This is a genomic window from Acinetobacter calcoaceticus (assembly GCF_016508255.1).
GTDB lineage: Bacteria > Pseudomonadota > Gammaproteobacteria > Pseudomonadales > Moraxellaceae > Acinetobacter > Acinetobacter calcoaceticus_E.
In genome coordinates this window covers 1-57,671 of record NZ_JADVKT010000005.1, presented here as the reverse complement: position 1 = coordinate 57,671, position 57,671 = coordinate 1, and the positions used below count along the sequence as shown (strand labels likewise).

Sequence of the window (57,671 nt, the reverse complement as noted above, 5' to 3'; positions counted from 1 at the left end):
ACCACATAAATGCATATATAAATCAAAAGCGACACTACGATGTTCGACTTCTTCGGCAAGATGCCAAACAAACAAATCTGACATGGCCTCATCAGCCATTTGCTCCTGCCAAGGCTGTGTATCTAAACACCAAGTACCTAACATTGAAGTAAAATGCTCAACTGATGCTGCAATACCCACCCTTACAGTAAGCCAGTGAGGCTGCAAGCTTTTAGGTAAAGTTAAACCGAGTGGTGAATCAACTCCTAACTTTTTAAAAGCTAGTTCTATATAGTTTAATAGTCCGTCAATATCATAGCCGTAATGACGTAAATAATCCTGTGCGACCTTATGGGCAGCAGCATGATGTGCTTCTTGGGCAATAAAACCTTTGACATCAGAACGTAATTTTTCATCAGTCACAAAAGGTAATGCTTGATTAAATACACGACACATCCAAAGCTCACCTACAGGGAGGATTAAATGCACAGCATTAATTAAATGAGTTGCAAATGGATTGTCATAAATCCAGTAGTGTGGAGTTTGACTGAAATCAAACTTTACTTTGCGCTGTTTAATCGTGTGATTTTCTAAACGTTGTAATGGATGCATATCTATTCTCCCACTTTGACTGCATTAAAAAAATGCAGACTTAATTCTTGAGCATTTTGGTTAGGAATCCAGTGCGTAGCATCTAAAAATGCTTCACGATAAGTGTTGCTAAAATATTTTTTATTTAGGTGAGCACTTTTTTCCCATACGGCAATATCTTTTTTTCCCCAGACAAATAATGTGGGTACAGTGATTTTTTGAAAGATTGATCTTGGAGATGTCAGCGGCATACTTCGATACCAATTAATTGCCGTACCGATACGATCTTCCTCAATAAAATTTTGATTAAAATCTGCTATTTGCTCATCAGTCATTCCAGAGTTTTTAAGAAAATAATGTTTAAATTTAGGCATTTTTTTAAACACAAATTCTGGAATAACAGGTAACTGAAAAAAAGCCATATAGTAGGATGCAAAAATTTGCGCACTACTAAACATGGCTTGGATAAAAGCGCCCTTATGTGGAACAGATACTAGTGTTAGGTGTTTAATTACTTCGGGATTTCGTCTTGCAAGTTCACAAGCGACTATTGAACCCCAATCATGACCAATCAAATATACAGGCTGTTGAATCTTTTTAATAAATTGATAAACATCGCCAGCCAGTTGATCAATACGATATTGAAAGCGCCCTTTAGGAGAAGCATGCTTACTATAGCCACGCTGTTCAATCGCAAAAGTACGATAGCCATGTTGAATTAAAATATCACTGAGTTTTTCCCAGCTGCTGGCAACTTCCGGAAAACCATGTAATAAAATTACTGGCTTACCATCAAGTGGACCTGTATCAATAACTTTAAATTCAAATTCACCATGATTAAAATGTTGAATGCGCTGCGCTAAATAATTTTCGCTCTCAAATTTGAACTTTTCAGATAGATCAGGCTTAGATGTTTTTGCTTGAGTACTCATGTATATCCCTATAGCAAAGTAATGGTTATGCATTTCATACTGGCGAATAGCAATACTCTATTTCTGACAGGCACATTGAATAATTGCTAATCTGAGTAGGAATTTATAATCAGATTATCTTATGACTCAGAGGAATGTCTTGACAGCGATAGCCTTAGATTTGACTTTTTGTGCCATTATGAAAGAAATATTAATTTGGGGTTTTCCTTCATGAGAAACTACATAAAGCATCAATCATGAAGGGTAATGTTGTTTTTTATATCGCTGTTAATTCCTATTTCAAAAGGTAGGACACTTCCAGACGTGTTGGGTTCTTGAAGCCAACTTGTCCCTCTTTTTCGTTCTACCACCCTAATTAATTGACTGTGATTCTTAAGGATAGAGCTCCATAAATTCTAAGGAGTTGGGCATGACTATTTTTAAATTAACCCCTCTCCCTTTTAATTATTTTATTTAAAATTTAGGCTTTAGGGCCTAAACGGTTGGCTTAGCCCCTTTATCTCTGTATTGCAAAGGTGTCTTACTTTAAATCAGCGCAAAAAATTAAAGTTCTGTTGTAGCACGGGGGCCTTGGGGGGAAAGCTAACTGATTAATAATGACTAAGATATAACTTTACTTATCGGCCTTTTGAGTTCGCTCTACAGTAATATAGTCATTAGGAATCACTAACTGCTTTTCAATATCTTTCACTTTGTAAGAAACTAAAGTGCTTTTACCAATGCCTTGAAATAATACTTTAACATCTTTAAAAATAAAGGTTTTATACTGACTCAATTCTTTAGTGGTTGATTTTGGTAGTGCAATTAAATTTGCATAAGGTTCTTTGATGTATAAAGTCGCTTTTTCTACTCTTACACCAGTTTTTTGCATGGCATAGTTTAGAAACGTGTTACCAACCTCTTCAATAAAAAACATGGGGGTAAGTGGTATCAAAATCAAAACAATGGCGACTTGTAAGCTATCATTAATATGCGTTTCTAATCTCTTGAATTTCTTTATTGCAAATGTTTTAAGATGGTCACTTGCATCAGGGTCATCAATAATATCTTGTAAATTCTCAAACTTTATACGGAATTCTTTAATCTTCTGTCGGTTGATATAAAAAGGATAATAAGTAAAGGCAATAAAAAATACGGTAATACCTATGTAAAGATTGATTTTCCAATGCAATAAAAACAAACTATGAATAACATATAACAGATAAAGGGATGCAGCCAATGTGGTAATGCTAATCTTTGGAAATGGCAGTTTTTGTCCAATTCTGATATGAGGTGGTAAATACTTATCAACCACACTAAAGATGATATATGTCACTGGAACTAAGGAAATACCAAAGAAAAACAAAATCGTGCTTAGCCCCGCATAAATAATAGAACATGCTGCAAAAATCAGTAAAAAAATGAGCGTATCACCAAAGCTAATTTCCGAAGGGATATAGCTAATCGTCACTAAATATGCAACTAAGCATAGTATACCTATAGCAATAATGGCTTTAGTCATTGTGAGTGCTGTTTCATGCCACTGCCCCAGATTATTTAAAAATCTCGTTATTAAGTTGTTCATTTGATCTAACCAAAACTTATAAATTATTTAAAAATGAATGATTACCCTTTTCTTAAACCGCTCCCCAGCGGAGTAATCATCTTTTGAAATTTCCCCAAATTTCAGAGTATGTTTTCACATATTGTTTAGCTAATTGTCTCCTTTGGAATACCTTTGTCCCTTGTATGTTGCAATATGCTTGTGTCCCTTCAGATCAATAAAAAGTAAAGTTCTGTTTGTTAAAAAGGACTCATAATTAGAAAAAATCAATTAAATTTTTATTTCTACTATCTAAACTTATGCACTATCTACTTGTTTTTGCTGCCACTCTGCATAAGTTAAATGAGTATTTATTTCTTTCCACTCTTTTCGTCCATTTGATGAACGGCCTTGAATTACACCAGATGCTGCAGATGGGCTACTAAACAAATAATCTTGGTTAAAAGTAAAATCTTTAGAGTCAATAATTCCATTTTCAATTAAATAGTTACGCAATTTTGTATAATTAAAGGTAGAAGAGGATACTCTTTTTACTTGGGAACCTTTTAGAACAAAAAACTCTCCATCTATTTCTTGTGCTTTAGCATCTACTTCACGACTAGATAAATAAAAGTTTGCTGTTTTATCAATCTCAGGTTCTACAAAACTATGTGTTTTTGATAAGTATTGTTGATAGCTAGGTCTTTTTAAATCTTTTAGAAAATCATAACCTAATACAGGTAAAACAATTTGTATTTGCTCTAAAAAAAATTCCATATCAGCAATATCTGACTCAGGTAAGCGACTATAACTATGTGCTGTACCATTTTCGAGCTGACATTGTCCATTCCGTTTAGCAATATCCATCAAACGACTTTCAAGATATTTGATATGAGCTTTAGTCAGATTCTGGTCTTTGCTTGTAACTAAACAAACCTTTTCCCAGAAATCTTTTCCACCACTTTCTTCTGTTCGATTATGTTGTTTTAAACGATTAGCGACATCATCCGATTCCCCAATATAAACTCTTGGATATAATGGATTTTCTGGATCATGGCTAATGAGAAAATATACACCTGTTTTTGTACATTCATCACGCTGGATCAACTCTGCCAATTTACTACGAGGGGCAGAAAGCACATGTCCTATCCAGTTAATAATTTCAGCTGTTAAAATCCCATTAGGTGTTCCATCAACTAAAAATAACTTAACACTTTTACCTTGTCCCACTGCTTTCCCCTCTAAAGTACTGCAATCAAATTGAGTTCATCACATCACGATCAAAAACTATTTTTTATTAGTTAAAATAAACTCTCTTAAAAGTTTATCGGTTTTTACTTTAACCTTAAAGGCTGGGATTATTTGCCCTTCCTTCTTTTCAAAATACTGCTTTGCTTTAGCACTATCCACAGAATTCAACAATTCTCCAAAACGCCCAAACTCATCAATATTGTTTTCAGTAACATGTGCACTTAATATTTTTCTTAGCATTGACTCATCCAAGCCGAATGAACTAACTAACTCATATATTTCATCTTCTTTAGCTTTAAACTGATACTCAGTGATGTAATCTCTAAAAGTTTTTCCCTCTATTAATTTCACATCGCCACGTTGAACATCATGTAAAAAGATATTTGCAATTTTCTGTTCATCATGCGTCAAAGCTGCAAAACTTTTATGTAATTCATTTAGAGCTTGTTCAACAGATGCTACCTTTTCACCTTCGTAAAGTGCTTTTAAGTATTTAGTGAATCGGCTATTCATATAGTCCGAATCAATCTTATCAGTATCAATCTCTGTCAAATAACCTTCAATTTCAAATGGAACACCTCCACCACCGCCACCACTTCCCCCTTCAGAAAATAACTCCTTATAACGCAAAGCTAGAATCAAATAAGTCTGCTCATCTATTAGCACAGGAACAGGTAAGCCATTTAAGTCTTTATTATTAAAGCTATATGAGAGTGTATTCCAATTAAAGCCCTGAATTTTTGCAGCTTCCAAATGCTCATTAAATTGTTTAAATAGCTTTGCAAACTGACCACAGGCCTCTTTGTCTTCAGGTAACTTTTCAAAGTTTTCGATACTCGCACTTTTAAACAATTGTTCTATATCAACAAAATTTGAATTTAATTTTTTTAAGTTATCTTGCAGTTTATCTACAAATAAAGCCAAAGGTTTATCGCCTGAATACAACTTTACAGCCGAATCAATATTACGTTTCATCGTATGCGGACGTCGGTAATATCGAATGATACCGAATGGCTTATCTTTACCAAATAAGCGGTTAGTACGTGAGAATGCTTGAATCAAGTTTGCATATTCAAGCATTTTATCCAAGTACAAAGTATTGACCCATTTAGAGTCAAAACCTGTTAGCATTTGATCAACGACAATCAGTAGATCAAGCTGTTTTTCGGGGGTATGTTCTACACGTTTGTATAACTCTTTATGGGCTAAACGGTCTGCAATATCACGCTTCATTTTGGCATGGGTGGCTAGGCTGAACTCCATGCCATAGCGTATGTTATAGTCACTGATGATCTCAACTAAACCATCTTCTTTGAATTTAGCATTTTCGTTATTATCAATATTTGGATCAAACAGCGCCGTAATTTTTAGCTCAGGTTTATGCTTCTTAAATAAGCGATAATATTCAATTGCCTCGCTAATACTACTGGTCGCAAACATGCCATGAAATTTATTATTTTGGCTATATTGAATCCAGTTTTCTAAAATATCCTCAACGACTTTATTTTGATGTGCTGGACGACGATACTGCTCTGTCGGTATGTAATCCTCAATCCCTTTGATATAGTTATTGGCTTTGTCCCAATGACCTGCCATAGCAACCTGACTTTTATCCATAAAACGTAAGTAGATTTCTTTCTTTTTAGGATCGTCTAAAGCTTCTTTAATTGTATTGGCTTTTGCCTCATCCAAAGCCACGGCTTCACGTAATTTTGAATCTTTATAAGTTGAAATCAGGTAAGGATCAAAACCGAGTACATTTTTATCTCGAATGCCATCAGCGATACTATAACGGTGCAACTCATGACCGAATACTGTTGCTGTGGTATTCATTTTTTTTTCATTTTCGTCTTGAATAGGTGTGCCAGTAAAACCAAAGAAGACTGCCTGAGGAAAGGTTTCTTTAATTGTAATCAGCATATCACCAAAGGTTGAACGGTGTGCTTCGTCCACAATAATGACGATGCGTTTTTTCTGCATCTGCTCAATATCATGTGCTTTGAGTCCACCTTCTTCCTGTTTGATATTACTCATTTTTTGAATAGAGCTAACAATCAATACCTCATTTGGATTATTGCTCTTCAGCTTGTTAATCAATGCATAAGTATTTTCTGTAGACTTTACAAAATCATCCGTATCGGCAAAGTTGTTGTATTGTTCTAATGACTGAGTACCTAGTTCAATACGATCCATAAGGAAAATTACTTTTTCTGCATCTTTAGAGGTGGCGATGAGGTAGGCTGATTTAAAACTGGTCATGGTTTTACCCGAACCTGTGGTATGCCATATATACCCACCTAGCCGATCTCGCCCATCCCACTCAATACGTGCTACACGATCTGAAATCGCTCGTACAGCAAAGTATTGATAACTGCGCATCACCTTTAAAATACCATCTGTTTTATCCGCTACGGTGTAAAAACCAATAAGCTGATGTGCCATAGGAATAGAAAGCAAATGCGTGGCAATGTCTTTCCAATAATTGACTGGTTCATTATTAAAATCGGCCCAATTGAAGTAATAATTTGAATTAAAAACTCCATCTGGACCAGGATTAGCAAAGTATTTAGTTTCTCTAGGATTCATTGCAACAAAGATTTGTACCAATGAAAATAGTCCAGAGAAAATACCTGAACGGGCATAGTTTTCGATTTGATGTGCTGCCTGACTGACAGGGACACCAGAGCGTTTCAATTCGATATGAAACAGTGGCATACCGTTAATCAGCAACATAATATCGCCACGTCGATCATTTAAAATCGGTGAAGACGTTGGGAATTTGGGTTGTTGTACAATTTGATAACGGCTTTCTCCAGCCGCAATTTGCTGACGGTCATAAATACTGAGGCTAATTTCTTTACCTAAGTGTGTTGCATCATTTGGGTTGTCCCGTTTAATTGAAACTGTTTTACCGTTGATAAAGCCATTGAGTACCAAAGGTGTACGCAAGGTTTTTATTTGTTCTATGATTTGTGCCATTTCTGAGTCGGTCAGTGGCTGACCATTCAGCCGATCTATACCACTGTTATTTTCAAATAGAATTTTTGCCCAGTTGTTGATTAAATCCTGTTCCGTTGGATTTTTTAGAACCGTACTTTCCCAGCCCTTGTTAAAAAGAGTTTCGATAAATGCCTGTTCAAATGATGCTTCTGTTTTAAATGTCATGGTCTATTTTGAATTATCAAGTGGTATGGAGTTTTGTATTTAGTCGCCTGAAATTTCAAACGACTAATTTTAAATAAGCTAAACAAACATTTTTTCTAAAAATGCTTGTTTTAGATTTTTTAAGGTTTGAAGCTGTTGCTGTTGTAAAATAAGCATTTCATCGAGCTGTTTAAAGAAATTGCCAATTTCTTTCTGCTCTTCAGTACTAGGTATAGGAATAAGAAATCCAGCAAGATTTCTTGCAGATAAATTTGGCTGTGCAGCACCTTCATCAAAAATTGTTCTTTGACGATACTCAATATCAGAATTTAAAATCTGAAATAGAAAATTACCAATAATATTTTTTGGTCGAATAACTACAAGTGAAGATGCCACTGTCCCTTCAGTGAAATTATTAATGTATGCATTCTTTCCAAGAGTTCCTCGTAAGCAGTAAACTATATCGCCAAACTGGATTTTTGCACCGTTAAGCTGATTATATTTATCTCTTGTAATTTTATTTGCATTCTGAATATCTACTTTGCCATTTTGCAAATCACCAGCGTTGATAAATGGTATTCCAACAGATACCATATCGTCAGCATTTGGATAATTGCCCCCTCTGTCACCATTGAACATATCACAATACTCTCTGAGCTCATGATATTTCCAATCCCCACTAAACCCCTTTAAACGAATTTCAGGCTGCATACTTCCTGCTTTTGGAAACATTTTTCCCAGCATGGCTTTTTTGAGGTTTTGCGTTTGGCTAAGTTTCTTTTCTTGTAAAGCAATGGATTGATCAAAGTTTTGGAAAAAGTTGCCAATTTGGGTTTGTTCTGTTACAGAAGAAGGATATTTAATAATTGTTTTAGCAAGATTCGTCCGACTAACTGATAACACTTTAATGCCTTGCATCAAAGATAAAAGTTGATGGTGATAGGCATTTGAATTGAAGTAATGCCCCAAGTAATAAGGTGATAATTTTATCTTCGGACGATATGCCATGGTATGTAGGCCAGACACAATATAGTTATCATCTACAGCACTTATTTCAATTGCTTTCCCAACAGTTTCATCTTCTGCTGTATCAGCAAAAATAACATCGCCACTCTGTAAAAATTGGTTTTTGAAGTCAGAAATTTCACCGTCCGTAATAAATGGTATTTTATCATTTCTACAATCGAGAACAGCAGCATATTTTACAAGGATATCACCATAGTGAATATTCTTTATATGACCATTGTCATAGTTTAAATCAGCTCTTGAGAGTGTATTATTTGATAATGGTAGAAACATATCGCCTAAAGTTTGTTGATTCCAACTTTCGTTAAAACGCTTAAACCTAACTTCAGGGCATTTTGACTTTTCCACATTACACCCCTTTTAATAACGTCTGAAACTGTGCCAAACCTTGCATGTCAAAGTCATCACCTGTTAAATCATCAATCAAACTCGCTAGACTATTTTCAGCTTCACTAAGCTTTTGCGTAGTTTCAGTATAAGTCACTGCATACTTATCAGCCAAAGCCTGTACCACATCAGTCAAATGCTCAATCACTTCATTTGGCAGTGCCAAAATTGCAGAAACAATCGGTTGTACCCACTTCGCTTCCAACAATTCTAAAACCTGTGAATCTTGCAACACTTCAATCGTGGCTTTAGTCAACAAATGTAAAGTATTGGCATCGGCTTTAATCTCAGCTTTCAGCTCTTTTTCCTGCGCAAGCAAATCTTCCACTTGTAACAATTTCGCTTCTAAAGACTCTTCCGCAAAAGTAAAATTCGCCTGTAAACTTTTTAAATACACTTTTACTTTACCTAGCGCATAAGTGCCATTTTTATTGGCTTCAATCTTGGCCCATTGCACCTCAGGGTGTGCCTGTACAAACTTTTCCTGCTCAGGCTTTTTCGCTTTATTCGCAAGCAATTCTAAAAATTCATTGATCGCACGAATTTCAGGCGTTTCAATATCTTCAAAAGCCTGTTTCAAAGCTTTGGTAATTTCCGCTGTGACAAAAGCATCATTAGCATCGTTTAATAAAGTATCTTTTTCTTCTTCAGACAACGAGTCCATAATCGCTTCGATTTCAGCACTGGCTTCAGTTAAAGCTCGTTCTTTGCTTTGCAAAGCGGTGAGTTCATCAATGAGTAAATGTTGTTGCACCAAATCAAACGGCAACACATAACCCACCCAACCTTCTTGAACTTCCTGTTCCTTACCATCTTTCTTTTTAATAACCATATTTGGATTCACAATCTTGCCAGCAGTCAAACCTTCAGACTGAATGATCTCCAAATCGCCAGCAATACCTTGCCATTGATCATCCAAAGCCTGATATGCCTGATATTTATCAACTAGAGGAATATTTTCCAAACGCTTGAAAATATCCTGACTTAAAACATTTTCCTGCTGTGCAATATGCAAAGATTGCATCTTGCCAATCAACTCAGCTTTTAAATAATCTTGGAAATTAGCAAAAGCCGTATTAAATTGCGTTTTAAATGTCTGAACATTGGCATGCTGATGAATAGCGTTACTGATTTCTGACGTGACTAAATCGACATAAGGTGTGTCGCTATCGGTAAATAAGTCTTGGCGTAACTGCGGAAATGCCTTCCAATACTCGGCATGCGCATCGATTTCTTTCTTTGGAATACCGCCAAACATGGTGGCATAGATATCCCATGTTTCCGCTGTTACAGACGAATCTACATAACGAGGAATATTTAAGTTATAGCCTTGCTCACGAATTTCTTCCAAGCTGACTAATTTAGAAAATTTTTCAATATCTTTACGCTGTACGACAGTATCAACAATTTTCTTAATATTCGATGCTTGTAGATGGTTGTTTTTACCAACTTTGATAAAGCCTTTGGATGCATCAATAATAAGCACATCACTGCTTTGGCGACGCTGTTTTAAAATAATAATGACTGTTGGAATACCCGTACCAAAGAAAATATTGGCAGGTAATCCGATGATTGCATCAATATGCTTATTTTCAAGCAAGTTTTTACGAATACGCTCTTCTTCACCGCCACGGAATAATACGCCATGTGGCAAAACAATCGCCATGATGCCATCAGGTTTTAAATGATATAGATCATGCAGTAAGAAAGCATAATCTGCTTTAGTTTTTGGTGCTAAACCAAAACGAGCATAACGAGGGTCAGACTCTTTATTTGATGAATCCCATGCTTGCGAGTACGGTGGATTAGATACCACGGCATCGACATACAACGGCTCGTAGGTATTGATCGGATCATTGTCATCAAAATACGGCCAATCATCCTCTAAGGTATCGGCATTACGAGCAACAATATTGGCAGGCAAAATACCACGCATAACCAAGTTCATACGGGTTAAGTTATACGTGTTTTCCTTTAACTCTTGCGCGTAGTATTTGATTTTATTTTCATCATTGACATGTTTTGCAACAGAACTACCAATATTGATCAGCAATGATCCCGACCCACTCGTTGGATCGTAAATTTTTATTTCTTGTTGATCCTTTAACTGATGTGCAATGATTTCAGACATCAACACCGACACTTCATGTGGTGTATAGAACTCACCTGCTTTCTTACCTGCATTAGCTGCAAATGAACCAATCAAATATTCATAAATAAAACCAAGTACATCATAATCTTGCTTGTTATTCATCGGAATAACTTTGATCAATTGCAATAAATCACTGATAGCTTTAGTTTGACTGTTTGAGTTGTCACCGAGTTTACTTAAACCTGTTTCCAATGTTTTAAAAATACCATCAAATACTTTTTTATGTGATGGGCTGATTAAACGTGAAAAGGCAGAAAGCGCATCACGGACATTGCCAACGTTAAAGTCATTACCTTTTTTTAACCATGTTGAAAATAAGTTGTCATAAGCAATGAAATAACCAATACCATTTTTAATAAATTCAACAGTTTCAGGATCTTCTTCTGTGAGTGCTTCAATATCAGCCAGACTAAAGTCGTTAGCTTCTAAAAAGGCTTGCTCTTTGTCTGATAGAAATTTGTAGAACATGAACCCTAAGATGTAATCTTTATATTCATTTGCCTCAATTTTAGAGCGCATTTTGTTTGCGGAATCCCAAATTTTTGAGGCGAGTTGTTGCTTGTTCATAGATTCTCTACAGTTAGTTACAGCTGATAAAAGACTCTATAGCTCTAGAATAGACATGAGTACTTTTATTAGGATTGGATTTCGATTTTGAGTAGGTGCTTGGTCCTTAGTATTTTTACTAATTTGATTGAGCTTCTCAACCCAAAATTTGTAGAAATTTGAAGGAATCAAGACAGATATACCATTTCTATTATTTTTAACACTTATAATAATAGAAATGCCTTTGCATTCAGCATAACAAGATTAATTAGTACAATTTTTACATATATTTCAAAATACTAGCTTTCTGCTTCTTTGCAATTAGGATAACTCTAAAAAAGATTTAAATTTATAAAGATTAATTTGAGCTGTGAATATCCTACCAATCTATTAAAAGAAAAAGCCCCGAAACTTACGTTTCAGGGCTTTTCACGAATTTTGGTGGAGATGGCGGGAGTTGAACCCGCGTCCGCCAGCATTACGCTCGAGAATACTACATGCTTAGATATCGTCTATTGTTTTAACACCAAGTGACCCGACGAACAGGGTACAAGTTGCGATCCTCTAAGTTTGGTATAAAGCCCCGAGGCTTGACTCTATACGGACTTGTGTGCGTGCGCTACGGTCGGGTTCCTAAACCACAAGTATTCTAGGAAGCGGACAAACTGCCCTTAGGCAGCTAGAGCGTAAGTTTCGTCGTTTGCGACTAAAATATGCAAATTTGATTTACGAGAGAAAATGCGCTCTCGGCATGCATCTATGAGTTTCATCACCAGCGTCGAAGCCAATAACATCCCCATGAATGTCTGAGCATCATAGCATAACTAAAATAAAATACTGTGCATTTTATCAACAGTCCGCTACTGATGAACATATTTACATAATTGAGTGCCTTTTGTTTTTTTCAAGGGCTACATAAAAAAGCTGTCAAAAATGACAGCTTTTTTTTAAAGTTTGGCCTATAAAGCACCATTGCCTAACACAATACCCTCACGGCGTGGGTCTACCCCCCCTGCGTATTTAGTTTGATTATTAATGTTTACTTTCATAATGGTTGATATACCGCTGGTTTGCGCAGAGTTCGAAATGGTGTGCCCTTTTGCTTTTAAGCCTGCAATCAAATCAAGCATAGAAAGCTGAACATTCGAGCTATCGATATTAGTCGTTGGGCTATTGGTCGCACCGAAGTTTACAAGCGAGGTCGCTTGCTGTGCATTTAAGTTCCAGTCTAGTGCCCCCACCAAGGTTTTTACAACAAATTGAATGATGGTACCACCACCAGGTGAACCTGTTGCCATGTAAAACTCATCTGGCGTGGTGCCTTTAAACACTAAAGTTGGTGCCATGGTACTACGTGGACGTTTGCCTCCTTCTACACGGTTGGCAACCAGTGCCCCTGTGCTGTCATAAGGGTTAGCACTAAAGTCGGTTAACTGGTTTGTCAGTAAGAAGCCATCCACCATGTGGAATGAACCCATGCTTGACTCAACAGTCGATGTCATTGAAACCACATTGCCATAGGCATCTACAATCGTGAACTGAGTTGTGCCATGTTCAACAGTGGTGTCGACACCCGCAGCCGTATTGAAATTACCTGCTGGCGCTACGCCCATACTCTGGTTCGGGTTAATGAGTGCTGCACGTTGTTTTAAGTAATTTTTATCAATAAAACTTGGAATACCTTTTGCTGGTAAAGCGACAAAGTCGGTATCTGCCACATATTTATCGCGGTCAGCATAGGCCAAACGTTCTGCTTCAGACACTAAATGCACGCCCATCACGTCTGGCACACCACCTTCATTTTCAGGGTTTTTAGGTGGGTAAAGCGACATATCAAAGTTTTCTAAAATACCCAGCGTTTGCGCAACCGCAATCCCTCCCGAAGATGGAGGCGGCATGGTACATACGTAGTAACGGTCACGGTAAGTGGTGCAAATTGGGTCACGTTTTTTAACTTGATAGTTTGATAAATCCTGTAAGGTCATCAAACTTGGCGTAATTGGGGTACGTGCTGGGTCATCACCTACAGTTTGCCCTGCTTTTGCCACAATCGCTTGAGCAATCGGACCACTGTGTAGTGCATTTGCACCTTGTGCGGCAAGTGCTCCAAGCGTTTTTGCATATTCTTTATTGGTCATGATTTCGCCCACTTTGCGTGGTGAACCATCTGGATAGAAATAGGTCGCCATTGCATTTGCATCGAGCGACAAATCACTTGCATTACTTGTAATTGCATCGGCCAAACGACCCGGAATGCGGAAACCGTTGTCGGCCAAACCAATTGCTTCACCAAAAAGTTGGTTCCACTTGAGTTTGCCATGTTCTTGTTGTGCAAGTTCAAGTAAACGCATCACACCCGGTACACCAATTGAACGACCACTACGGCGAGCACTTGGTACAGGCGCTGGTGAATTTGGGTCATCCATATTTTGGCGAATTAAATAAAATGGGTTGGCTGCGGCTGGTGCGGTTTCACGGCCATCATAAGCCGTAACCTGTTTGGTTTTTGCATCGTAATACATCATAAAACCACTACCAGCAATCGTGCTCGATTGTGGTTCAACCAAACCAAGCACTGCTTGTACCGCAACCGCCGCATCGACTGCACTACCGCCTGCTCTTAAAACATCACAGCCTGCTTTTACCGCAAGTGGTGTATTTGCCACCACCATATATTTATCTGAATATTTAACGGTGTTACCTAGTTTGTAACCCGATGCTCCCTCAGGGGCTGCTGGGTCACCATTTTGGTTAGAACCTACGACCACGTTTGATCCATCTTGTGCCAGTTTGCTACAACTGGTCGGGTCGTTATCAACAACTAAATTAGGGGGAGTTGTATTTGAGTCATCCTTGGGTTGATCTGACGAAGAGTCATTTCCACATCCTTGTAATAAACCGACTGCTAATAAACTACTAAACAAAAATGAATATTTTATATTCACGTGATAACTCCAATATATATGCTTGCCTATCCATTCCATGCAATTGCCATGCAAGCTTCTTTCGTTTTCAGGTATTAAGTTTTTTTAATCTTTGATAAAAATAAGATTTTATAATAGTAAATGTTTAAGGGCGTTTTATCCTATGCCCTGTTTTAAGCCTCCTTGCTTGATATCACACGCTTTTATAACTCATCCGCCCGATTCTGGCATGCTTTATTCAACTAAATACAGGCAAAATCTACCATTTACAGACCTAACCTATTTTTTAATAGATCTAAAAAAAGCACCTCCGAAGAGATGCTTTTTTTTTGTTTAGTGTGACGGCATGCCGCCGACGCTACCTTTGGGTTTTGGGCATAGCCAAATCACCAGTCCCGCAAATACAAACACCATCGCAAACAGCAAGAACACATGGTTTGCCGACATGGTAATGGCTTCCTTATCGACAAGGTTTGAAATAATTCCCAATGTCGAGTCAGCCGTAAAACCATTTTGCAAAAGATTATTTTGAACTTCGGTTGCGTTTAGGTTTGACACCATTTCACTACGTGCAACTTTGGCATGGTCATCCCACACAGTCACCGCAATTGAAGCACCAATCGCCCCTGCCATGGTTCTTAAAAAGTTCATGAGGCCCGCAGCAGATGCAATTTCTTGCTGCAACACCGAACCAAGTGCAATGTTCGACAGTGGAATAAAGAAGAACGGTACAGCAAAACCTTGCAGGATTTGTGGCCAAGCCAGTGCCATAAAGTCAGCATCTGTGGTCCAGAATGCTCGCATTAAGGTCACAGCACCCAGCAAAATTAAACCAAAGCTCGCAAGCGCACGTGGGTCATGTTTGGTCGATAGCTTTGCCACAATTGGCGACATGGTCAAACTACCAAAGCCCATGGTTGCGGTTAAATAACCAGCCCATGTGGCGGTGTAGGAAAGGTTCATTTGCAGCCACTGCGGTATCAGTACAATACTGCCAAAGAACGCTCCAAAGCCGAGCGATAAGGCCAGTACCGAAATCGCAAAGCCCCTATGCCTAAACACTTTTACATCCACGACGGGGTGTTTATCGGTCAGCTCCCATATCAGGAACACGACAAAACCTATGGCGGCGGTTAATGCTAAAACGACAATACTGGTGCTATTAAACCAGTCACGTTCGTGCCCCAAGTCGAGCATGAGCTGTAGCGCACCAATCCAAAGTATTAACAGACCTAAACCGACCGTATCGATTCTTAAAGAAATCGTTTCTGTTTCGGCGGGTTTAAGCAATCGTATTGCTGCTAAAACACAAATAATGCCGACTGGTATGTTAATAAAGAAAATCCAGTGCCAAGACAGGTTATCACTAATTAAACCACCTAGAATTGGCCCTAAAATGGGCCCAACCACTGTGGTCATTGCCCATAGGCCCATCGCCTGTGCATGCTTTTCTTGAGGGAAAATTCGCATCAGCAAAGTTTGGCTGAGCGGCATGAGCGGGCCACCGCATAGACCTTGTCCAATACGGAAAAACACCAACATGCCTAACGAGTTTGCCAAACCGCACAAAAACGAAAAAATGGTAAAACCAATCAGGCCAAAAATAAAAACCCGAACGGTTCCAAAACGGCCAGCAAGCCAACCTGTTAAAGGTACACAAATCGCTTCTGCAACTGCATATGAGGTAACAACCCATGTTCCTTGTGTGCTGGAAACGGCAAGGTTACCGGTAATATGCGGTACAGATACGTTGGCAATGGTCGTATCAAGCACGACCATAAAGTTCGACAAGGCAATTACAAACGCTGCCAGTAATAAACGGCCACCGCTTAATTCGGCAAAAGGTGTTTGCGTTTTCATAAGCGTTTACTTCGCAGATAGGTCGACTTTTGCTTCCATCGACAAGCCAACACGCAGTGGGTGTTCAGCAAGTTCTTTCGGGTCAAGTGCAATACGAACTGGTAAGCGTTGAACCACTTTAATCCAGTTACCTGTTGCGTTTTGAGCCGGAATTAAGGCAAAGGCAGAGCCTGTACCACCAGAGAAGCCCATCACTTTGCCGTGATATTCAACATCGTCGCCATATAAATCTGAAGTAAGTATAACTGGCTGACCCGGACGGACTTTTTTCAACTGACTTTCTTTAAAGTTAGCATCTACATATAAATCGTTAAGCGGCACAATCATCATCATGCTGGCACCGGGTGCAACACGTTGGCCCACTTGAATATTACGACGCGTTACCACGCCATCGACTGGCGCACGAATTGCGGTACGTTCTAAATCAAGTTGAGCTTGTTCAACATGTGCCTGTGCAACTTGTACATCAGGAGTTGAAACTTCATTTACACCCTGAATTAACGCTTCGTTTGCAGCTAAGGTACTTTCAGCAGCTTTACGACTTGAAGATGCTTGCGCCAAACCTGCTTTAGCAAGCTCTAAGCCTGCTTTGGCTGTTTCAACTGCACTTTGTGCCTTAGTGAGTTCTTCTTTAGACACTGCACCAGACGCTGCAAGTTGCGCACGGCGGTTCAGCTCTAAAGCGGCTCTGTCGTAGTCGGCTTGTGCTTGAGCAACTTGTGCTTTGGCACTATTAATTTCATCGGCATGAACGACAACCTGAGAGTTTAAAGAGCTACTGTTTGCCGCAGTCTGTTTGTATTGGCGTTTTGCTTTAGCAAGCTCTGCCTCGGCTTGCGCCAATGCAATTTTGGCATCACGGTCATCAATACGAACCAGCACGTCACCACGATGTACCGTTTGGGTATCTTTTACCAAAACCTGAGCAACCTGCCCGCTCACCATTGAAGTGATTTGTGCGGTTTCTGCACCGACATAGGCATTATCCGTACTCACGGAATGATTTAAAAATAAGGCCCAGATTGCATATAAAATAGCGGCGATCAATAAAATCAGCGCAAAAAAACCAAGAAATTTTTTACGCTTGTTTTGATTGTTATCATCCGAGGCAGATGTTGTTGGCACTGTTTCTTGTACATTGCTTTGTGCATCAGTCATGGTATGTTCCTAAAGATGAGTTGGCTTTGCCATCAATCTCGCACTACATCTTGTTATAGAGTTTTTATTATTCTATAAACAAGACATATCGCATTGTCAAAGGAGACAATTTTAACGCTAAAACCTCATGATATGAGAATAAAAAATTATAACTAATGCGTTCGTTCTAATTAAATTAATGTTTATCTCAAAGTTTTTATGAAAATTTCATCTTTTTAAACACTAAAAAAAGCGCACTTGGCGCTTTTTAAATCCTTAAATGCCCCATTTAGTAGGCATATGAGGCAATTCCCGCAGCAATTGCTTTATTTTCGTCATTGACCATCGTCATGCGCATGGTACAGCCCTTACGACCCAAACGTAGAACTTCAGCACGTGCAATAAAGTATTTACCACGCCCCGGTGCCAAATAATCCACACGCATGTCGACTGTTGCCAAACGTGTTACCTGTTTAATGGTTTCAGGCAGGGTTTCTGGGGTTGAACGGCGATATAAATGTTCCATGGCCACAATTCCACCAATACTGTCTAGCAAGGTTGCAGCGACACCACCATGTAAAACCTGAAAAGCTAAATTACCAATCAGGTCAGGTTGCATTTCAACATAGCCTTCAATCTGCCCATCGACCACACGCATAATCATTCCACTATGCTTAAAAAAAGGACAGCTATTAAACGCCTTACATAATTGGTTAAGAACTACATTCAGATCAGTTTTTGACCCTAATTGTATGTTTCCAGTCCAATTTTTCTTTTCATCACTCATACGTTGCCTAAATTAAAAAGCATGCTAAACACCCATAATTTTGTACAAATCCAGCATTATGGGGCTACAATACAGCAGTCGGTTGACAGTAATGGAATATCCGCCAACCTATCCTAGTGTAATACCGAACATCGAGATTGTTATGACTTATACGTTCAATCGTCCTGCATTTCCAGCTACTCGCATGCGCCGTATTCGTAAAAATGACCAGTTGCGTGCGATGGTCAGCGAAACACAGCTCACTACCAATCACTTGATTTATCCAGTATTTGTATTACCGGGGCAAAATCAAACCCAAGATATTCCAAGTATGCCAAACATTCAGCGTTTGTCGGCAGATTTATTACTGAAAAAAGCTGAAAGACTTCTAGAATTAGGCGTATCAAAACTGGCTCTTTTTCCAGTTACCCCGCAAGAAGATAAAAGCCTCACCGCAGAGGCTGCATGGCATGAAAATGGTTTAGTACAAACCACCTGCCGTTTGCTTAAAAAAGAATTACCAGAAATGGTGTTAATCACCGATGGTGCCCTCGACCCATACACTACACATGGTCAAGACGGCATTATTGATGACACTGGTTATGTGCTGAATGACGAGACTGTAGAATGCTTGATTAAACAAGCGTTAAGTCACGCAGAAGCAGGTGCCGAAGTGATTGCACCAAGTGACATGATGGATGGCCGTATTGGTGCTATTCGTCAAGCTTTAGAAGCCAATGGTCACATCTATACCAACATCATGGCCTACTCTGCAAAATACGCATCTAGCTTCTATGGTCCGTTCCGTGATGCTGTTGGCTCTGCATCCAACCTTAAAGGTGGTAATAAATATAACTACCAGATGGACTTTGCCAACCGTGCCGAAGCTTTACATGAAATCGCGCTTGATATTCAAGAAGGCGCCGACATGGTGATTGTAAAACCGGGCATGCCATATCTGGATGTGGTACGTGAAGTAAAAGATACCTTTGGTGTTCCAACATTCATTTATCAAGTGAGTGGCGAATATGCCATGTTGGCAGGCGCTATTCAAAATGGCTGGTTATCAGACTCGGTTATTTTAGAATCACTCATGTGCTGCCGCCGTGCTGGTGCAGATGGAATCTGGACTTACTTTGCAGAAACCGCTGCCGAAAAACTCAAGGAAATGAACTAAGTTCGCAGAGAAAGGATAACACTGCATGCATATTGCAATCATTGGCGCAGGCATAAGTGGATTAATGTCTGCGCTGGAGTTGGTTGAACAAGGCTGTACTGTCAGTATTTTTGATCAACAACAAGCGGGACAAGCAGCCTCTTGGGCTGGCGGAGGCATTCTTTCTCCGATGTACCCGTGGCGCTATGTGCATGCAGTGAACCAACTTGCTCAGTTTGGTAAAGCATCTTATCAAGCATGGAACCAGAAACTCTCCCCTGTTACAGGGATCGATTTTGAAATTCATGACACAGGCATGCTGATTTTTGATGAAGAAGATTTTGACGTCGGACTTTCCTACGCCGAGCAGTATCAAGAACCGATGCAGCGCTGTGAATATTTACAGCGCGATGCACTAGAACAAGTGAATCCGCATATTTCCGATCAGTTTCAACAAGCCATTTATTTCCCTGAACTGTCTAATATTCGTAATCCGCGCGTATTACAGTCCCTGATTAGCTATTTAAAACAACATCCCAAAGTTGAGTTTTTTGAACACACTGCTGTTAAGAAACTGATTCAACAGGATGATGTAATACAAGCCCTACAAACCGAAGATGGTCGCAAACATACAGCAGATCATTTTGTAATAACGTCGGGCGCTTGGAGCCACTATTGGAACTCCCAATTACAACTCGACATTCCAGTTGAACCTGTTCAAGGCCAAATGCTGTTATTTAAAACCCCTGCTCACTGGTTGCCTACCATGTGCATGAACCGTGTGATGTATTTGATTCCACGTATGGACGGACATATTGTTTGTGGGTCAAGCATGGCCCATCGTGGTTTCGATACCTCTACCGATGAAATAACCCAGCACAATATTTTAGAAGCATGTTTGGATATGGTGCCAGAACTGGCCGATTTTCCGATTGTACAGCGCTGGGCAGGACTCAGACCAAGTTCACCAAATGGTGTTCCCTACATTGGCAAAATGCCTGAAATGGATAACCTCTGGGCAAACTTTGGTCATTTTAGAAATGGGTTATGTATGGGCGCAGGCTCTGCGCAATTACTTCGTCAGCTTATGCTGAATCAACCGACATTAGTGGATGCCAAAGCATATTCTCCAGAGCGCCTACAAAATAAAATCTTAGCCTGACGCCAATATATTCTCTAAAGCCAGTTTTAATTTGGGATAAGCAAACTCAAATCCTTCTGCTTGTAAGGCTGCGGGTTTAACGAATTGACCATTTAAGATCAATTGAGACTGTTCCCCCAACAAACAGCGAAAAACCGTGCTTGGTGCTGACAACATTGGTTTCTTATTGAGTATCGCAGCAGCTTGTTCAACAAAAGCTTTTTGAGTCACATTTTCTGGTGCTACTACATTATGAATTTGAGCAGATTGGGGATGCTTAAATATAAACTCGATTGCGCTTAACACGTCTTCAATGTGTACCCAAACCACAGGCTGACGACCATGTCCAATCTGACCGACTAAATTGAGTCGAATCGGAAGCAACATTTTAGGCAAGATGCCACCACCCTGCCCAAACACTACGCCTAAACGAATAATTTTAGTATTTTGCTGAGGATCTACTAAAGCTGCATGTTCCCACTCTTGGCAAAGCTGAGACATAAAAATAGGCTGTGGTGAACTTTGTTCGGTGCACACCTCTGCCCACTTTTCTTGATCATCTATACCGTAATAACCAATAGCCGAACCCGAGATAATCACTTCCGGAAAAATTTCAGATTGCTTGAGCCACGCATACAACCGCCGTGTCGTGTTTACTCGGCTTTCAATGAGTTGTTTTTTACGTGACTCGGTCCAGCGTTTTTCACCAATATTTGCGCCTGCCAAATTCACGACATAGTCAATTTGACGTGTTGAAATATCTTCAAATCTTTGTACCCACTGCACGGCAGGATGGTCAGATTTCTTGCCAGCCTGCCGCGTAACCGCAATCACGTTATAGTTTTTTTGTAGTAGGAACTTAATTAAATGCGTTCCGATAAAGCCACTAGCACCCGTAATTAATACATTCTTATTCATATTTCCTCCAAAACCGAGGACAACAGTTTTATTTGATTGTATAAAAATAATTCATGTTTAATCGTATGAGTTTTCGTAGTGATCTATTGCACATTAAACATTTTGTCTGCCATTCGCTGTGCTTGTTTGCCGTAAAACCAGTAGGTAATTAAATAAAGCGGAATAGCTAACATTAAAAGCATAATGACCATAATGCTTAAAAACTGAGGTTGTTTGAGGTAAAGCATAAAGTTCTGCAAAATCTCAGGGTCTTTTCGTGCAAATAAAAATAAGCCAAATAAAACACCACACAAGTTATAGCCCCAAAAAATTAGGGTAAAGCCTAAAGTAAATTTCTTTTTTTCTTGTACAGTCGGTGCACGGCGTTCTTTCTTTAAAAATTTAAATAAGACGAAAATCATTGCGCCTAAATAAGGAACGGCTGTTAAAACACCACCTACACTCGCTGGTAATAGTGCTGCAACCACACCTACAATTAAGGTGAGTACGATACATAAAGCAAAAAACCAGAGATAGTAAGAGCGTAATTTGGTCATCTTTTTGCCTAATTTATGGGTTTAAAAAATAATTATAAATTTTTTTCGATTTTTTTTCATTTTTCTGTCAACCAATCCTGATTTCTTGACGTTATATAGGGTAATAAGGTCGCAGCAACCGAATACTTCCTTTGCACGGCATCCGCAAAATTGTTTCGGTGACCTTTCATTACGACGCTTTTCTTCCTTCGGATTAGGTTTTGTTAGCAGCAGAAACCCTTGATGAAGTTTTTGACCGACGATTCTCTCATCACTCGAATCGTCGGTTTTTATTTTCTGGTACTTTCATTTATTTTACGCTCTGCATACACAATAATTCTTTCGTGGTCATAAGGGCTATGCGTATACTTTTTACACCATAAAAATGATTTAAATAAGATGAACAATATTGCCTATTTTGAAATCCAGTCTTCAAACCCTGCCCGCGATGTGCAGTTTTATCAAGCTGTGTTCGGCTGGCAATTTAAATTAGATAAAAACTTACCTATTGAATATTACCGTATAGAAACGCCTTCACTCATGGGTGGACTTTTAAAACGTCCTGCTCAAACGCCGCCCATGGAATATGGCACCAATGCATTTACCTGTTCAGTTCAAGTTGAAAATTTCGATGAAGTTGCTGCAAAAATTTTAGTGCAAGGTGGCATTGTTGCGATGGATAAATTCGCCATTCCCGGCCGAGCTTGGCATGGTTACTTTGTGGATTTAGACCACAACGTTTTTGGTATTTTTCAAGCCGATGAAAATGCAGCTTAAATAGCTTATTTAACAATTTTATTAATTTATAGCCACCGCATTTTAAACGGTGGCTATTTCATATTTACTATTCGGCAAAACTAAAGCTGGCTTCACATGTAATTGGGAAATTCACCGAATTAGCAATCATACATTCCTGATGAGCCTCTTCATGCAATTTTGCCGCAAGCTCTTGGTCGGCGCCTTTTTCTAAAACAACCGCAGGCTTTAAAATAATCTGAGTAAAGTGACCACGTTTGACTGGATCTGCATCTTGCATAAATCCAAGTGCGTGATCGACATAACTCACTACGTGAATATGATTGACTGCACATAGGTGTAAATACCATAGCTTATGGCAAGCAGAGGCTGAAGCAACCAATAAATCTTCTGGGTTCCATCTGGTCACATCGCCTAAATAAGCAGGGTCTGATGAGCCTTGAATGGTGGCCTTTTGTGGATGTTGAATACTAAAGTCTCTTTTATATGAACGATAAGAAGAAGTGCCTGTTCCTGTATTGCCTTCCCACTGTATTTTTACTTCGTATTCATGAATGGTCATTTTTTTCTCAAGATTCATTATTTGAATTGATAGTAACAAAGCAAAGTTTAAAGTGACAAAATTAATTCGGTTTTACTGTGGGCTTAAATATCGAGCACTTTAAAATGTCTTGATAAAATCTCCTGCCAATTTATGCTAACGTATCTATGTTTATCTTGGCTTGATGTCTGTTCCTATGTCCGTACATTTTCTACATACTTCTGACTGGCATTTGGGGCAGTTTTTTTATAATCATTCACGACACTATGAACACCAACAATTTTTAAGCTGGTTGCTCACTCAAATTCAAGAAAAACAACCGCATGCCCTGCTCATTGCTGGCGACATTTTTGATGTCATTAACCCAGGTTCTCAAGCACAAAAACAACTCTACCAATTTTTAGCAGATGCACATCGCCTTGCACCGCACATGCAAACGCTCATGATTGCTGGTAATCATGACTCAGGTTACCGTATTGAACAGGTCGAGCCACTTTTAGAAAAATATAATGCAAAAACCGTGGGCGTGGTTCACTGGAATGAAGATAAAACTCTAGATCTCGATCGACTACTTTTACCTATTTATAATCAACATCAAGATATTGTGGCATGGTGTCTTGCCCTGCCTTTTTTACGCTCAGCCGAAATTACGGGCTTTAATGAACATACCACCAACAGCAAAAATGCGATTGCCTATTTGCACCAGCAACTGATTGCCGAAGCAAAACGTCGTAAGACACCAGATCAAGCCCTTATTTTGATGTCGCATGCTCATATGCAAGGTGGGGAAACATCAGACTCTGAACGCCCGATTATTATTGGTAATGAAGAAGCACTTTCAACGACTCTGTTTGAAGATGCTGTCGATTACGTCGCTTTAGGACATCTGCATAAACCACAAAAAGTAGGTCAGCCGCACATTCGTTATAGTGGCTCACCCATTCCACTTTCGTTCAGTGAAATCAACTATAAACACCAAGTAGTTGAAGTCAAAATTGATCCTGCTCAAGACACAGACAAACGTTTGCAATTTGAAGCAGTAGCAATTCCACGTTGCATACAATTGCACCGTATTCGCGGTGAATTAAACGAGGTACTGCAACAACTCAAAGCTTTACCACACGGCGTGATTGAGAATATTGACCACCGTGAATATGTCGATATTGAATATTATAGTTTAACGCCACCACAGCCTAATTTACGTCAGCAGTTTGAAGCAGCCCTACCGCCTGAGCGCTATCGCTTAGTACGTATTTCACGTCAATATATGAGCAAAGATGCTGCCGATTTAAATACCACTCAGCACATTGCACTCGAACCACCGACCCCAGAAAAGCTGTTTCAGAATATTTGGGAAAAACAGGGTTACAGTGCTGATGATGCCGTATTAAAAGATTTTCTGAGTCTGGTACAAGAAGCACAAAAGAATCTTGAAAATGATGCACCCCTTAAGGATATGTCATGAAAATTTTATCCATTCGTATAAAAAATCTGGCATCTCTTTCTGACGAGCACTTTATAGATTTTGAAAGCTCGCCTCTAGCTCATGCAGGTTTAATTGCAATTGTGGGGAAAACTGGCGCAGGCAAATCGACCATTTTAGATGCCATGTGTCTGGCCTTGTTTAATCGGGTGCCTCGCCTTAAAGACAGCGACGGCAAATTAAAAGATGTAGATGGTTCTGAGTTACTCACCAATTCACCTTTAACTGTATTACGCCGTGGCACAGGACATGGTTTTGCTGAGCTTTGCTTTATTGCCCAAGATCAAAAACGCTATTTAGCACGTTGGGAAATTAAGCGTGCGCGTGAAAACCCGAATGGTAAATTACAAAGCGTACAACGCCACTTAAAATGCCTGACCGATGGTGTGGTGCTTGCCGACAAAGCTAAAGCGGTTGATGAAAAAGTTAAACAAATTACCCAGCTTTCATTTGAACAGTTTACTCGTGCCGTATTACTTGCCCAGTCAGAAGTGACCGCATTTTTAAAAGCACGAGACAGCGAACGCGGTGAACTGCTTGAATATCTGACTAACTCCAGCATTTTCGCCAAAATCGGTGAGCTGGCTTTTCGTAAAACAGCAGATATTGCAAAGCAGCGTAAACAGCTCGAAGAGTTTTTAGGCCATATTGAAATTTTATCTGATGAAGAGATAGCTGCATTTACTGCACAATATCAGCAAGCTGAACAAACCCATCAACAGTTAGAACAGCAAAAAAATGTCTTAGACAAACAACAGCAATGGTTTGAGCGCAAAGCAAAACTTGAGCGAGAAGTTCAGGCTAAACAGCAACAGTTTCAAACCCAGCAAAACCATCATCAACAATTGGCTGGTGAGCGTGAGCAATTAAAACGACTTGAAGTTTTCTCTGAAATACGCCCACAAGTTTTTCAGCAAACTCAAAATTTACAAACACTACAACAACTTGAGCCACAAATTCAGCAAGCTCAAACCAAGTTTAATGAGTTGGTGCAAATTTTTGAAACGGGACAAAAACAATATCAACTTGCAGAGCAAGAGCTCAAACAAACGCTCGCTTTTGAGCAACAGCATCAACATGCTTTAAATCAAGTTCGACAGTCCATTCAAGAACGCGCCTTTATTGCCGATGAATATAAAAAGTGCAAAGAAAAAAGACATACACTTGAGCAAAAACTTAGTCCGTTGCAACAGCAGCAAAACGTTGTACAACAGCATATTGCACAGCTTGAGCAGAACAAGATTAATCTTCAACAGCAACTCACCCAGACTCAGCAATATGCTGTATTAGACAAAGGCCTCTCAGCGCATTTAAATCAACTTGGGCAATTTATTCAAAATTACCAAGCGATTGAACAGCAGCTTGGTAACCCTATCCTTGCCCGCCAAAAATTATCGGAAGCTAAAAGTGAACTTGAACAACTGACGTCTTCTCTAGGTACTGCTGAACAAATTGATTTAAAACTTGAGCAACAGCGTAAAGATAAAGAGCAGAAACTTACTCAAATCACTCAGTTAGATCTGATTCAACAGAAAATAAAAATTTATCATGAGCTCTATGCCGAGCTTCAGCAATTCACTGAAAAGCAGACCCAAACTTTAGCCCAAGAGCAGCAACTTAAAGCTCTTTTCCAGTCGGCTGAGCAAGACTACCAAACAGCAAAAACTGAACGTGAAAAATTACAGCACATGCTGCAACAGCAGCGTTTATTACACACTGAAAATATTGAGCAGTTACGAGCCAATCTTAAAGATGGCGAAGCTTGTTTAGTGTGTGGAAGCACCCATCACCCTTACCGTGTTGATGACAGTGCAGTCTCTAAAGCATTATTCGATTTGCAGCAGCAACAAGAACAGCAAGCCGTAGCACTAGAGCAAACTAAATTTAATGCATGGCAAACCCAGCAACATGCGCTGACCCAGTGTCATGCCGAGCTTGAGCAAGTTCAGAAATATCTAGCTCAACTTCAAGCAAAACAAGCAAACTTAAAGCAAGAACTTGAGCAAGCTTTTAACCTCAATCAGTTCCACATTGAACTTAATCAGACTCCTGAGCAAATTTTGCAAACGCTTAACGAGCTCAGACAAGCCGCACAAACTGCGATGAGTACATTTGAGTCGGAAAGCTTGCGTTTAACCCAAGCGATTAAACAGCATAATCAGCTCGTTCAATATATCCAACGCAGTGAAAGCTTGCTTAATACAGCCCAGCAATGGCAACAGCAAGTTCAACATATTGTTGAGTGTTTATCTGAAGCTGAACAGCACACGTGGCAGCAGTCGAGTAGCCAAACCGCTAAGCAAACTTGGTCAATACTAGAGGCTCGTGCTAAGCAACTTGAACAGCAAGAACAGCTTTCACAGCGTTTCGAACAGCAGCAACAAGAACTTAAAATGCTAGCTGCTAACCTTGAGCAAATGACCAAACAAATTGATGATATCGATCAAAATCTCAAAGAGATTACGCTTAAAGGCCAACAAAATAACGAAAAAGCGGTGTCACTCATTCAACAAATGACAGGCCGCGCTGACATTAAACCGCACGAATGGTTAATTGAGCACGATGCTAAACGCCAGCAGCAACAAACAGCGTATCATGAGGCTAAACAACGTTTCGAACAGACTAGACAGCACTTTGAGCAGCAAAAGCAGGCGCTCGATCACCTCAAGCATCAACATCAACACACAGAACAGCATCAACAACAGATTAATACACAAATTCAAAACTGGTTAAACAGGCATTCTGATTTTCAGGCGCAGGACTTTACGGCGCTCATACAGATTAATTCAGCACAAGAACAAGATATCCGTAACCGCCTTAATCAAGCAGAACGTCTACTCAGTGAAGCTTCATCTGCCCTTAAGACTATGCAAGAGCAATTGACTGATCACTTACAAACTAAACCAGATATTGAATTTGAAAAGCTTCTGAACCTGATTCAAGACAATATTGCAGAGCTTAAAGCCCAACTGGAAATTCGTGATCAGCTCAAACTGAAGTTAGAGCTGCACCAGCAAAACCTTGCGAAACAGCAACAATACGCTCAGCAAATTCAAAACATTCAGCAAGAAGAACATCGCTGGAGCAAAATTTCAGGTCTGATTGGCGATGCCAAAGGCAAGGAGTTCCGTGACTATGCCCAGCAATATCATCTGGATATTTTAGTGGAACATGCTAACCAGCAACTGGCGATGCTTTCTCAACGCTATACCTTAAAACGGCTTGACCAATCTTTAAGTCTTGCCATTATCGACCACGATATGGACGGAGAAATGCGTTCAGTTTCATCTTTATCCGGCGGTGAATCCTTCTTAACAGCCCTCGCCTTATCTTTAGCCATTGCCAATATGGCTTCAGGTTCAATGAAAATTGAATCTCTGTTTATTGATGAAGGTTTTGGAACCTTAGATGCATCTTCTTTGCATATGGTAATGAATGCTTTAGATCAATTACAAAATCAGGGTCGTCAGGTTGTTCTCATCTCGCACATTCAAGAAATGCATGAGCGTATTCCTGTACAAATTCAAGTGAAACCTCTTGGTGCTGGCGCAAGTACAATTGAAGTCGTGGGTTAATTAAGTAAGTTTTTATCTCAAACTTTATTTAATTTTATATAAAAAAAGGGACGTATCATTTACGCCCCTTTTTCTTGTATTGTCTTGTACTAATTTTTTATTTTTAAAATATTAAAAAATTAATTAACGCAGAGCACCACAACTGCAAAACCGATACAGTACATACCGAATAAATGCCAGCGCCCATGTTCTAACCATGATGACAACCATTTCAATGCCAAAAGACCAGCACCAAAACTAAAGCACATACCCAATAAGCTTGGAACCATCGAATGGAACACTTGTCCATGTGCAACGGTTTGTAAGCCTTGAGCGTGAATTAAACGATATAATTCTTTTAAAATAACGGCTGGCGTTAATACAACTGCCAATGCAAAACTGAATTCTTCAGCCTTTTGACGAGATACCCCTAAAAATAGCCCAGTAGAGATCGTTGCACCAGAACGTGAAAAACCACGGAACGGTAAACATAACGCCTGTACTGCCCCAATAATAGAAGCACTACGCAAACTGATTTCACCCTGCTGACCACGATCTAAACGCGAAGATAAAATAATCAGAACACCTGCCGAAATCAGCGCAGCCGCCATTAATTTTGAGTTACTGAACAAATGCTCAATTTCGAAACTGCTCGCGCCGCCAAAGAATACATGTTTAATAATAGATTGAAGCGCTAAGCCAAGCACGCCTGTAATAAGCGTTGCCAAAATGATATAGAAGGCTTGTTTTTTAAAACTTTCCCATGAAGAAAAATAGGTCTTTTTCCAAGATTTCCAAAAGTAAACGATCACTGCAAACATCGTACCCGTATGTAACATCACAAGTAAGAATGTCATATCCGGTGCAGATGGATCATACCCCATTAACTTTTCAGCTAAAATAACGTGTGCGGAACTAGAAACCGGCAATAATTCAGCGAACCCCTGAATGATTGCCAGAATGAAAACATGCAACAAATCCATACATTACACACTCAAATATTAAAATATCTGGTTTATAAACGAGGAAAATTAAATTTAAATTAATCGATTACAGTTTCACCACAAAATACTTATCTAAATTGTAAAAGTCATTTTTTCTCAATGGGGTCACGTTTTCCAAATAAAGCTGTACCTACACGTACCATTGTTGAGCCTGCGGCAATTGCAGCGTCTAAATCTCCCGACATTCCCATACTTAATGTGTCCCAATCTTGCACATGAGCATGTTGTTCTTTCACATCATCAAATAATTTTTTGGCATCTGTAAAAGCAGCAGTATTATCGGGGGCCGGAATCACCATTAAGCCACGTAGCTTAATTTTTGGTAATTGACTAATTTGAGCAACTAACTCGGCAACTTCATCTGGTGCACAACCGTCTTTACTGTCTTGTCCATCAATATTGACTTGTAAACAGATATTAAGCGCAGACTGATCATCAGCACGTTGGTTAGATAAACGCTCTGCAATAATCAAACGATCTACACCATGTATCCAGTCAAACTTTTCAGCTAAATGCTTAGTTTTATTGCGTTGAACATGCCCAATAAAATGCCATTCAATGTCTAAGTCATGTAGAGCTTCAATTTTGTCCAGAGCTTCTTGTAAATAATTTTCGCCAAATGCTCGTTGCCCTGCTGCATACATTGCACGCAAACTTTCACTCGGATGTGTTTTCGATACGGCTAAAAGTTGTACAGCTTCAGGCACACGCTGCGCATGTTCACAAGCATGTTGGATTTGCTGTAATACGAGCTGTCGCGCATCTTGCAGGTAATTCATTGACAAGGTTCTCATTTTCAAAAAACTTTTTTGCTTTTCACCTAAAGCGAGGTGTTGGTAAGCCTCGGTGAAAGCCGTATATTATTCTACAAAATAATGACATATTTTGATTTACTTGGGGAAATTATGGATATTACAGAGCTACTCGCTTTCTCTGTGAAAAATGGTGCTTCCGATTTACACCTGTCTGCTGGCATGCCACCAATGATTCGCGTTGATGGTGAAGTTCGCCGCATTAACTTACCAGCCTTAGAACATAAAGATGTTCACCGTCTGGTCTATGACATCATGAACGATAAACAACGCCGAGACTATGAAGAAAAGCTCGAAACCGACTTTTCTTTTGAAGTACCAAATGTTGCGCGTTTTCGTGTTAACGCATTTAACCAAAACCGTGGTGCTGGCGCAGTATTTCGTACTATTCCATCTAAAGTACTCACCATGGAAGATTTAGGCTTAGGTCAAATCTTTAAAGATATTTGCGACTATCCACGCGGCATTGTGCTAGTAACAGGTCCAACAGGTTCAGGTAAATCAACCACGCTTGCAGCGATGATGGACTATATCAACGAAAATCGTTATGACCATATTTTAACGGTTGAAGACCCTATCGAATTTGTACATCAGTCAAAAAAATGCTTGATTAACCAGCGTGAAGTACATCGTGATACACATGGCTTTAACGAAGCACTGCGCTCAGCACTACGTGAAGATCCGGATATTATTTTGGTCGGTGAGATGCGTGACCTTGAAACCATTCGTTTAGCACTTACCGCTGCCGAAACAGGTCATTTGGTGTTTGGCACGCTCCATACGACTTCTGCTGCAAAAACCATTGACCGTGTGATTGACGTATTCCCAGCCGAAGAAAAAGACATGGTTCGTGCCATGTTGTCTGAATCCTTACAGGCTGTTATTTCACAAACCCTACTTAAAAAGAATGGCGGTGGGCGTGTCGCAGCACATGAAATCATGATTGGTATTCCTGCCATTCGTAACTTAATTCGTGAAAACAAAGTCGCGCAAATGTATTCATCAATTCAGACTGGTGCAAATCATGGCATGACTACACTCGATCAAAGCTTAAAAGGTTTAGTTTCTCGTGGTGTGATTAGTCCACAAACGGCACGTACTGCTGCTAAACAGCCTGAATCATTCCTATAAAAATAACAAAATAGCGAGATTAAAATTATGGATTTTAACGACTTACTCAACCTCATGGTTGAAAAAAAATCATCCGATCTTTTTATTACAGATGGCGTTGCACCATCTATGAAAATTAACGGGCAAATTGTTCCAATTTCAAAAAATAGTCTTTCAGGGGACGTGATTGGTCAACTTTTACATTCCATCATGAGCGAAAAACAGCGCAAAGAATTTGCGGACACTCGCGAATGTAACTTTGCCATTATGAACCGTGATAAAACTGCCCGCTTTCGTGTGAGTGCTTTTCAGCAACGTGACATGCCAGGCATGGTACTACGTCGAATTGAAACTAAAATTCCTTCAATTGATGATTTACAGTTGCCATCTGTGCTTAAAGATTTATCGATGACCAAACGCGGCATCATTATTTTTGTTGGTGCAACAGGTACGGGTAAATCGACATCTTTAGCTTCAATGATTAGTTATCGTAACCACAACACGAAAGGTCATATCATTACCATTGAAGACCCAATCGAGTTTATTCACGAACATGCAGGCTGCATCATTACCCAACGTGAAGTCGGGATCGATACAGACTCATTTGAAGTTGCCTTAAAAAATACTTTACGACAAGCACCGGATGTCATCTTAATTGGTGAGATTCGCTCTCGTGAAGTCATGGACTATGCGATTGGCTTTGCTGAAACAGGTCACCTTGTGTTAGCCACAATGCACGCTAACAATGCCAACCAAGCACTTGACCGTATTATTCACTTCTTTGAAAGTGACCGTCACAGCCAGCTCTATATGGATTTATCGCTTAACTTAAAAGCTATGATTGCACAGCAGCTTATTCCAACACCAGATGGAAATTCACGCCGTGCAGCCATTGAGGTTTTGATTAATTCACCGTTAATTTCAGACTACATTCGTAAAGGCGAAATTCATGAAATTAAGGATTTAATGAAACGTTCGCGTGAACTCGGTATGCAAACCTTTGACCAAGCATTGTTTGATCTCTATAAAGCAGGTCAAATTACCTATAAAGATGCGTTAAAACATGCCGACTCACCAAACGATTTACGTTTGACGATTAAGCTTGCCGAAGAAGGACCTGATCAAATTTCAGGCACAAATCAGCATTTAACCTTCGACCGACAGTAATTTCTTCATAAAAAAAGGAAGGTTAAACGTAACCTTCCTTTTTTATTTGTTTTCTTTGTGTGAAAACGATTATTTCTTGCGCAACACTTCCTGACACTCAGGTTCGTTACAGTAACCGTAGAGGTTTAATGAGTGACCTGTTAAGGTAAACCCATGTTGATCTGCTACAGCATGCTGTTCCTTCTCGATAACATCATTAGTAAATTCAATAACTTTGTTGCAATTATGGCAAACCAAATGATCGTGATGATCTTCTTGCATGATTTCGAAAACAGAATGATTATTCTCGAAATGATGGCGCTGAATGATACCCGCAGCTTCAAATTGTGTTAACACACGGTAAACTGTCGCAAGACCGACATCTTCCCCTTGCTCTAACAAAGTCTTGTAAATATCTTCAGCACTAAGATGATGTTGTTTTGAATTTTCTAATAATTCCAAAATCTTAATTCGTGGAAGGGTAACTTTAAGTCCAGCTTTGCGCAAATCTTGATTGGAAATAGGCATGAAAAAAGGTCTCTCAACAAATCTCAAGTTGGAATAGGCAATAGAATTTAGATGAAGTATGATCTATCCTTTGATCAAATGCATCATAATTTATTGGGATAGTGTAGCAAAATGCAAAAACTCGTGCTGACGTTATTAGTCACTTCACTCCTTGCTGGTTGTTCAATCTTTGGTGTATATAAGGTTGATATTCCTCAAGGGACTCCTTTGACCAAAGCTCAGGCCTCTCAAGTACAAGTCGGCATGAATTTCCAGCAAGTGCGTTTTTTGCTTGGTAGTCCAACTGTGACTGATCCCCTCAATCCTCAACGTTGGGACTATATTTACAACTATATCCCGGGAACTTATGCTAAAAAAGCAAAAATCCCCGCAGCACATGGTCAGCATTTAAAAATTTACTTTGATAGCACTGGCACAGTAACTAAAATTGAAGGTTTAGAAACTATTCCAGAGTCGCAACCAGGTTTACCTGCTTCTAAAGAAGCGATTTTAACTGCACCACCACTATAATCGTTTTTTCTAATAAAAATAAACCCCTCAAGTGAAATACTTCGAGGGGTTTTGTTTATGGGACTTATTACTTTAAGCGATTACTTTTAATGAATCTACCCACAGGATTTTTCTCGGCACGTTTACGGCGTATATCTTTAGGGTTAATCGTTAAAGGTCGATAGACTTCTACCCGATCACCTGCTTGCAAAATCGCATCTGCCTCAACTTTTGCACCGAATATGCCAAGTTGTAATGGCTCAGGCAAACTTACCTGTGTCTGCAATCCACTCGCCTCAACTGCTTGTAATGCAGTCATACCAGCTTCAAATGGAATAGCAACTAAAAACTGTTGCTCTGGGGCTGCAAAAGCAACCCACACTTGCTGAGCTTTTTCCATCAGATAATTTGTCCAATCACCGCAATCATGGCAATGACAATTGAAAGCGGTAATACAATACGCACCGCAATACGCCACAAGTTATAGAACAACTCATTGCTAAAATTCATTGATTTACGCAAATGGCTAATTTTCATAATCCAACCAGCAAAAATTGCATAGATCAGGCAAATGAGTAATCCCCAAAGCATCAAAATCAGCGTAAAAATGCTGTGAAGTTCAGGCACAGCCCAAACAGCAATTGCTACAACAATAATTACCCACTGTAAAACGTACATGAGCTGACGCTGAGCAAGCTGTTCTTTAGCAAGTTGAATAAATAGAGCTGCTGTCATTACCGCAGTAAAAATCCAGCTAAAAACAGGAAGCTGTGCTTGAAGAGAAAAGAAACCAAACGCAATCACAGCAATGAGCTGCGCCAACCAAATTGGAAGTACAGTTTTTGTTGCGCCCTCGTCAGCTTTAACAGTACCAACGCTGTTTTGCCAGTAAAGTCCTAAGCCTAAACCACTCGCAACAAGAGCAAGTACTGTAGCATTGCCCCATTCCTTAAACTCAACATTTGTCCAATGCCAAGGCTGTAAAGCAGTACCCATTGCATTGGCTAAAACAAGAGAAGCTATTACACCGACTGTCATTAGCAGAATTAAAATCTGACGCGGAATAAAAGATAGAATTAAAGCTATAACAGCAAGGCCCGCAAAAATTAATTGGCCCGAAACGCTATTATTGAGCTGTACTGTCAGTAGATTGCCAGCCGTACTCAGTACATTCCCTGCTAAAAATGGAATAAAAATAACTGCAAACCAACCAGCCAAACGCCATTTTGGTGAACTATCTGCTTCACGAGTTAAGCTGGATAAAGCATTTAAGGCAGTAGTCTTCGACCGTTTTGCTAAGGCAATTTCTAAATAACAAACTGGCAAAGCCAATAACAGCATTGTGCCTAACCACAATAACCAGAAATCGATTTGACGATCAATCTGGATTCCCATAGCGGGTGCCAATGTCGCCATAATGATGAAAGATAAGCAAAACGCCATCAGGGGCGATAACCATCGTGACATAGGTATGTCCTGCATTATGCATTCCTTGAAAAAGACTATAGATATTTTGCCCGTCTCATGCCTGAAAATCAAAGTTTGCTCAATAAAAAAAGCAAACTACCGAAACGATAGTTTGCTGCGCTAACTAAAATTATAAGTTTTGTTATTTAAGTTATGAGAAAAACCGAGCAAACCAGTTTTTCCCTTTCTTCTTTTCTTTTTCTCTAATAATTCCCATCATATTTTCTTTTACTGCCCCCACATAATCGGCATCGTCATGTTGAATATGGTTAATTAACCATTTTGCTAAAATTTCTTGTAGCTCTTTTTCAATGGTATGTCCCATTTCAAAACGTTCACGATATAATTCTATTTTTTTAATAAATAAGTCATGAACCCGTTTATGCGGAACTCGATATTTATAATCTGCCTCTTCTTGTAAACTTTCTTCGAACGTAAAATGTGATTGTGTATAGTCAATAATATTATCTAGAACATCTTTAATACGACGTCTATCTTCATCATCTCTTACTTCATCAATCTCATTAATATAATCAAGTATTCGTTTATGTTGCTCATCAATAACCTCAATACCCGTATTATATTCTGAAGCCCATTTCATCTTCATACATCTCCCCAATGATGTTCAATGACTGTTGCATAAACTTCATGATATATTTAAAGGATATAAATAAAAACAAAGCTATTTTGTCGGCTTTAGCAAACAAAAACTTAAAAAAATATAACCACTTGTTTTAATTTAATTTTTTAATATTTAACCAACTAAAACAATAAAGTATTATTTAAACAATATATTTTATATTCATGTAAAAATTATATAAATCAATCTTATAGATATATTTTAAATCTACTTTATATTAATACTGATCTGCCCGAGTAATACGCTTAAGTTCTGGATTTTTCTGTTCGCGTTTTAATCTTTCTACTTGAGTTATTGCGTTTTTAATCGGCTTCCCCTGCTGAAATAAAATCATTTCACCGGGTTGATAAGCTGTCCAGTTTTCATTATGTGTTAAAGGTTCTGTTGTTATAACTGCAACACGATCTTCAGGTGTAGTAACTTGACTAAAGTCAACTTCAACATCCAAGTCAATTAAATGGGCCTGATTAAATGGATATTCTCGAACCAACCAATGTAATTTAGTTATCGCATAACTAAATAATGCCTTTCCGTTCGATAAGCAATAATTAAATGTGCCGTATTCAGCAATTTGTGGAGAAATTTTTTCTAATACTTCAAATATCTGCTCAAGAGTTGGTTCTTCATAACCAAAAGCTTCAACTAACTGATCTAGCAAATAACAAAATGCACGTTCACTGTCCGTATTACCCACAGGCGTAAAACGTCCACTCAGTGGTGGGTTAAAATCATGTAAATCACCATTATGGGCAAAAATCCAATGACGCCCCCATAATTCCCTCATAAAAGGATGAGAGTTTTCTAATGTAATTTTACCTTGGGTTGCTTTACGGATATGCGCGATCACATTACGCGATTTAATAGGATAATTACGGATAAGATCGGCAATTGGAGATTCAACTGCCGACTGGTTATCAACAAATAGTCGGCAAGCCTTATCTTCGAAAAATGCAATACCAAATCCATCACTATGATCTGAGGTAATTCCTGCACGCTGTGAAAACCCACGGAAAGAAAAAGTGATATCCGTTGGTGTTGCACAATTCATTCCTAATAGCTGGCACATATCGCTTTTAAACTACTTCTAATTACCCCATCTGCTCTATTGTGCATGAGAGTAAAATCGCTTGCAAATCTCAATATGTGCTGGCTACTAGAAAATAGGACATATGATTAACGCTGACCCATTTTATTCATAACAAATGAAGTCGCCACTTTATTCACTTCCAGAAATACAAAATAATCCAGACAGTTAAACTTTTCATCAAAAAATGCCTGTTTCGATAGTTTTGACTGCATACTCAAATACATTTGAAACAGTTTTGGCATACGCTCATCTTGTGGAAAACTAAACTCAGGATATTCAGGTTCATAGATTTTTTTTGAAAGAATATCAATTGTTTTGCTTTCAGATAATTGCTGAATCTGGCGATGCGTGTAGTACGCTCTAGCCAAATTATCTTGCAAATGAATACTGACACAGCCCATCAAATATTTAGCACGCATTGACCACAACACTTTAGGTGCAAGATTCATCCAAAGCGTTGAAAGAGCCTTACCATTACGAAAGCGTGGATGCACACAGGTACGTCCTATTTCTAACACATTCGGAAGGTGTGATAACTGAGGAACAATATCAAACTCATGTGCGCTGTAGCTTTGTGCAATCTCATGACCTTGGAACAGTTTAAGGCGAGTATATGCCACAATTTCTCCAGTCCACTTTTCACGTAGGACCGCATGCTCACAACCAAAATCATAAATATCTTGGTCTAAATTATCTTCAAAATGAATTCCAAATTGTTGGCTAAATTGCTGTGCACGAAACCGTTGTACATCTTGTAATTCTTTTAAATTATCAACCCATTCAAAACGAAATTGTGTCTGATTTATTGCTTTATGACGATTTAAAGGTAAAGTCCAGGTTTGGCGATATTGATTAAGTTTTTCCAGCATAATGAACGCTCCTAGTGACACCCCCTACACTAGTCAAAGCTCATGACAAAAAAATGACCAAAATTAAATGATATAAAAAAAGACCACTTAGCGTGATCTTTTAATAAAAACACTAAATTTAGTGAGCTGCGTTTGTACGATTTGAAATTAGCGTACCTACACCGTGATCTGTAAAGATTTCAAGTAATGTCGCATGTGGTACACGACCATCTACAATGTGTGCGCTTACAACACCACCTTTTACAGCATCAAGCGCACAGCCTACTTTAGGAATCATCCCACCATAGATGACACCAGTCTCGATTAAACGATCAACTTCTTGAGTCGTTAAACCAGTTAACAGGTTTTTATTTTCATCTAATACACCAGTAATATTGGTTAACAGAATTAATTTTTCTGCGCCCAATGCTTCGGCCACCTTACCAGCCACCAAGTCAGCATTGATGTTATAGGTGTTGCCTTTTTCATCTACACCTAATGGTGCAATAACAGGAATAAAGTCACTTTGGGTAAACATTTCTAACACATCTGTTTTTACCCCAGTCACTTCACCTACCATACCTAAATCAATATGTTTGATAGAACCATCTTCTTCTTGTTTTTCCATTAAGAGTTTACGGGCACGTAATAGGTTGCCATCTTGACCTGTTAGACCAATAGCGCGGCCACCATGCTTATTAATTAAATTAACAATAGATTTGTTTACGCTGCCACCCAATACCATTTCAACCACTTCCATAGTTGCTGCATCGGTAACACGCATACCATCAATACGGTTAGACTCACGACCTAATTGTTTTAAAAAAGAGTCAACTTGTGGACCACCACCATGCACAACAACTGGATTTAAACCCACAGTTTTAAGTAAAACGATATCTCGTGCAAATGAACTTTCGAGCTCTGGATCAGTCATTGCGTTGCCACCATATTTCACCACTAGCGTCTTACCAGAAAAACGTTGAATGTATGGCAAAGCTTCAATCAAGATTTTTGCTTTGTCGACGCCGAGATGCTGATCTTGTGGCATTGCGCCTCTCCTTATTAGGACTCAGAAAGTTCTTGTGCAATTTGCGGGTAACGCTCTTGCAACATATCAATAAATTTTTGCTGGATTTCCTTTAAACGTAAAGGATTATCCGCATCAAATCTTACAGTAAAATACTCACCCGTATTTGATGCTCGAATAATGCCAAAACCGTCATCAAAATCAAGACGTACACCATCAATTTTACTCATATCAGCACCTAAACGATGGCTCAAAATTTCAATATCTTGTAGTACATGCATAGGGTCGGATTGATGGGTACTAATATAGGTATCTTCGGTACAGCATCTTTCTGGATAAATAGAAAATAAATCAGAAATTGTTTTAGCTTTAGATTGAGTGAAATATTCCATTACACGCAGTGCAGCATATATACCATCATCATATCCAAAACCACGTCCGTCATTAAAAACATAATGACCAGCATATTCACCACCAAAAATGGCGTGACCTTTGGACTTAGATAAATATGTACGGAGGAAACTACTTCCCGTACGAATCATTTTTGCCTGACCACCAAGTTGCTCTACAGTTCTTTGAACCATACGCGAGCATTTCACATCAAATACAATTTCTTTTTCTGGTTGTTGTTCAAGGCACATTTGAGCAAACAACGACAATAGACGATCAGCTGTAATAATGTTGGCTTTCTCATCAACCAATACAACACGGTCGCCATCACCATCAAGAGCAATACCTATATCTGCCTCTTGCTCAATAATTGCTTTACGTAATGCTTTCAAATGCGAAGCATGTGAAGGGTCGGGAGCATGATCAGGGAACTCACCGTTAGGGTTAGTACGTAAGGCAATCACCTCACAACCCATTTTTTCAAGGATGAGTTTTGAGCAATGTCCTGCCGAACCATGTAAGCCATCTAATACGACCTTTAAAGGACGCTTGAGTTGAATATCTTTTAAGATGGCTTGTTGGTATTCTTTGCAAAATTCTGATTTAAATTGAGGAGTTTTTAATTCTAATAATGAAATTGTATGAGTAGATGTATAAGTTTGAGCAAATTCACCAACTTGCTGAATCATTTCTGGAGATGGAGGCTCACCTCTTAAAATCCATTTAATACCATTATCTGATTTAGGATTATGGCTAGCCGTCACCATAATGCCATTGCTACCAAACTTCCGTGCGAGATAATACATCATCGGGGTTGAGCAACAGCCAATGTTTGTAACATTTAAGCCCTGTTCTAATAAAAACTCTTCGATTAAATGCGCGTAGGCTGGGCTTGTTAGGCGGGCATCATAACCGATGACCAGTTGATTTTGTTTTGCTTGTTTATATTGTTGCGCCAATCCGTAGGCAATTGAACGAACAACGTCCGTGGTTAAATAAGAAAGTTTGCCTCTAATATCGTAAGCACGGAAAATATTTTTTGGGAATGAGTGTCTTACATTCATAGCGTATCTTCTATTTAAAGATCAATCTGATCTATCGCAAAAAACATAGATTATTCAAAATTTGAAAAAGGTGTTTGCTAAAAAAATTAAAAGAATATGAGTAAAGCGTTTTGTAATATAATTCATTGTAACATTCAAGGCATAAAAAGAAACACCTGTAAATCAGGCGTTTCTTTTCATTATTTTTTATAAGTAAATTATTGTTTCCCAGTGTGACCAAAGCCACCTGCTCCACGTAAAGTTTCTTCAAACTCTTCCACTTGCTCAAATTCAGCCTGCACTACGGGCACTAGAACATATTGAGCCAAGCGCTCACCTGGTTCTAAACGGAATGTCGTTTGACCACGGTTCCAAACCGAAACCATCAATTCACCTTGATAATCCGAATCAATCAAACCAACTAAATTGCCAAGCACAATGCCGTGTTTATGGCCTAAACCTGAACGCGGTAAAATTAAACCAGCAAAATTTACATCATGAATATAAATTGCCATACCTGTTTTAACTAAAACAGTTTGTCCTGGTTCAATATCAATTGCTTCATCTAAACAGGCACGTAAATCTAAACCCGCTGAACCTGCTGTTGCATATGAAGGTAAAGGCCACTCTTTACCTAAACGCGGATCGAGCAATTTAACTTGAACTTTCATGGGATTTCCTAAAAATTAAAAAAATTAACGCTTTAATAAAGCTTTCAAATTTGCCAAATATTGTTGAGCCTGTTCTTTAGGGTCAACATTTGCTGCAATTTTCTTTTTACGCCCTAACCATTCGAGCTCATCTTGCGGAAGCTCATCAAGAAAACGGCTTGGGGTCATCTGTTTCATCTGTCCACCATTTTTACGCTGCTCAGCCAGAGTCAACGTTAACCCTTGGCGGGCGCGGGTAATTCCCACGTACATGAGACGGCGCTCTTCCTCAATCGTTTCTGCTGCAATTGAGTTTTTATGAGGCAATAATTCTTCTTCAAGACCCATAATGTACACATATGGGAATTCCAAACCTTTTGCCGCATGCAGAGTAAGTAAGTTAACTTTGTCTGTATCTTCTTCTTCCTGTTGCTGCTCTAACAGATCAAGCAGAACCAGCTTTCGAATGACACTTTCAATGTTCTTTTCATCCACATCTTCTGCACGATTAATCAGATTTTGAATACTGGTAAATAAATTTTCGATGTTATCGAATTTACTTTTCTCTTGTGCAGGGGTTGCTGACTGCTCACGAACGTAATCCATATAGCCCGCTTCGTTCATCATTTGACGAACTTTAGGCACAGGTTCATCATCTTCTAACAACTCACGAGTAAACGTCGCGATAAAGTCGGCAAACTCATGCAGTTGAGTTTCTGCCTTTTTAGGTAGCACCATACTTAAACGCTGGTCAGCAGAAGCACCAAGTAAAGACAGATTATTTTCTTGTGAGAATAAACCTAACTTCTCTAGAGTAACCGGTCCGATTGCACGTTTAGGGGTATTAATAATACGCAAGAAAGCACTGTCATCTTCAGGGTTAATAATAAGACGCAAATAACTCATCACATCTTTAATTTCTGCACGAGCGAAGAATGAAGTACCACCAGATAATTTGTACGGAATCTGCATTTGGCGAAGCTGTGTTTCTAATACACGAGCCTGAAAGTTACCACGGTATAAAACTGCATAATCTTTCCAGTTTTTACCATTCATGAGCTTATGAGTAAGTAAGTCTTTTACTACGCGCTCTGCTTCATCATCATCATTACGACAAGTAATAATTCTGATGACTTCACCATGCCCTTTATCACTCCACAACTTTTTATCAAAAATATGCGGATTATTTTGAATGACACAGTTCGCTGCTTTTAAAATACGGCTAGTCGAACGATAGTTCTGTTCAAGTTTAATAATATGTAAATTTGGAAAGTCCTGTTTCAGCAAAGCCATATTTTCAGGCTTGGCTCCACGCCATGCGTAGATCGACTGGTCATCGTCACCTACCGCCGTAAACTGCCCCATTACTCCAACTAAAAGTTTGACTAAAATATACTGAGCCGTGTTGGTATCTTGATATTCATCGACCAATAAATAGCGAACACGGTTTTGCCATTTATCACGTACTTCTGCATTTTCTTGTAGTAAACGTGTTGGCATAACAATTAGGTCATCAAAATCGACTGCATTGTAGGCACGTAAATTACGTTCATAAAGTTGGTAAAGATGGGCAAATTGTACGTCTTCAGGCGTTTCACATGTTGAATGCGCTTGCTCTGGCACGATCAGATCATTTTTCCAATCTGAAATTTTCTTCATTGCCTTGGCAATTAATTCTTTGCTTTCTGCACCCGACAAATTATCACGATGCATCAAATCCATCAAAATACGTTTACAGTCGTCTGCATCTAAAATCGAAAAATTAGCTTTTAAAGGTAAATTCTTAAGTTCTAAACGTAAAAGATTTAAACCAAAAGTATGGAAAGTAGAGACTGATAAACCTTTTGATTCTTCACGTGATAAAAGCTTGGACACACGCTCTTTCATTTCACGTGCAGCTTTATTTGTAAAGGTCATCGCAGTTATACGATGCGCCGGAATACGGCATTGCTGCACCAAATAAGCAATCTTACGAGTAATTACCGATGTTTTGCCTGAACCAGCACCAGCAAGCACCAATAGAGGGCCTTGAGTATATTTCATGGCTTCTTCTTGCTTGTTGTTCAATTGACTGGCAGATGACATCGTGTATTACCTCTTAATTTTTCGAGCATGATTATAGTCATCTCTGTTTTAGAATCCCAATAGTAAATCTACGGATATGTATAAATGATGTCTAATAATGCAATTTATGCGCCGCAGCTTGTCGTGGTTGTTTATTATTCAAAGCCCATAAAAAAACCACCCGAAGGTGGCTTTTAATACAATAATTTAAATCTTATTGTTTTGCATAGATGCTGATTTCTACACGACGGTTTTGTTCTTTACCAGCTGCAGTACTGTTGTCTGCGATTGGGTTAGATGAACCATAGCCTTGCGCGTCGATACGGCCAGCAGATACGCCTTGGCTTGCTAAATAACTACGTACTGATTGAGCGCGTGCTTGTGATAATGGAATGTTGATTGAATCATTACCAGTGTTATCAGTATAACCTGTTACAAGAATTGCGCTCTTGTTATCTTCAGCCAAAGTTTGAGCAACTTTGTTTAAAGTTGCGTAGAAGTTTGGCTTGATGTTTGATTTGTTTGTATCAAAAGTAATGCTACCAGGCATAATCAATTGAACAGAACCATCTGGGTTACGGCCAACGTTTACGCCAGTACCCGCCATTTGTTGACGTAATTTTTTCTCTTTATTGTCAAGATATAAACCACCAGCACCACCAAGAACTGCACCGATTGCCATTGCACGGTTATTCTGAGCGCTACTACCGTTACCAATACCTTTAGAAATACCGTAACCTAATGCTGTACCAAGTACTGCGCCTACTGCTGTTTTGTCATATTCAAAACCGTTGCCGCCATTCCCTGTAGTTTGGCAACCAGAAAGAACCAAACCAGCCCCGATTAGTGTTGAAATCGCTAATGCACGCATTGCATGCCTCCTCACATTTGTGTGTTTTGTTGTCTGGATGAATAATGAAACAAAAAGGAAGTATAAAACATTGATATTTTGTTAATAATAAACAGTTTAGTTAGTTTTTTGTAATATTTTGATGCACTTTAAGGCGCTCACTCATCACAATTTCTTCATTGTTATCTAAGATACCGTTGTATTTCATTTCACGATAGTTATAGTTGAACAACTTTCTATGGATTTTAGATATTCGGGGTCATTTATATGTCAACTGCACCCAATAAGCAATCTGCGCTAAAAAAAATTACACGTGGACTCACTGTAGGTACAGTCATCACAGGTAGTACTTTTTTTCATGGACCACCTGTATTGGCTTTAGGTTTGACTAAGTTATTAAATAAATCCTCTAAAATTGATGAAACCAATATTCAGATTACAAACAGCTGGCTTGCTGTCAATAACTGGCTCATTGATCATGTTTTACCTAATTTAAAATGGGACATTACGATCGATGAAGATCTTGATTTGAGTATGCAAGGTCGTTACTTAATGACATGTAACCATCAAAGTTGGGTTGATACTACTGTAAACCAGTATTTTGGATTAACCCGAATGCCCCTCACCCGCTTTTTTACCAAATGGGAACTCATTTTTATTCCTTTCGTTGGTCAAGCCTTTAAAATTTTAGGCTTCCCAATGATGAAGCGTCATACCAAAGAGCAAATCGCGAAAAACCCAGAACTCAAAGACCGAGACATGATGGAAGCGCGCAAAGCCTGCGAGCAGCTTTTAAGCCAACCTTTTACATTATTAAACTATTTGGAAGGTACCCGTTTTACTCAAGAAAAACATGATCAACAGAAATCTCCCTATAAACATTTACTCAAACCTAAAGCGGGTGGTTTAGCACTTGCATTAAATATCTTGGGTGACAAAATTGATGCTTTGGTTGATATGACTATTGTTTATCCTGACGGTGTGCCAGATTATGGTGATTTTTGGTTAGGTGATGTTTCACAAATTGCGGTAAATCTCCGTAAACTTGAAATACCGGCTTGGGTACTCGGCGGGAATTATGAAGATGACCCAGTTTACCGTGAACGCTTTCAACAATGGGTGCATGAACTCTGGACTGAAAAAGATCAACTCATCGAACAAATGAAAGCTCGATATACTACTTCAACTCATTAAAAGCATTTATAACCATGCAAAACAGTGCCGGAAAACAAGCAAAATATCACCATATCAACTCAAGCAGCGTTTCTTTTAAGCTGTTTTTGATTTATGACATCTTTATGGTGTTTATCATTATTTTCAATCTGTTCTGTCTTGCAGCAAATTTCTTTTTAATGAGCAGTATTGGGGCATGGTTTTTTGAACATATTCACTTGCCCCAAGTACTCATCTTTTATAAAACCTACTTACACCCTTGGGTGATTACGACTGAAGCTTGGTTCATTGCTTTTTTAATTACCGAATTTGTTGTCCGTTGGGGTATTTCTATTGTTTACAAACACCATAAACGTTGGTTTTTCTTCCCCTTCATTCATGGATATGAAATCTTAGCCATCATTCCACAATTGCGTTTTTTACGTTTATTTCGCGCTGGTATTATCGCATACCGTCTATACGAATTAGGCTATCCGATTATTCCTGAAAGCTGGAGAAAAAATGGTCTATTCTACTACCGTGTAATTATGGAAGAACTATCTGACCGTGTTGTTATTACGGTGATTGATGGTATTCGAAGTGAGCTTCAAACCAGTTCAACACATAAACAAATTATTCACGAGCTAATTAATCACCATCGCGAGCAATTTACACTTACCCTCACCTCTATATTACAAGAGTCTTTAGCGACTGCTTTAAAAGAACAAAAACCAATAATCACAAAAGGTGTTGGACAGATTGTTGATCAAGCAATAGAAGATACACCTGAGCTAACCCAGTTATTAAGATTGATCCCCCTTGTAGGTGGACGTATTGAACAGCAAATTCAAAGTATTGGTCAAAGACTCGGTGAAAATATTAGTGCCGGTTTAATCGAACCTTTAATTGAAGGATCAAAAGAACAACCCAATGCAACTTATCAATTAATTTCAGAAAAGATCAGTAACGTGAATATTAATAATCGTCAGCTTGAGCAACTTGTTGAATCTGTCGTATTCGAAAGCCTTGAAGCAATTCGCAAACAAGTTAAAGTCAAACAGTGGCAACAAACGCTTTCGGAGCATGATCGAATCAAAGAATAAGCATTTACTTAATTTTTTATGAATCTCGCTAGAGAATTGGCACAAATTGTTCTAGCATTTGCTCTATTTACAATAAACTTAACGATATTACAGCTCGTTTTAACGCCTTGAAGGAAGACTTATGGCTGATATCCGGATTACCGGCAGAATGGTTAACTTTAGCAGGATAACCTTCGACACCAATGATCATGATGTGATCCGCCAGCAATTATCAAATATTTTAAATGAAGGTTCCTATCAAGGAACTGTCGTTATTATAGATAGTACTGTTGAGCAAGAGTTGATTGCTTTAATTCAGCTGTTGGTGAGTTTAGGATTACAACCTATGGCGGTCATCGACGGTATATTAGGTGATGAAGCACGTGCTATTCAGTTCCCTGTATTACCCGCAGATCAGCCCTTACAACGCATTAAAGCAACCACTGAACAAGTCGCGATTGTAGAAAAACCTGCAACAGCTCCTGCCTCGTCTTCAGCAGAAACAAAAAAACCACTAAACAAGATAGCGGTTGCTCATATTACCTCTTATCATGATGAAATTTTGCGTACAGGCCAATCCCTCGTACAAGATAACGGCGATATTATTTTAAAAGCTGGCATGAATAGTGGTTCTGAAGTGATAGCATCAGGAAATATACATATTTATGGCACAGTTCGTGGTAGAGTCATTGCTGGTGCGGGCGGGCACGCAGCTGCACGCATTTTTTGCCAATCTTTAGAGGCTGAGCTCGTTTCCATTGCCGGAACGTATTGTGTCGCAGATGATATCCCTAAACATGTGGTAAAAAAGCCAGTACATATTTATTTAAATGAAAAGCAAGAGCTTGAATTTGAAGCGATTGAACTTTAATTTATTAAGCAAATCACCAAAAAACAGCCCTTTTAAGGGTGTATGACCATAATAGGAGTGGATTCGGTGGCCAAAATTGTTGTCGTAACATCAGGCAAAGGTGGTGTAGGTAAAACTACAACGAGCGCATCTTTTGCAACAGGTTTAGCCCTTCGTGGTCATAAAACTGTTGTTATTGATTTTGATGTAGGCTTACGTAACCTTGATTTGATTATGGGTTGTGAGCGTCGTGTTGTTTATGATTTTGTCAATGTTATTAACAACGAAGCACGTCTGCAGCAAGCCCTTATTCGCGATAAAGATATCGAAAACCTTTATATTTTGCCGGCTTCACAAACACGTGATAAAGATGCATTGAGCGACGAAGGTGTTGCTCGTGTTATTGATGAGCTAGCTCAAGAGTTTGATTACATTATCTGTGACTCACCTGCTGGTATTGAACGTGGTGCGATTTTAGCCATGTATCATGCAGATGAAGCAATCATTGTAACGAACCCTGAAATCTCTTCAGTACGTGACTCTGACCGCATTATTGGTATGTTAGATAGCAAAACCAAAAAAGTTGAACAAAACGAAGGACGTATACGTAAACACTTATGTATTACTCGTTTTAACCCTGAACGTGCTGACCGTCAGGAAATGCTAACAATTGATGATATTTCTAAAGATATTTTGCGCGTACCGACATTAGGTGTTATTCCAGAATGTCCAAGTGTATTACAAGCATCAAATGAGGGTAAGCCAGTAATTCTATACTCAGAAACTAAAGCTGGTCAGGGTTATGATGATTTGGTTGCACGCTTTCTTGGCGAAGACCGTCCTTATCGACACATCACAGCTCAACCTAAAGGCTGGTTAGCACGACTATTTGGAGCGTAGTTATGGCAGGATTCTGGAGTAAATTATTTAGCAGTGACGAAAAGCCATCAAGTGCTCAAACTGCCAAAGATCGTTTGAAAGTTATTGTTGCTTCTGAACAAGGTTTAGGCCGTCGTTTAAGCCAAGATAAGATTGATCAGATGAAGAAAGAAATCATGCAAGTGGTTAGTCGTTATGTAAGTGGTGTAGGTGAACAGCATATCCAAATGCAAGTTCGCTCTGAAGCCAATATCGAAATGTTAGAAATGAATATCAATTTACCTGAAGAACGATAATTCTATTTCTGACTATTCAATAAAACAGAATCAAGGCAAAATAACGCAAGTTATTTTGCCTTTTTTAAAACTGAGGAGATTGTCATGGCATTATCACAGCCAGCAACTTTCAATGAAGAATGGTCCGATGAGCGTGTTTTTGCCTACCTCAACCAACTTCCGCCAGCGGGTGTGAACGCAGATTTTCATGTGCTCTACCATGCATTCAAACATATGCGTCCAACAGACTATGAACGTCTTTTGACTCAATTTATTGCGGATGGACGCGATATTAATGCCAAAGACCCTGAAGGCCAAAGCATCCATGATGTGATTACCAAATTTCCGCGTCAATCGGCACCATTTTTAGAAGTACTAGCAAAGTTTGCTTAAAAAATAAAAAGCCTCTTAAAGAGGCTTTTTTCTTACATAAATTTATCGATTGCCAATCAGGAAAATACCAAACACAGTAAAAATACCACCTGAAATACCATCAATCCATTTTGAGAAATTACGGTAAGCCACTCTGAAACTCGGTAACGAGAAAATAAAAGTGACAAAGCAGAACCATAAAATCGTTTCAACCGTGACAATAATAAACAGTAACCAATGAACCTGATCAAGTTGAGGATTGGCTAAAAATAAAGAGAAAACGCTACCAAAGTAAATAACAGCTTTAGGATTTGATAGATTCGTTATAAGACCTTTAATAAAAAATAAGTAAGGTGCTTTTGGCAGCTCTACAGCAACAGTGTCCTCTTGCTGATTTTTTGAAAAAGCCGAACGTAACATCTGATAGCCCAGCCAGCATAGATATAAGCCACCGGCAATCAGCAAACCTTGTTTTAACCAAGCCATTTTTTCAAAAATAAGATTTAATCCCATCAGCGCCAAACAAGCCCAAAACATAACACCTGCTGTTATACCAGCAACTACTAACATAGCGTCTTTACGTGATCGACTAATAGCTGTTTGAGATACTAGAAAAAAATCAGGGCCGGGAGTAATCAGTGCACAAAAATGAATAAAAGCTAAAGTAATAAGAGCCAAGAACATGTTTTCTCCTAATCTGTTTCATTGTTATTTATTTAGGAAAAATACATTACCACTTTTTACTATACGATAAAATATCTAAGCTATTTAAAGGGTGTATTCATTTTATTTTACTCATAAAAAAAGCCTCCGAAGAGGCTTTTAGTCAATTCATATTAAACTAAAATATCTCGTTTACCATTTGGTCCCATTGCGCTCACAATACCGTTCTCTTCCATTTGGTCGATGATACGGGCAGCACGGTTATAACCAAGGCTAAATTTGCGTTGTAGCGAAGATGTAGAAGCTTTGCGGGTTTCTAAAACAAATGAAACACATTGGTCATAAAGTGCATCACGGTCAGAACCGCCCTCACCGTCTTCAAAACCACGTGAAGTCGGCTCTTCGTCAAATGGCGTTAAGATCTCATCGACATAATCAGGTTCACCACGTTCACGCCAAGCATCACAAATACGGTTTACTTCATCATCACTAATGAATGCCCCATGCACACGCTCAGGTTCGATTTTACCAGGCCCCAAGAACAGCATATCACCATGACCAAGCAGATCTTCCGCACCGCCAGCATCCAAAATAGTACGAGAGTCAATTTTACTGTTTACACGTAAAGCTACACGCGTTGGAATATTGGCTTTAATTAAACCCGTGATCACATCAACAGACGGACGTTGAGTTGCAAGTAATAGATGAATGCCCGCAGCACGAGATTTTTGCGCTAAACGCGTAATCATTTCTTCTGCTTTTTTACCGACCTGCATAATCATGTCGGCAAACTCATCTGCCACAATTACAATAGATGGTAACGGTGTTAAACGAGGTGCACGTTCTTGTGTTGCAGAGTCACTTGGTTTCCATGTTGGGTCAATTAGATCTTCCCCATTCGCAATTGCTTCTTCAACTTTACGGTTGTAGTCACTTAATTTACGAATCTTTAAGAACGACATTAGCTTATAGCGACGTTCCATTTCATTCACACACCAGTTCAACGCGCTTACTGCATCTTTCATGTCAGTAACGACTGGAGTTAATAAATGAGGAATATCATTATAGTTTGCAAGTTCAAGTTGTTTTGGATCGATTAAAATCAAACGCAACTGGTCAGGTGTATATTTAAGCAACATCGATAAAATCATCGAGTTTACCGCAACGGATTTACCAGAACCCGTCGTACCAGCAACCAACATGTGCGGTGCTTTCGCTAAATCAGTTAATACTGGATTACCTGAAATATCTTTACCCATTGCCATACTGATTAATGCACTTGGATCACGATATGTTGGTGTTTCCAATAGTTCAATCAAACGCACCATTTCACGGGCACTGTTTGGCACTTCAATACCAATATACGGTTTACCAGGAATAACCTCTACCACACGCACAGAAGCCATCGACATTGAACGAGCTAAGTCACGCGAAATATTCGTTACTTTAGATGCTTTAACACCTGGCGCCAAATCTAACTCAAAACGGGTGACTACTGGCCCCGGTTGAGCTTCAACCACTTGAGCCTTCACATTAAATTCTTGTAACTTAATTTCCAGCAATTCAGATAAACGCGAAAGCTGCTCTTCAGTAAAGTTAACTTTCTTATTCGGATCAACCTTATCAAGCAACTCAAGGCCGGGTAATGTTGGTAAATCCAAACGCTTCTTAGCAACCTGCATTGCACGAGACATTGGTCGGCCCGATGCATCTGTTAATGGTGCATCTAAATCGAAATCGTCTTCATCAATATCAGGATTTTCCTGAGGTTTCCCTGCGGTTTCCTGCCAAGCCTCAATAAACTCTTCTTTTGAAAGTTTATCGGCCTGAATTGTCGTTTGAATAGGAGCTTTTACAAATGCTGAAGACTGAGCATAACTACTTGCTCTGACAGGTTCTGCTGGCGCAATATCTTCATCTATTAATAAATCATCAAAGTCTTCAAAAATTTGTTCATTTGCTAAATTTTTAGGTGACTGATTTACATTCGATAAAGGTGTAGAAGCTTCTTTCGCAATATTCACCGACTGAGAAGTAGGTTCTGCGTCTACATGCTGATCTTGAACAAAGGGTGTATGCACATCTGTTGCAGTTTTGCTGTTTGGCACCGCAGCGAGCAATTCATCAAAAATCTCATCGTCATTCCAATCAAGACCATGTAAGTCTTGTTTAGTTGTAGGCTGAGTTTGATGAACTTGAGAAATAGTTTGCTGGAATTGCTCATGAGCAGGAGCTTGTTCAGTTGAATCATCTGCTGCTCTTAAAAGCGCATCAATTTCATGCTTATGGCTAGCATCATCGCGTTGTAAAGCACGCCATACCTCACCCGTAGCGACTAAACGTTGGCTATCTTGTTCAAGCTTGTGGGCTTGCTCAAGCGTATGCTCAAAGTTTTGAGTATTTGCAACTGGTGTGTCTACTACAGGTTCAGGTCGGCTCTGCTCTTTTGCTAGCACATCTGCAAATAGGCGCTCAGCAACCGCATCATGTCGTGTTGTCGCAGGTTGAGTACTTTCAGACTGGACTGAGGCTACTTTCTCACTTGAAGCATTTGTCTCTACTTTTTCAGCAACTTTAACCGCTGGAGTTTTTTGAGCAGGCTGAGTTGTTAAATCATAATCCGATTCGCTCGGTGATACATTTTTATAAAATAAATCTTGTAAATAACTTGGTGTCGCTTTAAGCGTAATCCATGTTTTGCTCCATTGCACCCCAAATGCAAGAGTAAACAAGACCACTCCGAAAACCAGTAAAAATAGAGTCGCACCATAAATTGTGAGCAATTGAGATAGGCTCTGACCCAACTCATAACCAATAATTCCCCCAGCTGCATTATCTAAAGTATCTGCTGGTACATTCCAGTGTAAATAAAGCAGGCTAGACACAACCAGAATTAAAAAGAATTGTGCAGCATAACGAAATGGGCGGTTTAAAAAACTACGTGGCCACCACACCTGAATTGCTTCAATAAAAAGGAAAATTGGAATAAGCAAACTTGCCCATCCTAAAAAACCAAACAGCAAATCTGCAATCCATGCACCGGCAATACCACTTGCATTGGATACTTGCTGAGTATCACTGGAAATATGCATCCAGCCCGGGTCAAATGGTGTATATGTTACTGTCGCCAGAAACATATAAATGCCAAAAGAAACCAAGAATAATGTCATCAATAAGCGCTGTGCATAAACACTCGACACCGCAGTCATATACTGTCCTGTAACCCATTTAATTATTGGTTTAGAGATGTGAAGAACTACATTTTAGATCTTCAACGAATGAACTTTATATTATGCACCTGTTCTTACAAAAAAGGTGCATGATTCTTTACAGTTGTTGTTAACATGAGGCACTTCTATATTGTTATATAACTTAATTCGATTGACCTGATCAATATTATCCACATTGATTTAACGCTATTGATCGGTAAATTCACGTATAATTTTCAAAATTCTCGAAATAAATAAGGATACCCTCAATGAGTGCTCGTCATTCTCGGTTAATTATTCTCGGTTCTGGCCCTGCAGGCTATAGTGCAGCTGTATATGCAGCACGTGCAAACCTTAAACCTACTTTGATTGCAGGTTTACAGCTAGGTGGGCAACTTACAACAACAACCGAAGTTGACAACTGGCCGGGCGATCCTGAAGGTTTAACAGGTCCTGCATTAATGGATCGTATGCAAGCACATGCTGAACGCTTTGGTACAGAACTCGTCTATGACCATATTAACGAAGTGGACTTAAATGTACGTCCCTTTGTTCTTAAAGGTGATATGGAAGAGTACACATGTGATGCTTTAATTATTGCAACTGGTGCTACAGCTCAATATCTTGGCCTAGAGTCTGAACAAAACTTTATGGGACAAGGCGTAAGCGCATGTGCAACATGTGATGGTTTCTTCTACAAAAACCAAAAAGTAATGGTTGTAGGTGGTGGTAACACTGCTGTTGAAGAAGCGCTGTATCTATCAAATATTGCTGCACATGTAACGCTAGTACACCGCCGTGATAGCTTACGTTCTGAAAAGATTTTGCAAGATCATTTATTTGCCAAAGAAAAAGAAGGCAAAATCAGCATCATCTGGAATCATGAAGTTGAAGAAGTATTGGGTGACAATACTGGCGTAACAAGTGTTCGCCTTAAATCAACTCAAGATGACACTAAGCAAGATGTAGAAGTTCACGGTCTATTTGTTGCAATTGGTCACAAACCAAATACTGGAATGTTTGATGGCCAATTAAACTTACGTGATGGCTATATTCAAGTTCAAAGCGGTACTTCTGGTAATGCAACAGCGACTTCTGTAGCTGGTGTTTTTGCTGCTGGTGACGTAGCTGACAGTATTTATCGCCAAGCCATTACTTCTGCTGGGTCAGGGTGTATGGCGGCACTTGATGCTGAAAAATATCTAGATAATCTTTAAATAATAGATTTCTAGAGTTTAAAAACAGCCGTTCTTATAACGGCTGTTTTTTTAGAATAATGACTAGCTGACATATATTAATTTTTTTAGCATAACCTTAAAGCTCATTTTATTTTTATGAATACACTTCCACTCACGCAATTCATTTTTCCTGACCCTATTGAATCCGATCCGGATGGTCATGGGTTAATTTGTATTGGAGCTGATCTCTCCCCTTCTACTCTGTATGAAGCGTACACTCATGGGTTATTCCCGTGGTTCAATGAAGATGAGCCAATTTGTTGGTGGAGCCCAGAACCTCGTTGTGTCATCTACCCTCAAAATTACAAGCCAAGCAAGTCACTACTTAGAAATATGAAAAAATATGACTATGCAATTACGGTTAATCGGGCTTTTGAGCAAGTGATTCGCTCATGTTCTCTACCAAGAAGTTATGCAAACGAAACATGGATTAGTGAAGATATTATTCAGGGCTACTGTGAGATGTTTAATGCAGGCTATGGATATAGTGTCGAAGTCTGGGAACAAGACCAACTCGTTGGAGGTTTGTACGGCATTACGATTGGCAAAGGATGCTTCGGTGAATCAATGTTTAGTAATGAAACAGATGTTTCAAAGATGGCTTTTTATACATTAATGCTGATTGGACAAGAAAACCAGCTCCCTTGGGTGGACTGTCAACTTGTAAATAGCCACTTAATTAGCTTAGGAGCTTGTACACTTTCTCGTCAAGACTACTTAAAATCGTTACAAGATGTAATTATTCACCCTTCTATCAATTGGAAAAAGTATCAAGAAGGTGTATTTTCAAGTAAAACAATAGCATTAGATGCAAAATTAATGGAATGATAACAGGAGGGACCAATCATGAAATCATATCACCCGAAGTCCCTTTTAAATGATTTGCAGTATTATATTACTCCACCTCATGATTGCAGCTACCTAGAAAATAAATCGGCGCGCATGGTGTTTTTAGACCCTATTCATCGGATTGATGTGGTCACTCTTTCAGAATTGTCTCGTTTAGGATTTCGTCGTAGCGGTGACTTCGTTTATCGCCCTGAATGCCATTTATGCAGACAATGTTTATCTTGCCGTGTTCCAGTTGCCGATTTTCAAATGAACGGGATGCAAAAAAAAGCGTGGAAACGAAATCAAGATTTAACTATGACTGTTTTGCCTACTCAGCAAGCAGCACAAATTCATTATGATTTATACGAACGCTATATTAATGAACGTCATGCTGATGGAGATATGTTTCCACCTAGCTTAGATCAGTTTGAAAAGTTTTTAGTACATAGTTGTACAGATAGCTTTTTTCTTGAGCTTTGGAAAGATAACCGTTTAATCAGTGTATCTACCTGCGATCTAATGGATGATGGGCTATCTGCGGTCTATACTTTCTTTGATCCAGATGAACATCGTAGATCACTTGGTGTGTACTCTATTCTTAACCAAATCGAATATGTTAAATCGCTTGGTTTAGAATATCTTTACTTAGGCTATTGGGTACCCCATTCAGCTAAAATGAATTATAAATCGCAATATACTCCTTTAGAACTTTTGCTAGATGGACAATGGCGCCGTTTAAACAAATCTTTGTCACCAGAAGAAATTCAACAGTTAGGTACGTCGCTTATGACAACATTACCTTCTGAATGGAATAATTTAATTATTAAATAATTTTGATCCTGCCTGGTTATGAAATGTGATCAGATCGAAATTTAGAATAACGATGCAAAATCATCGGTACAGGTTTTTACCATAATGACTGCATGTTCCCGCCCGCCTTCTGGGGTAGGATAATAATTGCGACGGAGGTCAATTTGGTGAAAACCTGTTTTTTCATACAAACCGATAGCGGCTTTATTACTTTCACGAACTTCTAAAAATATTTGTACTGGTTGATTTTTTAATTGATCAATTGATGCATTTAATAATTCACACCCTAAGCCTTGACCTTGCATTTTAGGATCAACTGCCATAAGCAATAAATTTGCTTCATCTAATACGGGTTGTAAAATACAAAACCCCACTACCCTGTTTTGTGACTCAATGACTGTACATTGATAGGAATTCAAAGATTCTACAAATTGCTGTCTTGACCATGGATGTGTTTGCACTGATTTTTCGATTTGTACAACAATATCAACATCAGTGTTTTGCATAATACGAATCATGGGTTCCAGCACAATCAAAGTTTCAAAGTAATGCGTATTATAAAAACTTCACAAGAAAAAACGAGTAAAAAAAAGGACAATTGAATTGTCCTTTTTTATCACCTTTTCTAGAGACCTAGTTTTTCACGCCAAGTTGCTAACAGTGCTGTAGTGTCAGAATCATTTGGATGAAATTTTGGTCTTAAAAAATCAAGTAACTCTGGAATTTGACGTGTCATGAAACCTTTACGACCATACATAAACTTAAGCATGTACTTCGTATCTTTCCATGTTAATTTTCCATCGGTTTTTAATAGCTTGGCAGTGAAATGTGTCTGAGTGGCAAAAATTAATGCCATTGCAATAATTAAAGCTGTTGAACGCATGAAATAAGCTTTTGGCCCTTGTCCGTACATGCTTGTATATACATCAAATGCCACAGCCTTATGCTCATTTTCTTCTACTGCATGCCACATCCACAAATGATACATCGTGTTATCTTGGAACATTGCCTGAATTTCAGGATTTTGTAAAAGTTCAGCTGCAATGGTAGACGTAAAATGTTCTAGAGCACATGTTCCAGTCAAATCAATCATTTCTTTGGTGTAGCCAAAAGGTTTCATTAATTTGGTTACAGCAGCCGTACCCATCTTAATGACTTTGCCTGTTTGCTTTTCCATATGACGTACATCATATCCATAAGCCTGTGCTGAAGCATTAAATGCTAAATGTTCTTTCGAATGCATGGCTTCTTGACCGATAAAAGCGCTAATTTCTTTTTGAAGATCAGGATCTGCAAGTTTTGGATCATTTCGAACAGCACGTGTACTATTTACAAAGAACTGCTCACCCTCTGGGAAAAGAGCTGATAATGCTGTCATAAAATGAGTTAATCCTGCATCATAATTCGCCCAATAGCGAGGGACCTCAGCAAATTCAAAGTCCATACGACGCACAGGAAAACTAGCACCAGCACGATTGGAAATATTTACCTTAGCATTCATCTCAGACTCCTTTTAAGTGAATAGCTAATTCACATATAACTTTATTTATTTTCTTAATATTTATAATCATACGTCTTTCAATGTGCCAATTAAGTGCAGATGAGGACAGAGAAATATCAGATGAGGTCATTAATAACCCCATAAAGGTGCATAGACCTGCTAATCGTTATTGTTAGTACTTAAAAAGAAAAAGGGCTACTAATAAGCCCTTTCAAATCAACATAGATTTAAATTACAAACCTAATTTTGCTTTCCATGTTTTTAATAGACCTACTGTATCCAAATCATTTGGATGAAAACCAGGCTTAAAGTAAGCCAGCATTTCTTTAGCCATACCAGTAATGATACCTTTCGACGGGCTATATGCGTATTTATAAATCACCGATAGCTCATCCAGATTTAACTTTTTATCTTGCTTTAATAGACGAAGCACAAATGAAGACTGAATCAAAAAAATCAAAGTCATAGCAAATACTAGAGAACTTGTACGTAATGCATAAGCCTTTACACCCCTACCGAATACACCTTCGTACACGTCAAAAGCTACGGCTTTATGCTCATTTTCTTCGATAGCATGCCAATACCACATAGTTGACATAGTTTCGTCTGTCATCAACTCTTGAATATGTTTATTGACTAATAATTGTGAAGCAATCGTAGCGGTAAAATGTTCAAGTGCTGTTGTAGCCGTTAGGTCAACCATATCTTTGGTCATACCGAAAGGTTTGACAATTTTTACAAAAGTTTTAATTGCTGTTTGAATTGCCGTGTCGGTAAACTTCTCTAACGCTTCTACATCGTGACCAAACTTTTGAGCAGAAGCATTAAAATTTACATGCTCTTGAGTATGCATTGCTTCTTGCCCAATGAAGGCACTAATCTCTTTTTGCAATACTTCATCATCTTTAATAGATGGATGATAACGTACAGCCCGTACACTATCTATGAAGAATTTCTCACCTGCTGGAAACAAGGCCGACAATGCTGTCATAAAGTGTGTTAGTCCAGCAGAACCATTCATCCAATATTCTGGTACATCATTAAAGTCAAAGTTCATACGACGTACAGGAAAGCTCGCCCCTGCGCGATTAGTAATATTCACTTTAGCATTCATACCCAAAGCTCCTTAATAAGTAACCCAAGTTACTCAAACTTTATTGTTCGTTTTCTTGATTCTTATCATACAAATTTAATAAAAAGGATTAAGGGTAAATAAGGACATTGGAATATCAGTTAAGGCCAGCATTTATAGTGATTGTTAGACAATTAAACATAAAAAAAGCGCTCTAAAAAGAGCGCTTTTTTTCACTGAAAGTGATTATGCAGTTACTTTCGCAACAACACCAGCACCTACAGTACGACCACCTTCACGG

49 protein-coding genes and 1 other RNA gene (1 of these 50 running past the window's edge) are annotated in these 57,671 nt (G+C 38.9%); 17 read left to right on the top strand and 33 right to left on the bottom strand.

Going from position 1 to position 57,671, the window contains the following annotated elements; all coding sequences use genetic code 11:
* From I5515_RS11320 to I5515_RS11265, 12 genes are all read right to left on the bottom strand, one after another.
* Positions 1-591, bottom strand: partial view of a metal-dependent hydrolase gene (locus I5515_RS11320; RefSeq protein WP_199966791.1) — the 5' portion only. The gene continues 348 nt to the left of window position 1, outside the view; the window shows 591 of its 939 coding nt (coding positions 1-591); its start codon is at positions 589-591; the stop codon falls past the left edge of the window.
* A 2-nt stretch (positions 592-593) separates the two neighbouring features.
* A complete protein-coding gene (locus I5515_RS11315; RefSeq protein ID WP_199966789.1) occupies positions 594-1,502 on the bottom strand; it encodes an alpha/beta fold hydrolase in 909 nt (302 codons plus the stop codon).
* 613 nt (positions 1,503-2,115) lie between these two features.
* Positions 2,116-3,066 (bottom strand): hypothetical protein, encoded by a 951-nt coding sequence (locus I5515_RS11310; RefSeq protein ID WP_199966787.1) that lies wholly within the window; start codon positions 3,064-3,066, stop codon positions 2,116-2,118.
* Positions 3,067-3,342: 276 nt separating this feature from the next.
* The gene (locus I5515_RS11305; protein WP_199966785.1) at positions 3,343-4,254 is read right to left on the bottom strand and encodes a GIY-YIG nuclease family protein; all 912 of its coding nucleotides are present in this window, start codon (positions 4,252-4,254) and stop codon (positions 3,343-3,345) included.
* A 57-nt stretch (positions 4,255-4,311) separates the two neighbouring features.
* On the bottom strand, positions 4,312-7,440 hold the full coding sequence (locus I5515_RS11300) for a type I restriction endonuclease subunit R, EcoR124 family (protein WP_199966783.1): 3,129 nt from the start codon (positions 7,438-7,440) through the stop codon (positions 4,312-4,314).
* A 78-nt stretch (positions 7,441-7,518) separates the two neighbouring features.
* On the bottom strand, positions 7,519-8,793 hold the full coding sequence (locus tag I5515_RS17630; protein WP_199966781.1) for a restriction endonuclease subunit S: 1,275 nt from the start codon (positions 8,791-8,793) through the stop codon (positions 7,519-7,521).
* 1 nt (position 8,794) lies between these two features.
* Entirely contained in the window at positions 8,795-11,551 is a 2,757-nt protein-coding gene (locus tag I5515_RS11290; protein WP_199966779.1) for a type I restriction-modification system subunit M, read from the bottom strand.
* Positions 11,552-11,969: 418 nt separating this feature from the next.
* Positions 11,970-12,328: a transfer-messenger RNA gene (gene ssrA, locus I5515_RS11285) on the bottom strand.
* A gap of 161 nt (positions 12,329-12,489) precedes the next feature.
* Positions 12,490-14,475 (bottom strand): gamma-glutamyltransferase family protein, encoded by a 1,986-nt coding sequence (locus I5515_RS11280; protein WP_199966777.1) that lies wholly within the window; start codon positions 14,473-14,475, stop codon positions 12,490-12,492.
* 312 nt (positions 14,476-14,787) lie between these two features.
* Positions 14,788-16,314: a DHA2 family efflux MFS transporter permease subunit gene (locus I5515_RS11275; protein ID WP_199966775.1), complete on the bottom strand. Its 1,527-nt coding sequence runs from the start codon at positions 16,312-16,314 to the stop codon at positions 14,788-14,790.
* 6 nt (positions 16,315-16,320) lie between these two features.
* Entirely contained in the window at positions 16,321-17,472 is a 1,152-nt protein-coding gene (locus tag I5515_RS11270; protein ID WP_199966774.1) for an EmrA/EmrK family multidrug efflux transporter periplasmic adaptor subunit, read from the bottom strand.
* Between the two features lie 268 nt (positions 17,473-17,740).
* A complete protein-coding gene (locus tag I5515_RS11265; protein ID WP_199966771.1) occupies positions 17,741-18,238 on the bottom strand; it encodes a thioesterase family protein in 498 nt (165 codons plus the stop codon).
* Positions 18,239-18,380: 142 nt separating this feature from the next.
* Here I5515_RS11265 and hemB point away from each other — a divergent pair, with 142 nt between their 5' ends.
* Both hemB and I5515_RS11255 read left to right on the top strand, forming a co-directional pair.
* On the top strand, positions 18,381-19,394 hold the full coding sequence (hemB, locus tag I5515_RS11260) for a porphobilinogen synthase (RefSeq protein ID WP_199967299.1): 1,014 nt from the start codon (positions 18,381-18,383) through the stop codon (positions 19,392-19,394).
* A gap of 25 nt (positions 19,395-19,419) precedes the next feature.
* On the top strand, positions 19,420-20,535 hold the full coding sequence (locus I5515_RS11255; protein ID WP_199966769.1) for an NAD(P)/FAD-dependent oxidoreductase: 1,116 nt from the start codon (positions 19,420-19,422) through the stop codon (positions 20,533-20,535).
* Here the strand turns inward: I5515_RS11255 and I5515_RS11250 are convergent.
* Positions 20,527-21,432: a TIGR01777 family oxidoreductase gene (locus tag I5515_RS11250; protein WP_199966767.1), complete on the bottom strand. Its 906-nt coding sequence runs from the start codon at positions 21,430-21,432 to the stop codon at positions 20,527-20,529. The two genes, I5515_RS11255 and I5515_RS11250, sit on opposite strands and share 9 nt — an antisense overlap.
* Positions 21,433-21,515: 83 nt before the next feature.
* The gene (locus I5515_RS11245; RefSeq protein WP_199966765.1) at positions 21,516-21,968 is read right to left on the bottom strand and encodes an ABZJ_00895 family protein; all 453 of its coding nucleotides are present in this window, start codon (positions 21,966-21,968) and stop codon (positions 21,516-21,518) included.
* 378 nt (positions 21,969-22,346) lie between these two features.
* Between I5515_RS11245 and I5515_RS11240 the strand changes: the two genes are divergently transcribed.
* Complete coding sequence (locus I5515_RS11240) at positions 22,347-22,724, top strand: VOC family protein (protein ID WP_199966763.1); 378 nt, start codon at positions 22,347-22,349, stop codon at positions 22,722-22,724.
* A gap of 67 nt (positions 22,725-22,791) precedes the next feature.
* Here I5515_RS11240 and I5515_RS11235 read toward each other — a convergent pair whose 3' ends face one another.
* Complete coding sequence (locus I5515_RS11235) at positions 22,792-23,265, bottom strand: OsmC family protein (RefSeq protein WP_199966761.1); 474 nt, start codon at positions 23,263-23,265, stop codon at positions 22,792-22,794.
* A gap of 163 nt (positions 23,266-23,428) precedes the next feature.
* On the opposite strand from I5515_RS11235, the gene I5515_RS11230 reads away from it, so the two are divergent.
* Positions 23,429-24,709, top strand: a complete 1,281-nt coding sequence (locus I5515_RS11230; protein WP_199966759.1) for an exonuclease SbcCD subunit D — start codon at positions 23,429-23,431, stop codon at positions 24,707-24,709.
* Positions 24,706-28,302, top strand: coding sequence for an AAA family ATPase (locus I5515_RS11225; RefSeq protein ID WP_199966757.1), 3,597 nt, complete (start codon positions 24,706-24,708; stop codon positions 28,300-28,302). Before I5515_RS11230 ends, I5515_RS11225 begins: the two co-directional genes overlap by 4 nt.
* 119 nt (positions 28,303-28,421) lie before the next feature.
* On the opposite strand, the gene I5515_RS11220 is transcribed toward I5515_RS11225, so the two are convergent.
* Together I5515_RS11220 and I5515_RS11215 are read right to left on the bottom strand one after the other, a co-directional pair.
* Positions 28,422-29,264 (bottom strand): undecaprenyl-diphosphate phosphatase, encoded by an 843-nt coding sequence (locus tag I5515_RS11220; RefSeq protein ID WP_199966755.1) that lies wholly within the window; start codon positions 29,262-29,264, stop codon positions 28,422-28,424.
* Positions 29,265-29,371: 107 nt separating this feature from the next.
* Entirely contained in the window at positions 29,372-30,064 is a 693-nt protein-coding gene (locus I5515_RS11215) for a YggS family pyridoxal phosphate-dependent enzyme (protein ID WP_199966752.1), read from the bottom strand.
* A gap of 126 nt (positions 30,065-30,190) precedes the next feature.
* Here I5515_RS11215 and I5515_RS11210 point away from each other — a divergent pair, with 126 nt between their 5' ends.
* On the top strand, positions 30,191-31,228 hold the full coding sequence (locus I5515_RS11210) for a type IV pilus twitching motility protein PilT (RefSeq protein WP_199966750.1): 1,038 nt from the start codon (positions 30,191-30,193) through the stop codon (positions 31,226-31,228).
* Between the two features lie 27 nt (positions 31,229-31,255).
* The gene (locus I5515_RS11205) at positions 31,256-32,374 is read left to right on the top strand and encodes a PilT/PilU family type 4a pilus ATPase (protein ID WP_199966748.1); all 1,119 of its coding nucleotides are present in this window, start codon (positions 31,256-31,258) and stop codon (positions 32,372-32,374) included.
* A gap of 69 nt (positions 32,375-32,443) precedes the next feature.
* Here I5515_RS11205 and fur read toward each other — a convergent pair whose 3' ends face one another.
* On the bottom strand, positions 32,444-32,881 hold the full coding sequence (gene fur / locus I5515_RS11200) for a ferric iron uptake transcriptional regulator (protein ID WP_004794120.1): 438 nt from the start codon (positions 32,879-32,881) through the stop codon (positions 32,444-32,446).
* Between the two features lie 111 nt (positions 32,882-32,992).
* Here fur and I5515_RS11195 point away from each other — a divergent pair, with 111 nt between their 5' ends.
* Positions 32,993-33,391 (top strand): outer membrane protein assembly factor BamE, encoded by a 399-nt coding sequence (locus I5515_RS11195; protein WP_199966739.1) that lies wholly within the window; start codon positions 32,993-32,995, stop codon positions 33,389-33,391.
* A gap of 67 nt (positions 33,392-33,458) precedes the next feature.
* Here the strand turns inward: I5515_RS11195 and I5515_RS11190 are convergent, their stop codons facing one another.
* The 10 genes from I5515_RS11190 to I5515_RS11145 form a co-directional block, all read right to left on the bottom strand.
* A complete protein-coding gene (locus tag I5515_RS11190) occupies positions 33,459-33,770 on the bottom strand; it encodes an RnfH family protein (protein ID WP_199966737.1) in 312 nt (103 codons plus the stop codon).
* A complete protein-coding gene (locus I5515_RS11185) occupies positions 33,770-34,837 on the bottom strand; it encodes a hypothetical protein (RefSeq protein WP_199966735.1) in 1,068 nt (355 codons plus the stop codon). The genes I5515_RS11190 and I5515_RS11185 overlap by 1 nt, the downstream gene beginning before the upstream one ends.
* A gap of 151 nt (positions 34,838-34,988) precedes the next feature.
* Entirely contained in the window at positions 34,989-35,444 is a 456-nt protein-coding gene (locus I5515_RS11180) for a bacteriohemerythrin (protein WP_199966733.1), read from the bottom strand.
* A gap of 250 nt (positions 35,445-35,694) precedes the next feature.
* On the bottom strand, positions 35,695-36,543 hold the full coding sequence (locus I5515_RS11175; protein ID WP_199966731.1) for a class II glutamine amidotransferase: 849 nt from the start codon (positions 36,541-36,543) through the stop codon (positions 35,695-35,697).
* 107 nt (positions 36,544-36,650) lie between these two features.
* Positions 36,651-37,433, bottom strand: a complete 783-nt coding sequence (locus I5515_RS11170; protein WP_199966729.1) for a GNAT family N-acetyltransferase — start codon at positions 37,431-37,433, stop codon at positions 36,651-36,653.
* Positions 37,434-37,551: 118 nt separating this feature from the next.
* Positions 37,552-38,460, bottom strand: a complete 909-nt coding sequence (gene argB, locus I5515_RS11165; protein ID WP_199966727.1) for an acetylglutamate kinase — start codon at positions 38,458-38,460, stop codon at positions 37,552-37,554.
* A gap of 14 nt (positions 38,461-38,474) precedes the next feature.
* Positions 38,475-39,893 (bottom strand): phosphomannomutase/phosphoglucomutase, encoded by a 1,419-nt coding sequence (locus I5515_RS11160; protein ID WP_199966725.1) that lies wholly within the window; start codon positions 39,891-39,893, stop codon positions 38,475-38,477.
* Between the two features lie 197 nt (positions 39,894-40,090).
* Positions 40,091-40,543 carry a dUTP diphosphatase gene (dut, locus tag I5515_RS11155; RefSeq protein WP_002121799.1) on the bottom strand — a complete coding sequence of 151 codons (453 nt, stop codon included), beginning with the start codon at positions 40,541-40,543 and terminating at the stop codon, positions 40,091-40,093.
* Positions 40,544-40,567: 24 nt separating this feature from the next.
* Entirely contained in the window at positions 40,568-42,607 is a 2,040-nt protein-coding gene (locus I5515_RS11150) for a UvrD-helicase domain-containing protein (protein ID WP_199966723.1), read from the bottom strand.
* 193 nt (positions 42,608-42,800) lie between these two features.
* Complete coding sequence (locus I5515_RS11145; RefSeq protein ID WP_199966721.1) at positions 42,801-43,457, bottom strand: OmpA family protein; 657 nt, start codon at positions 43,455-43,457, stop codon at positions 42,801-42,803.
* Positions 43,458-43,703: 246 nt separating this feature from the next.
* On the opposite strand from I5515_RS11145, the gene I5515_RS11140 reads away from it, so the two are divergent.
* The 6 genes from I5515_RS11140 (at position 43,704) to I5515_RS11115 (ending at position 48,067) form a co-directional block, all read left to right on the top strand.
* A complete protein-coding gene (locus tag I5515_RS11140; RefSeq protein WP_199966719.1) occupies positions 43,704-44,630 on the top strand; it encodes an acyltransferase in 927 nt (308 codons plus the stop codon).
* A 14-nt stretch (positions 44,631-44,644) separates the two neighbouring features.
* Positions 44,645-45,691, top strand: a complete 1,047-nt coding sequence (locus tag I5515_RS11135) for a preprotein translocase subunit SecA (protein ID WP_199966717.1) — start codon at positions 44,645-44,647, stop codon at positions 45,689-45,691.
* A gap of 121 nt (positions 45,692-45,812) precedes the next feature.
* A complete protein-coding gene (minC, locus tag I5515_RS11130) occupies positions 45,813-46,541 on the top strand; it encodes a septum site-determining protein MinC (RefSeq protein WP_199966715.1) in 729 nt (242 codons plus the stop codon).
* A 66-nt stretch (positions 46,542-46,607) separates the two neighbouring features.
* A complete protein-coding gene (minD, locus tag I5515_RS11125) occupies positions 46,608-47,420 on the top strand; it encodes a septum site-determining protein MinD (protein WP_199966713.1) in 813 nt (270 codons plus the stop codon).
* A gap of 2 nt (positions 47,421-47,422) precedes the next feature.
* Positions 47,423-47,695, top strand: coding sequence for a cell division topological specificity factor MinE (gene minE / locus I5515_RS11120; protein ID WP_003653273.1), 273 nt, complete (start codon positions 47,423-47,425; stop codon positions 47,693-47,695).
* Between the two features lie 84 nt (positions 47,696-47,779).
* Entirely contained in the window at positions 47,780-48,067 is a 288-nt protein-coding gene (locus I5515_RS11115) for a PA4642 family protein (protein WP_199966711.1), read from the top strand.
* A 42-nt stretch (positions 48,068-48,109) separates the two neighbouring features.
* Here I5515_RS11115 and rhtC read toward each other — a convergent pair whose 3' ends face one another.
* Positions 48,110-48,730: a threonine export protein RhtC gene (rhtC, locus tag I5515_RS11110; protein ID WP_199966709.1), complete on the bottom strand. Its 621-nt coding sequence runs from the start codon at positions 48,728-48,730 to the stop codon at positions 48,110-48,112.
* A 152-nt stretch (positions 48,731-48,882) separates the two neighbouring features.
* The gene (locus I5515_RS11105; RefSeq protein WP_199966707.1) at positions 48,883-51,918 is read right to left on the bottom strand and encodes a DNA translocase FtsK; all 3,036 of its coding nucleotides are present in this window, start codon (positions 51,916-51,918) and stop codon (positions 48,883-48,885) included.
* A gap of 269 nt (positions 51,919-52,187) precedes the next feature.
* Here I5515_RS11105 and trxB point away from each other — a divergent pair, with 269 nt between their 5' ends.
* The 3 genes from trxB (at position 52,188) to I5515_RS11090 (ending at position 54,818) form a co-directional block, all read left to right on the top strand.
* The gene (trxB, locus tag I5515_RS11100) at positions 52,188-53,135 is read left to right on the top strand and encodes a thioredoxin-disulfide reductase (protein ID WP_199966699.1); all 948 of its coding nucleotides are present in this window, start codon (positions 52,188-52,190) and stop codon (positions 53,133-53,135) included.
* 117 nt (positions 53,136-53,252) lie between these two features.
* The gene (gene aat, locus I5515_RS11095; protein WP_199966696.1) at positions 53,253-53,984 is read left to right on the top strand and encodes a leucyl/phenylalanyl-tRNA--protein transferase; all 732 of its coding nucleotides are present in this window, start codon (positions 53,253-53,255) and stop codon (positions 53,982-53,984) included.
* Positions 53,985-54,002: 18 nt separating this feature from the next.
* Positions 54,003-54,818, top strand: a complete 816-nt coding sequence (locus tag I5515_RS11090; protein ID WP_199966694.1) for an arginyltransferase — start codon at positions 54,003-54,005, stop codon at positions 54,816-54,818.
* A gap of 41 nt (positions 54,819-54,859) precedes the next feature.
* On the opposite strand, the gene rimI is transcribed toward I5515_RS11090, so the two are convergent.
* The 3 genes from rimI to I5515_RS11075 all read right to left on the bottom strand — a co-directional run bounded on the left by rimI (position 54,860) and on the right by I5515_RS11075 (position 57,412).
* Positions 54,860-55,315 (bottom strand): ribosomal protein S18-alanine N-acetyltransferase, encoded by a 456-nt coding sequence (gene rimI, locus I5515_RS11085; RefSeq protein WP_199966692.1) that lies wholly within the window; start codon positions 55,313-55,315, stop codon positions 54,860-54,862.
* A 107-nt stretch (positions 55,316-55,422) separates the two neighbouring features.
* On the bottom strand, positions 55,423-56,298 hold the full coding sequence (locus I5515_RS11080) for a metal-dependent hydrolase (protein ID WP_199966689.1): 876 nt from the start codon (positions 56,296-56,298) through the stop codon (positions 55,423-55,425).
* Positions 56,299-56,530: 232 nt separating this feature from the next.
* Positions 56,531-57,412, bottom strand: a complete 882-nt coding sequence (locus I5515_RS11075; RefSeq protein WP_199966687.1) for a metal-dependent hydrolase — start codon at positions 57,410-57,412, stop codon at positions 56,531-56,533.
* Positions 57,413-57,671: the final 259 nt, after the last annotated feature.

Coding starts and splice junctions, on each gene's coding strand:
- I5515_RS11315 (WP_199966789.1), bottom strand. CDS start 1,502: ATGAGTACTCAAGCAAAAACATCTAAGCCTGATCTATCTGAAAAGTTC.
- I5515_RS11310 (WP_199966787.1), bottom strand. CDS start 3,066: ATGAACAACTTAATAACGAGATTTTTAAATAATCTGGGGCAGTGGCAT.
- I5515_RS11300 (WP_199966783.1), bottom strand. CDS start 7,440: ATGACATTTAAAACAGAAGCATCATTTGAACAGGCATTTATCGAAACT.
- I5515_RS11290 (WP_199966779.1), bottom strand. CDS start 11,551: ATGAACAAGCAACAACTCGCCTCAAAAATTTGGGATTCCGCAAACAAA.
- I5515_RS11275 (WP_199966775.1), bottom strand. CDS start 16,314: ATGAAAACGCAAACACCTTTTGCCGAATTAAGCGGTGGCCGTTTATTA.
- I5515_RS11270 (WP_199966774.1), bottom strand. CDS start 17,472: ATGACTGATGCACAAAGCAATGTACAAGAAACAGTGCCAACAACATCT.
- I5515_RS11265 (WP_199966771.1), bottom strand. CDS start 18,238: ATGAGTGATGAAAAGAAAAATTGGACTGGAAACATACAATTAGGGTCA.
- hemB (WP_199967299.1), top strand. CDS start 18,381: ATGACTTATACGTTCAATCGTCCTGCATTTCCAGCTACTCGCATGCGC.
- I5515_RS11255 (WP_199966769.1), top strand. CDS start 19,420: ATGCATATTGCAATCATTGGCGCAGGCATAAGTGGATTAATGTCTGCG.
- I5515_RS11250 (WP_199966767.1), bottom strand. CDS start 21,432: ATGAATAAGAATGTATTAATTACGGGTGCTAGTGGCTTTATCGGAACG.
- I5515_RS11245 (WP_199966765.1), bottom strand. CDS start 21,968: ATGACCAAATTACGCTCTTACTATCTCTGGTTTTTTGCTTTATGTATC.
- I5515_RS11240 (WP_199966763.1), top strand. CDS start 22,347: ATGAACAATATTGCCTATTTTGAAATCCAGTCTTCAAACCCTGCCCGC.
- I5515_RS11235 (WP_199966761.1), bottom strand. CDS start 23,265: ATGACCATTCATGAATACGAAGTAAAAATACAGTGGGAAGGCAATACA.
- I5515_RS11230 (WP_199966759.1), top strand. CDS start 23,429: ATGTCTGTTCCTATGTCCGTACATTTTCTACATACTTCTGACTGGCAT.
- I5515_RS11225 (WP_199966757.1), top strand. CDS start 24,706: ATGAAAATTTTATCCATTCGTATAAAAAATCTGGCATCTCTTTCTGAC.
- I5515_RS11220 (WP_199966755.1), bottom strand. CDS start 29,264: ATGGATTTGTTGCATGTTTTCATTCTGGCAATCATTCAGGGGTTCGCT.
- I5515_RS11215 (WP_199966752.1), bottom strand. CDS start 30,064: ATGAATTACCTGCAAGATGCGCGACAGCTCGTATTACAGCAAATCCAA.
- I5515_RS11210 (WP_199966750.1), top strand. CDS start 30,191: ATGGATATTACAGAGCTACTCGCTTTCTCTGTGAAAAATGGTGCTTCC.
- I5515_RS11205 (WP_199966748.1), top strand. CDS start 31,256: ATGGATTTTAACGACTTACTCAACCTCATGGTTGAAAAAAAATCATCC.
- fur (WP_004794120.1), bottom strand. CDS start 32,881: ATGCCTATTTCCAATCAAGATTTGCGCAAAGCTGGACTTAAAGTTACC.
- I5515_RS11195 (WP_199966739.1), top strand. CDS start 32,993: ATGCAAAAACTCGTGCTGACGTTATTAGTCACTTCACTCCTTGCTGGT.
- I5515_RS11190 (WP_199966737.1), bottom strand. CDS start 33,770: ATGGAAAAAGCTCAGCAAGTGTGGGTTGCTTTTGCAGCCCCAGAGCAA.
- I5515_RS11185 (WP_199966735.1), bottom strand. CDS start 34,837: ATGTCACGATGGTTATCGCCCCTGATGGCGTTTTGCTTATCTTTCATC.
- I5515_RS11180 (WP_199966733.1), bottom strand. CDS start 35,444: ATGAAGATGAAATGGGCTTCAGAATATAATACGGGTATTGAGGTTATT.
- I5515_RS11175 (WP_199966731.1), bottom strand. CDS start 36,543: ATGTGCCAGCTATTAGGAATGAATTGTGCAACACCAACGGATATCACT.
- I5515_RS11170 (WP_199966729.1), bottom strand. CDS start 37,433: ATGCTGGAAAAACTTAATCAATATCGCCAAACCTGGACTTTACCTTTA.
- argB (WP_199966727.1), bottom strand. CDS start 38,460: ATGCCACAAGATCAGCATCTCGGCGTCGACAAAGCAAAAATCTTGATT.
- I5515_RS11160 (WP_199966725.1), bottom strand. CDS start 39,893: ATGAATGTAAGACACTCATTCCCAAAAAATATTTTCCGTGCTTACGAT.
- dut (WP_002121799.1), bottom strand. CDS start 40,543: ATGAAAGTTCAAGTTAAATTGCTCGATCCGCGTTTAGGTAAAGAGTGG.
- I5515_RS11150 (WP_199966723.1), bottom strand. CDS start 42,607: ATGTCATCTGCCAGTCAATTGAACAACAAGCAAGAAGAAGCCATGAAA.
- I5515_RS11145 (WP_199966721.1), bottom strand. CDS start 43,457: ATGCGTGCATTAGCGATTTCAACACTAATCGGGGCTGGTTTGGTTCTT.
- I5515_RS11140 (WP_199966719.1), top strand. CDS start 43,704: ATGTCAACTGCACCCAATAAGCAATCTGCGCTAAAAAAAATTACACGT.
- I5515_RS11135 (WP_199966717.1), top strand. CDS start 44,645: ATGCAAAACAGTGCCGGAAAACAAGCAAAATATCACCATATCAACTCA.
- minC (WP_199966715.1), top strand. CDS start 45,813: ATGGCTGATATCCGGATTACCGGCAGAATGGTTAACTTTAGCAGGATA.
- minE (WP_003653273.1), top strand. CDS start 47,423: ATGGCAGGATTCTGGAGTAAATTATTTAGCAGTGACGAAAAGCCATCA.
- I5515_RS11115 (WP_199966711.1), top strand. CDS start 47,780: ATGGCATTATCACAGCCAGCAACTTTCAATGAAGAATGGTCCGATGAG.
- rhtC (WP_199966709.1), bottom strand. CDS start 48,730: ATGTTCTTGGCTCTTATTACTTTAGCTTTTATTCATTTTTGTGCACTG.
- I5515_RS11105 (WP_199966707.1), bottom strand. CDS start 51,918: ATGACTGCGGTGTCGAGTGTTTATGCACAGCGCTTATTGATGACATTA.
- trxB (WP_199966699.1), top strand. CDS start 52,188: ATGAGTGCTCGTCATTCTCGGTTAATTATTCTCGGTTCTGGCCCTGCA.
- aat (WP_199966696.1), top strand. CDS start 53,253: ATGAATACACTTCCACTCACGCAATTCATTTTTCCTGACCCTATTGAA.
- I5515_RS11090 (WP_199966694.1), top strand. CDS start 54,003: ATGAAATCATATCACCCGAAGTCCCTTTTAAATGATTTGCAGTATTAT.
- rimI (WP_199966692.1), bottom strand. CDS start 55,315: ATGATTCGTATTATGCAAAACACTGATGTTGATATTGTTGTACAAATC.
- I5515_RS11080 (WP_199966689.1), bottom strand. CDS start 56,298: ATGAATGCTAAGGTAAATATTTCCAATCGTGCTGGTGCTAGTTTTCCT.
- I5515_RS11075 (WP_199966687.1), bottom strand. CDS start 57,412: ATGAATGCTAAAGTGAATATTACTAATCGCGCAGGGGCGAGCTTTCCT.